56 protein-coding genes, 1 pseudogene and 1 riboswitch (1 of these 58 cut by a window edge) are annotated in these 55234 nt (G+C 64.7%); of the genes and pseudogenes, 24 read left to right on the top strand and 33 right to left on the bottom strand.

Translation table 11 applies throughout. From position 1 onward, the window contains the following. On the top strand, window positions 1-737 hold the 3' portion of the coding sequence (locus tag IVA80_RS14435; protein WP_247430823.1) for a dienelactone hydrolase family protein. It extends 88 nt beyond the left edge of the window; the window shows 737 of its 825 coding nt (coding positions 89-825); its start codon lies off the left edge, out of view; the stop codon is at window positions 735-737. Window positions 738-945: 208 nt separating this feature from the next. Continuing rightward, entirely contained in the window at window positions 946-1095 is a 150-nt protein-coding gene (locus IVA80_RS14430) for a hypothetical protein (protein WP_247430820.1), read from the top strand. Between the two features lie 274 nt (window positions 1096-1369). Here the strand turns inward: IVA80_RS14430 and xseA are convergent, their stop codons facing one another. Further along, a complete protein-coding gene (gene xseA / locus IVA80_RS14425; protein WP_247430818.1) occupies window positions 1370-3007 on the bottom strand; it encodes an exodeoxyribonuclease VII large subunit in 1638 nt (545 codons plus the stop codon). Between the two features lie 119 nt (window positions 3008-3126). On the opposite strand from xseA, the pseudogene IVA80_RS14420 reads away from it, so the two are divergent. The 3 genes and pseudogenes from IVA80_RS14420 to IVA80_RS14410 all read left to right on the top strand — a co-directional run bounded on the left by IVA80_RS14420 (window position 3127) and on the right by IVA80_RS14410 (window position 5423). Beyond that, a pseudogene (locus tag IVA80_RS14420) lies at window positions 3127-4120 on the top strand (alpha/beta fold hydrolase). A gap of 449 nt (window positions 4121-4569) precedes the next feature. Next, window positions 4570-5124 carry a hypothetical protein gene (locus tag IVA80_RS14415; RefSeq protein WP_247430812.1) on the top strand — a complete coding sequence of 185 codons (555 nt, stop codon included), beginning with the start codon at window positions 4570-4572 and terminating at the stop codon, window positions 5122-5124. Beyond that, window positions 5124-5423, top strand: a complete 300-nt coding sequence (locus IVA80_RS14410; RefSeq protein WP_247430809.1) for a transcriptional regulator — start codon at window positions 5124-5126, stop codon at window positions 5421-5423. Before IVA80_RS14415 ends, IVA80_RS14410 begins: the two co-directional genes overlap by 1 nt. 949 nt (window positions 5424-6372) lie before the next feature. Here the strand turns inward: IVA80_RS14410 and IVA80_RS14405 are convergent. Next, the gene (locus IVA80_RS14405) at window positions 6373-6966 is read right to left on the bottom strand and encodes a hypothetical protein (protein ID WP_247430805.1); all 594 of its coding nucleotides are present in this window, start codon (window positions 6964-6966) and stop codon (window positions 6373-6375) included. A 426-nt stretch (window positions 6967-7392) separates the two neighbouring features. On the opposite strand from IVA80_RS14405, the gene IVA80_RS14400 reads away from it, so the two are divergent. The 5 genes from IVA80_RS14400 to IVA80_RS14380 all read left to right on the top strand — a co-directional run bounded on the left by IVA80_RS14400 (window position 7393) and on the right by IVA80_RS14380 (window position 11569). Then, window positions 7393-7926: a hypothetical protein gene (locus IVA80_RS14400; protein ID WP_247430801.1), complete on the top strand. Its 534-nt coding sequence runs from the start codon at window positions 7393-7395 to the stop codon at window positions 7924-7926. 301 nt (window positions 7927-8227) lie between these two features. Beyond that, on the top strand, window positions 8228-8683 hold the full coding sequence (locus tag IVA80_RS14395) for a Rap1a/Tai family immunity protein (RefSeq protein WP_247430798.1): 456 nt from the start codon (window positions 8228-8230) through the stop codon (window positions 8681-8683). Next, window positions 8667-8864, top strand: a complete 198-nt coding sequence (locus tag IVA80_RS14390) for a hypothetical protein (protein ID WP_247430794.1) — start codon at window positions 8667-8669, stop codon at window positions 8862-8864. The genes IVA80_RS14395 and IVA80_RS14390 overlap by 17 nt, the downstream gene beginning before the upstream one ends. 372 nt (window positions 8865-9236) lie before the next feature. Beyond that, entirely contained in the window at window positions 9237-10520 is a 1284-nt protein-coding gene (gene purD, locus IVA80_RS14385; protein ID WP_247430791.1) for a phosphoribosylamine--glycine ligase, read from the top strand. Between the two features lie 143 nt (window positions 10521-10663). Then, window positions 10664-11569, top strand: a complete 906-nt coding sequence (locus tag IVA80_RS14380) for an alpha/beta hydrolase (RefSeq protein WP_247430788.1) — start codon at window positions 10664-10666, stop codon at window positions 11567-11569. On the opposite strand, the gene IVA80_RS14375 is transcribed toward IVA80_RS14380, so the two are convergent. After that, window positions 11566-12024 carry a nucleoside deaminase gene (locus IVA80_RS14375; protein WP_247430785.1) on the bottom strand — a complete coding sequence of 153 codons (459 nt, stop codon included), beginning with the start codon at window positions 12022-12024 and terminating at the stop codon, window positions 11566-11568. The two genes, IVA80_RS14380 and IVA80_RS14375, sit on opposite strands and share 4 nt — an antisense overlap. A gap of 119 nt (window positions 12025-12143) precedes the next feature. On the opposite strand from IVA80_RS14375, the gene IVA80_RS14370 reads away from it, so the two are divergent. Next, window positions 12144-14264 carry a pseudouridine synthase gene (locus tag IVA80_RS14370; RefSeq protein WP_247430782.1) on the top strand — a complete coding sequence of 707 codons (2121 nt, stop codon included), beginning with the start codon at window positions 12144-12146 and terminating at the stop codon, window positions 14262-14264. A 141-nt stretch (window positions 14265-14405) separates the two neighbouring features. Next, window positions 14406-14960 carry a 16S rRNA (guanine(966)-N(2))-methyltransferase RsmD gene (gene rsmD / locus IVA80_RS14365; protein ID WP_247430778.1) on the top strand — a complete coding sequence of 185 codons (555 nt, stop codon included), beginning with the start codon at window positions 14406-14408 and terminating at the stop codon, window positions 14958-14960. 115 nt (window positions 14961-15075) lie between these two features. Here rsmD and mutL read toward each other — a convergent pair whose 3' ends face one another. After that, complete coding sequence (gene mutL, locus IVA80_RS14360; protein WP_247430775.1) at window positions 15076-16887, bottom strand: DNA mismatch repair endonuclease MutL; 1812 nt, start codon at window positions 16885-16887, stop codon at window positions 15076-15078. A 235-nt stretch (window positions 16888-17122) separates the two neighbouring features. On the opposite strand from mutL, the gene IVA80_RS14355 reads away from it, so the two are divergent. Next, a complete protein-coding gene (locus IVA80_RS14355; RefSeq protein WP_247430772.1) occupies window positions 17123-17440 on the top strand; it encodes a ribbon-helix-helix domain-containing protein in 318 nt (105 codons plus the stop codon). A gap of 228 nt (window positions 17441-17668) precedes the next feature. Here the strand turns inward: IVA80_RS14355 and IVA80_RS14350 are convergent, their stop codons facing one another. The 4 genes from IVA80_RS14350 to IVA80_RS14335 are packed head-to-tail and all read right to left on the bottom strand — an operon-like array spanning window position 17669 to window position 20641. Next, window positions 17669-19237 carry a GMC family oxidoreductase gene (locus tag IVA80_RS14350; protein ID WP_247430769.1) on the bottom strand — a complete coding sequence of 523 codons (1569 nt, stop codon included), beginning with the start codon at window positions 19235-19237 and terminating at the stop codon, window positions 17669-17671. A 28-nt stretch (window positions 19238-19265) separates the two neighbouring features. Beyond that, entirely contained in the window at window positions 19266-19814 is a 549-nt protein-coding gene (locus tag IVA80_RS14345; RefSeq protein WP_247430766.1) for a gluconate 2-dehydrogenase subunit 3 family protein, read from the bottom strand. Window positions 19815-19858: 44 nt separating this feature from the next. Beyond that, a complete protein-coding gene (locus IVA80_RS14340) occupies window positions 19859-20254 on the bottom strand; it encodes a VOC family protein (RefSeq protein ID WP_247430763.1) in 396 nt (131 codons plus the stop codon). Next, window positions 20255-20641 carry a c-type cytochrome gene (locus IVA80_RS14335; RefSeq protein ID WP_247430859.1) on the bottom strand — a complete coding sequence of 129 codons (387 nt, stop codon included), beginning with the start codon at window positions 20639-20641 and terminating at the stop codon, window positions 20255-20257. It lies immediately after the preceding gene. 202 nt (window positions 20642-20843) lie between these two features. On the opposite strand from IVA80_RS14335, the gene IVA80_RS14330 reads away from it, so the two are divergent. After that, the gene (locus IVA80_RS14330; protein ID WP_247430761.1) at window positions 20844-21260 is read left to right on the top strand and encodes a hypothetical protein; all 417 of its coding nucleotides are present in this window, start codon (window positions 20844-20846) and stop codon (window positions 21258-21260) included. Window positions 21261-21328: 68 nt separating this feature from the next. Here the strand turns inward: IVA80_RS14330 and arfB are convergent, their stop codons facing one another. The 7 genes from arfB to IVA80_RS14295 all read right to left on the bottom strand — a co-directional run bounded on the left by arfB (window position 21329) and on the right by IVA80_RS14295 (window position 30324). After that, window positions 21329-21748: an alternative ribosome rescue aminoacyl-tRNA hydrolase ArfB gene (gene arfB, locus IVA80_RS14325; RefSeq protein WP_247430757.1), complete on the bottom strand. Its 420-nt coding sequence runs from the start codon at window positions 21746-21748 to the stop codon at window positions 21329-21331. A 118-nt stretch (window positions 21749-21866) separates the two neighbouring features. Continuing rightward, window positions 21867-23234, bottom strand: a complete 1368-nt coding sequence (locus IVA80_RS14320) for a pitrilysin family protein (RefSeq protein ID WP_247430754.1) — start codon at window positions 23232-23234, stop codon at window positions 21867-21869. Then, window positions 23231-24622 (bottom strand): pitrilysin family protein, encoded by a 1392-nt coding sequence (locus IVA80_RS14315; RefSeq protein WP_247430856.1) that lies wholly within the window; start codon window positions 24620-24622, stop codon window positions 23231-23233. The genes IVA80_RS14320 and IVA80_RS14315 overlap by 4 nt, the downstream gene beginning before the upstream one ends. 201 nt (window positions 24623-24823) lie before the next feature. Further along, on the bottom strand, window positions 24824-25552 hold the full coding sequence (locus IVA80_RS14310; RefSeq protein WP_247430853.1) for a hypothetical protein: 729 nt from the start codon (window positions 25550-25552) through the stop codon (window positions 24824-24826). A gap of 94 nt (window positions 25553-25646) precedes the next feature. Continuing rightward, a complete protein-coding gene (gene lspA, locus IVA80_RS14305) occupies window positions 25647-26141 on the bottom strand; it encodes a signal peptidase II (RefSeq protein ID WP_247430752.1) in 495 nt (164 codons plus the stop codon). Between the two features lie 9 nt (window positions 26142-26150). Next, a complete protein-coding gene (gene ileS / locus IVA80_RS14300; protein ID WP_247430748.1) occupies window positions 26151-29150 on the bottom strand; it encodes an isoleucine--tRNA ligase in 3000 nt (999 codons plus the stop codon). A gap of 202 nt (window positions 29151-29352) precedes the next feature. Next, complete coding sequence (locus IVA80_RS14295) at window positions 29353-30324, bottom strand: bifunctional riboflavin kinase/FAD synthetase (protein WP_247430744.1); 972 nt, start codon at window positions 30322-30324, stop codon at window positions 29353-29355. Window positions 30325-30555: 231 nt separating this feature from the next. Here IVA80_RS14295 and IVA80_RS14290 point away from each other — a divergent pair, with 231 nt between their 5' ends. Then, on the top strand, window positions 30556-30951 hold the full coding sequence (locus tag IVA80_RS14290; protein WP_007596883.1) for a response regulator: 396 nt from the start codon (window positions 30556-30558) through the stop codon (window positions 30949-30951). Window positions 30952-31162: 211 nt separating this feature from the next. Here IVA80_RS14290 and IVA80_RS14285 read toward each other — a convergent pair whose 3' ends face one another. From IVA80_RS14285 to uvrC, 9 genes are all read right to left on the bottom strand, one after another. Beyond that, window positions 31163-32017, bottom strand: a complete 855-nt coding sequence (locus IVA80_RS14285) for a TIGR01459 family HAD-type hydrolase (protein ID WP_247430741.1) — start codon at window positions 32015-32017, stop codon at window positions 31163-31165. A 15-nt stretch (window positions 32018-32032) separates the two neighbouring features. Further along, complete coding sequence (locus IVA80_RS14280; protein ID WP_247430738.1) at window positions 32033-33514, bottom strand: EAL domain-containing protein; 1482 nt, start codon at window positions 33512-33514, stop codon at window positions 32033-32035. Between the two features lie 148 nt (window positions 33515-33662). Beyond that, complete coding sequence (locus IVA80_RS14275; RefSeq protein WP_247430735.1) at window positions 33663-34793, bottom strand: YihY/virulence factor BrkB family protein; 1131 nt, start codon at window positions 34791-34793, stop codon at window positions 33663-33665. Window position 34794: 1 nt separating this feature from the next. Beyond that, on the bottom strand, window positions 34795-35382 hold the full coding sequence (locus IVA80_RS14270; RefSeq protein ID WP_247430732.1) for a phage holin family protein: 588 nt from the start codon (window positions 35380-35382) through the stop codon (window positions 34795-34797). An 89-nt stretch (window positions 35383-35471) separates the two neighbouring features. Next, window positions 35472-36431, bottom strand: coding sequence for a 50S ribosomal protein L3 N(5)-glutamine methyltransferase (gene prmB / locus IVA80_RS14265; RefSeq protein WP_247430729.1), 960 nt, complete (start codon window positions 36429-36431; stop codon window positions 35472-35474). After that, a complete protein-coding gene (locus IVA80_RS14260) occupies window positions 36431-36913 on the bottom strand; it encodes a molybdenum cofactor biosynthesis protein MoaE (RefSeq protein ID WP_247430725.1) in 483 nt (160 codons plus the stop codon). The genes prmB and IVA80_RS14260 overlap by 1 nt, the downstream gene beginning before the upstream one ends. 3 nt (window positions 36914-36916) lie before the next feature. Beyond that, complete coding sequence (gene moaD, locus IVA80_RS14255) at window positions 36917-37168, bottom strand: molybdopterin converting factor subunit 1 (protein ID WP_011090205.1); 252 nt, start codon at window positions 37166-37168, stop codon at window positions 36917-36919. Beyond that, the gene (gene pgsA, locus IVA80_RS14250) at window positions 37165-37782 is read right to left on the bottom strand and encodes a CDP-diacylglycerol--glycerol-3-phosphate 3-phosphatidyltransferase (protein ID WP_247430722.1); all 618 of its coding nucleotides are present in this window, start codon (window positions 37780-37782) and stop codon (window positions 37165-37167) included. Before pgsA ends, moaD begins: the two co-directional genes overlap by 4 nt. Before the next feature lie 93 nt (window positions 37783-37875). Beyond that, on the bottom strand, window positions 37876-39939 hold the full coding sequence (gene uvrC, locus IVA80_RS14245; RefSeq protein WP_247430720.1) for an excinuclease ABC subunit UvrC: 2064 nt from the start codon (window positions 39937-39939) through the stop codon (window positions 37876-37878). Window positions 39940-40188: 249 nt separating this feature from the next. Here uvrC and IVA80_RS14240 point away from each other — a divergent pair, with 249 nt between their 5' ends. After that, window positions 40189-40812, top strand: coding sequence for an outer membrane protein (locus IVA80_RS14240; RefSeq protein WP_247430717.1), 624 nt, complete (start codon window positions 40189-40191; stop codon window positions 40810-40812). Window positions 40813-40885: 73 nt separating this feature from the next. On the opposite strand, the gene IVA80_RS14235 is transcribed toward IVA80_RS14240, so the two are convergent. From IVA80_RS14235 to IVA80_RS14220, 4 genes are all read right to left on the bottom strand, one after another. Then, on the bottom strand, window positions 40886-41101 hold the full coding sequence (locus IVA80_RS14235) for a cold-shock protein (protein ID WP_247430713.1): 216 nt from the start codon (window positions 41099-41101) through the stop codon (window positions 40886-40888). Window positions 41102-41352: 251 nt separating this feature from the next. Beyond that, on the bottom strand, window positions 41353-42213 hold the full coding sequence (gene rlmJ, locus IVA80_RS14230; RefSeq protein WP_247430710.1) for a 23S rRNA (adenine(2030)-N(6))-methyltransferase RlmJ: 861 nt from the start codon (window positions 42211-42213) through the stop codon (window positions 41353-41355). Between the two features lie 203 nt (window positions 42214-42416). After that, complete coding sequence (locus tag IVA80_RS14225; RefSeq protein WP_247430707.1) at window positions 42417-43130, bottom strand: ribonuclease T2; 714 nt, start codon at window positions 43128-43130, stop codon at window positions 42417-42419. A gap of 105 nt (window positions 43131-43235) precedes the next feature. Further along, entirely contained in the window at window positions 43236-43700 is a 465-nt protein-coding gene (locus IVA80_RS14220; RefSeq protein WP_247430704.1) for a hypothetical protein, read from the bottom strand. 182 nt (window positions 43701-43882) lie between these two features. Here IVA80_RS14220 and IVA80_RS14215 point away from each other — a divergent pair, with 182 nt between their 5' ends. Next, entirely contained in the window at window positions 43883-44188 is a 306-nt protein-coding gene (locus IVA80_RS14215) for a hypothetical protein (protein WP_247430701.1), read from the top strand. Window positions 44189-44232: 44 nt separating this feature from the next. Then, window positions 44233-44763 carry a DUF3617 domain-containing protein gene (locus tag IVA80_RS14210; protein ID WP_247430698.1) on the top strand — a complete coding sequence of 177 codons (531 nt, stop codon included), beginning with the start codon at window positions 44233-44235 and terminating at the stop codon, window positions 44761-44763. Window positions 44764-44848: 85 nt separating this feature from the next. Here IVA80_RS14210 and IVA80_RS14205 read toward each other — a convergent pair whose 3' ends face one another. Genes IVA80_RS14205 through IVA80_RS14195 form a run of 3 tightly spaced genes read right to left on the bottom strand, consistent with a single transcriptional unit; the run spans window position 44849 to window position 47458 of the window. Then, window positions 44849-46237: an ATP-binding protein gene (locus tag IVA80_RS14205; RefSeq protein ID WP_247430695.1), complete on the bottom strand. Its 1389-nt coding sequence runs from the start codon at window positions 46235-46237 to the stop codon at window positions 44849-44851. 25 nt (window positions 46238-46262) lie between these two features. After that, window positions 46263-46994 (bottom strand): response regulator transcription factor, encoded by a 732-nt coding sequence (locus IVA80_RS14200; RefSeq protein WP_247430692.1) that lies wholly within the window; start codon window positions 46992-46994, stop codon window positions 46263-46265. After that, window positions 46991-47458: a MarR family transcriptional regulator gene (locus tag IVA80_RS14195; protein WP_162307826.1), complete on the bottom strand. Its 468-nt coding sequence runs from the start codon at window positions 47456-47458 to the stop codon at window positions 46991-46993. The genes IVA80_RS14200 and IVA80_RS14195 overlap by 4 nt, the downstream gene beginning before the upstream one ends. Before the next feature lie 411 nt (window positions 47459-47869). Here IVA80_RS14195 and IVA80_RS14190 point away from each other — a divergent pair, with 411 nt between their 5' ends. The 5 genes from IVA80_RS14190 to IVA80_RS14170 all read left to right on the top strand — a co-directional run bounded on the left by IVA80_RS14190 (window position 47870) and on the right by IVA80_RS14170 (window position 52130). Continuing rightward, entirely contained in the window at window positions 47870-48952 is a 1083-nt protein-coding gene (locus tag IVA80_RS14190; RefSeq protein WP_247430685.1) for a branched-chain amino acid aminotransferase, read from the top strand. A gap of 214 nt (window positions 48953-49166) precedes the next feature. Beyond that, window positions 49167-49691 (top strand): DUF2314 domain-containing protein, encoded by a 525-nt coding sequence (locus IVA80_RS14185; protein WP_247430682.1) that lies wholly within the window; start codon window positions 49167-49169, stop codon window positions 49689-49691. A 48-nt stretch (window positions 49692-49739) separates the two neighbouring features. After that, a complete protein-coding gene (gene hisS, locus IVA80_RS14180) occupies window positions 49740-51224 on the top strand; it encodes a histidine--tRNA ligase (protein WP_247430680.1) in 1485 nt (494 codons plus the stop codon). Between the two features lie 55 nt (window positions 51225-51279). Further along, window positions 51280-51528: a tautomerase family protein gene (locus tag IVA80_RS14175; protein ID WP_256467393.1), complete on the top strand. Its 249-nt coding sequence runs from the start codon at window positions 51280-51282 to the stop codon at window positions 51526-51528. Window positions 51529-51725: 197 nt separating this feature from the next. Next, window positions 51726-52130 (top strand): hotdog domain-containing protein, encoded by a 405-nt coding sequence (locus IVA80_RS14170; protein ID WP_247430678.1) that lies wholly within the window; start codon window positions 51726-51728, stop codon window positions 52128-52130. A gap of 129 nt (window positions 52131-52259) precedes the next feature. On the opposite strand, the gene proC is transcribed toward IVA80_RS14170, so the two are convergent. Both proC and IVA80_RS14160 read right to left on the bottom strand, forming a co-directional pair. Then, window positions 52260-53087, bottom strand: coding sequence for a pyrroline-5-carboxylate reductase (gene proC, locus IVA80_RS14165; RefSeq protein WP_247430676.1), 828 nt, complete (start codon window positions 53085-53087; stop codon window positions 52260-52262). A gap of 214 nt (window positions 53088-53301) precedes the next feature. After that, window positions 53302-53802: a YbjN domain-containing protein gene (locus IVA80_RS14160; RefSeq protein ID WP_247430673.1), complete on the bottom strand. Its 501-nt coding sequence runs from the start codon at window positions 53800-53802 to the stop codon at window positions 53302-53304. Between the two features lie 410 nt (window positions 53803-54212). Further along, window positions 54213-54387: riboswitch (FMN riboswitch) on the top strand. 77 nt (window positions 54388-54464) lie between these two features. On the opposite strand from IVA80_RS14160, the gene IVA80_RS14155 reads away from it, so the two are divergent. Beyond that, a complete protein-coding gene (locus IVA80_RS14155; protein WP_247430670.1) occupies window positions 54465-55058 on the top strand; it encodes a 6,7-dimethyl-8-ribityllumazine synthase in 594 nt (197 codons plus the stop codon). Window positions 55059-55234 lie beyond the last annotated feature (176 nt).

The raw sequence follows: 55234 nt of genomic DNA, 5'->3' as shown, positions 1-55234 counted from the left end.
TGTCGTCCGGAATCCTGCGCGCGCAGCTCTACAAGCCCGAAGGCGAGGGGCCGTTTCCGACCGTGATCGCGCTGCACGGCTGCGGCGGGCTCAGTGGTCATTCCGATCCGGTGCTGCCGCGCTATCGCGATTGGGCCGAGCGGCTGCTCAAGGCCGGCAACGCCGTGCTGCTGCCTGACAGCTACGGCTCGCGCGAGCTTGGGCCGCAATGCCGGGTCAAGGAGATGCACGTCAAGGCGCGGCGCGAGCGCGTTGCCGATATCGCGGCGTCACGCGCCTGGCTGGCGAAGCAGGCCTGGGTGGCGCGCGACCGTGTCAGCCTGATCGGCTGGGCCAACGGCGCCAGCGCGCTGCTCTGGGCGGTGCGTCCGCAGAGCGCGGCGCGCGACCGGGGTCCGGATTTCCGCGCCGCGATCGCGTTCTATCCGGACTGCCGAATCTCCGCCGGCCTCGGCTGGAGCACGCGGGTGCCGACCCTGGTGCTGATCGGCGCCAATGACGACGTGTCGTCGCCGCCGGCCTGCCGCCAGATGGTCGAGGGCGCGCATGGGCGCAGCGCGCTCGCGCGCATTGTGGTCTATTCCGGCGCCTATCACGATTTCGACCGCGCCAACACGCCGCTGCACGCAGCTGCCGGCAGCACCGACGCCGCCGCACCGGAGCACGGCCATCTCGGCACGGATACCGAGGCGCGCGCGGAGTCGCAGAAGGAAGTTTCGGAGTGGTTGGCGCGGTAGCCCGGAGAAGCGGACTTGTCCCGCCGAAGCTCGCAAAGCGAAGGCCGAAGCGGGGCCGCCCGAGGAACAACGGCGGACAGCCCCGCATCGACCACCGCCCTGCACGGACGAAGATGGCCGACCGAGAATCTACGGATCGCGCGCCAAGCGGGTTTCAGCATGTGGCTGCGCCATCATTCGACCATGATGTCGATTAAACGCATCGTTCATGCGCAACCGCTTCGTCCTTTTCTCATCCGCACTGGTCGTCTTCACCGTCGCGATCTTCCTGTTCGAAGCCCACGCCGGCGCGCCGCAATTCGCGCCGGAACATTGCGGCTTCTGGACCACGATCGACGCGGGATTGTCCTGCCGCTGAAGGGTTCCTTGTTAGTCCCGTCACCCTGAGGTGGCCGCTTCTTCAGCGGCCCTCGAAGGGCGACGGCCCGGCTACATCTCGGCCGCTCATCCTTCGAGGCTCCCGGCGCGATGCTGCGCATCGCGCCACTCGCACCTCAGGATGACGGAGCTGAACGGTCTGAGCCTCCCCTCGCAATGACGAAATAGGGCTGCATGCGCGCGCCCCACAGTCGCTGTCTTCACCCGGCTTGACCGGGCGATCCAGTGCTCAGGGCGGAGCGGCGTCCTTGCGCCTAAAACAAATTGCCCTGATCCACCGGCTTGCCCACGCGCTTCGGCGCGGGCTTGGCCTCTTGCGCGGCCGGCTTCGGTTGCTGCACGCGCTTTGCCAATGGCGCCGGGCGATCCGCGTCGGCGGTCGCGCCGACACGGCCATCGGCAAACTCGATCTCGACGCGTGCGCCCGGCCCGATCGCGTCTGCCGCATGCAGGGGACGGCCAGCTTCATCCCGCACCAGCGCAAAGCCGCGCGCGAGCACGCTGCGATAGGACAGCGCAGAGAGCAGCTTGCCGCTGTTCTCGACGCGCGCATCGAGCCGCTGCAAGAGCGTCGCCAGCGCGCGGCCCGCACGTTCGTTCAGACGATGCGTGCGCTCGCGCTGGCGGGCAATCGCGTTGCGCTGTGCCTGCGCGTTGGAGAGTTTGGAGGCGCGCAACCGAACCTCCAGCCCGGCAAAGCGGTCGCGCCGCCGCCGCAGCAGCGAGCGCGCCGACAGGCCGAGCCGCTCGCCGCACACGGTGAGGCGATGATCGGCCTGCGCAATCTGGCCGTGCAGCACCCGCAGCGTCAGCTTGGCGCCGGCGGCGGTAAACCGGCGGAAATGCGCATGCGTGTTAGCCTTGAGACAGCGGGGCAGGGATGCGCCCGCCGAATCCAGCCGTTGCCGCGGAATCGCGAGCAGATCGCCGGCCGCCGGAAGTGCGCGCGCGGCGGCGCGTAGCTCGCTGCGGCGGCTCTCATAGGCGCGCTGCCAATAGGCGCGGGTGCGGCGGGCGAGATCGGCGACCTCGACGAACAGATCGCCGCGCACCGGCACCGCCATCTCGGCCGCGGCCGTCGGCGTCGGCGCGCGCTTGTCGGCGACGAAATCGATCAGCGTGATGTCGGTCTCGTGACCGACCGCCGAGATCAGCGGGATCATGCTCTCGGCCGCTGCCCGCACCACGATCTCCTCGTTGAACGACCAGAGATCCTCCAGCGAGCCGCCGCCGCGCGCGACGATCAGCACGTCGGGCCGCGGAATCTTGCCGCCCTCCGGCAGCGCGTTGAAGCCGCGGATCGCGGCTGCGACCTGCTCGGCCGAGCCTTCGCCCTGCACCTTCACCGGCCACACCAGCACGTGGCGCGGAAAGCGATCCTCCAGCCGGTGCAGGATGTCGCGGATCACCGCGCCGGTCGGCGAGGTCACGACCCCGATCACCTCCGGCAGCCAGGGCAGGAGCTGTTTGCGTGCCTCGTCGAACAGGCCCTCGGCGGCGAGCTTCTTCTTGCGCTCCTCCATCAGCGCCATCAGCGCGCCGATGCCCGCCGGCTCCAGCGCCTCGATCACGATCTGGTACTTTGAGGAGCCCGGATAGGTGGTGAGCTTGCCGGTGGCGATGACCTCGAGCCCTTCCTGGGGCTTGAAGCGCATGCGGCCGTGCACGCCCTTCCAGATCACCGCCTCGATCTTGGCGCTCTCGTCCTTGAGCGCGAAATAGCAATGGCCGGAGGAATGCGCTCCGCGAAATCCTGAGATCTCGCCGCGCACCCGGACGTGGCCAAAGGCGTCCTCGACCGTCCGCTTCAGGGACTGCGAGAGCTCGGAGACGGTGAATTCAGGGGCGTTGAGCAGTGGTTCCGCAGGCGGCATCGGCAAACGATTCGGCATTTTGGGGTCAGACCCGACGTTAAGGATTTTCGCCGCGCGGCGCCAATCCGGGGATTGATCGCAAGAGTACTCTGGATTATGGAGTTCTCTATAGATAGTCAGATTGACAGGAGGTGGTCATGGCGATTCGGCTGCTGCGCGGCGTATTGAATGGACTGAAATGGACCCTGTGCGCTGATCCTGGGCGCGATGATCGCGACGCCGCTGGAGCGGCCGCCCGAGATGCGCTCGGTCTCGGACTCCGCCAAGGGGATCGACTGGTCCACGCTGCCGCCGCTCGAGCGCTTCCAGGCCCGCGACGGCACCTGGATCGGCTTCCGCCACTACGCGTCGAACGGACCGGCGACCGGCCGCGGCGCGATCTTCATCCACGGCTCCTCCGGCTCCAGCGGCACCGTCAACCACGCGCTGACCCATGCGATCGCCGCGCGCGGCGTGGAGACCTGGGCGCTCGACATGCGCGGCCATGGCGGCTCCGGGACGCGCGGCGACATCGGCTATGTCGGCCAGCTCGAGGACGATCTCGTCGATTTCGTCGCGCAAATCCGCAAGAGCGCGCCCGACCTGCCGCTCACTTTGATCGGCCATTCCGCCGGCGCCGGCTTCTCGCTGCGCGTCGCCGCGACCCCGATCATGCAGGACATGTTCGTGCGCACCGTGCTGCTCGCGCCCTATCTCGGTTACGACGCGCCGACCAACAGGCCGCATTCCGGTGGCTGGGCCAATGCCGACATTCCGCGCTTCCTGGGCCTCGCCGCGCTACGCAACCTCGGCATCGACTGCTGCTCGCAGCTTCCGGTGCTGGCCTTCGCGGTCCGGCCGAACTTCGAGAAGATCCTCGTCTCCACTTATTCTGATCGCCTGATGCGCAACTTCGCCACGCACGGCTATCGCCTCGATTTGCCGGCGGTGACGCATCCGATGACGATCTTCGGTGGCGCCGAGGACGAGATGATGATTTCGGACAAATATGCGGAGACCGTGCAGGCGGTGAAGCCTTCGGTGGACGTCAAGATCATCGACGGCGTCAACCACATGGGCATCGTCACCAATCCGAAGGCGATCTCGGTCATCGCCGACGACGTCGCAACGCGCGGGGCAGGGCAGTCATGATGCGCCCCGTTGACGGCAACGCAATCGCAGATGGAAGCGGTTTCCCCGTGGCCATCCTTCGAGACGCCCGCCTGCAGCGGGCCCTCAGGATGAGGGCGGAGTTCGCGGCAGCCGCTTCAACGGGTCCTGGTGCAGCTGAGCCTCATCCTGAGGAGACCGCTGGAAGCGGTCGTCTCGAAGGACGAGGCACGCGCTCAGGTGTCACCGACCTCGCGGCCATCCTTCGAGACGCCCGCCTGCGGCGGGCCCTCAGGATGAGGGCGGAGTTTGCGGCAGCCGCCTCAACGGGTCGCGGTGCAGCTGAGCCTCATCCTGAGGAGACCGCTGGAAGCGGTCGTCTCGAAGCCTCATCCTGAGGAGACCGCGTAGCGGTCGTCTCGAAGGACGAGGCGCGCGCCCAGGTGTCACCGAGCGTCATACGAGATAGCCCAGGGACAGAAAGGGACGACATGATCGACAGCAAGGAGGCGTCCGCCGCGCTGGCCGACATCGACGACATCGTCCAGCGCGTGAAGCAATCGCAGCTCTATGAGCTCGCGAGCCTCGCGGCCATCTGGTGGGGCATATTGGTGTTCGCAGGCAATCTCGTCACCTGGCTCTGGCCGGTCTACGCGGTCTACGCCTGGGTTGCCGTGGACGTTGTCGGCGTCGTCGGTCTGGTTGCGCTGCGCCTATTCAATCCGCCGCACCACCCCCAAGGTGCCGCCTTCGACATCAGGCTGCTGCTGGTGTTCGTGCTGTTCTTCGCCTTCGGTTATCTCTGTACCAACGTCCTCGGCCATTTCGGTCCGCGCCAGCTGGGCGCGTTCTGGCCGCTCTACTTCATGCTGTTCTACATGCTGGCGGGTCTGTGGTTCGGCTATGCCTTCGTCGCGATCGGTCTCGGCATCTCGGCGCTGACGCTGATCGGCTTCTTCACTATCGGCGAGGCATTCCCGCTCTGGATGGCCTTCGTGAACGGCGGCGGCCTGATCCTCGGCGGCCTCTGGATGCGGCGGATCTGATGGCCGAGTTCGACGACATCATCCACCAGCCGTTGCGATTGAAGATCATGGCGGCGCTGAACGCGCTGCCGGTTTCAGCCGGCCTGGAGTTTTCGCGATTGAAGAAGCTCACAGGCGCCACCGACGGCAATCTCGGTGCGCATATCGAGACCCTGGCCAAGGCCGGTTACGTCACAGTGAACAAAGCCTTTGTGGGCAAGAAGCCCCAAACCACGGTCACCGTCACCGCGGCCGGCCGCGGTGCCTTCGCGCGCCACGTTGCGACGTTGCAGGAGATCATTGCGGGGAAGCAGGGGTAACGCCGATCGTCATCTCGGGGCGTTGCACAGCGACGCTTGCTTCAGATCGCGGCGCCGATTGCTGTGCCCTCTCCCCTTGTGGGACAGGGCAGCGAGGACGGTGCCACAAACTCAATCGGGTGAGGGGTCACGCTATGCAAGCTGGACTTCGCGGAGCCGTTCAAGGCTGAGGCTGTTCGGCGCTTGGGGTGTTCGTGCTGCCGGTTGGCGTTATCGCCGGGTACGTCACGTTCGACGAGGAGCGGCACTAGTGGGCGCCGTTCGTGGTGCTCTTTATCTACTTTCCGCCACAGCAAGTAGGTGCGCGGCCGTTATCTAGACGGACCCCGGTGCTCAACGAAAGCAAAACCTGAACTATTTCAGATAGAAAAGAGAGGGGCGGGACGTTAGTTCCGCCCCATGTCGTTTGGGCGGAGAAGTATCCATCCTTGCGTTATAATAGCTGCTGAGAGGCTGAAGAAGTTAACGCGATTCAAACTGCCCTAGTTTTAAAGGGGTATTCGAGTCTCGGGATATTAACCATTCTGCCTTAGGCTGATTGGCAAACATTCGGACCCCTCATTGTGAGGACAGGGATATGGCGACTGAGAAACTGCCCCAACGGGCGGGTGATAAAACTCGGCCTGAATCTGAGCTGAGCCAGATCCTGGCCCGGGCGCCTGAGCTTATCGCCGCTGCAGGCCCGCGGTATGGCTGCTTCCTGGTGTTTGCGGCCATCATGAGGAGCCGGGGGCCGTGGGGCGTGGCCATCGGTTCGGTCGCTGTGCTGCTGTACAAGTACGGCCTGCGATAGCTGATGGTCGCGCTACGCCCAAAGGGGTGTTGACCGGAATCCCCGTAATTACTATCCATATACGCACTGAAGCCCGCCTCGGGTTGGATTCGAGAACGGGCTTCAGCTCTTACCCCTTGTGGAAGGGGGCAGTACGGGGTGGGTGACCGAGGTCACCTATTCGGTAATGTCCGGCTGATGATCCACATCAGTCTCCTCCTCTCCCTTCGGGTGTTGTGGACTGCTCCTTCGCTTTGCAGGGGACGGAGCCTTCCGAAGTTTAGATGCGGCGCGGGCCTTTTTGGCCGGCGCCGTTTTCTTTTTGGCCTCCTCCTTCGGCTTCTTCGCGTCAGGGTACCAAGCGGCGAGGCCCCAGGTTCCTTGCGGCAGCCGGTGGAAGACAAGCGGTTGGGTGCGCAGCAGGGCGCGCATGCCGACCATGGCGATGTCGGGCGTCTTGGATTCGAACTGATAGCCGCCCTGGACAAGAGCGTCGTAAATCTCACGGGTGTTGGCTGGACCGAGGCCCTGTGCCTTTCGCATCTCCAAGTACGCGCGCATCGCCGGCGTCTGCTTCATGCCGTAGAAGGTGTCGTCGCTGATCTGCGTCACCTTGGTGGCGTTGCTGGCGGTTGCCTCGTTGTAACGGGGAGGGTAGCCGGCCTCCTTGCACAGGTGGTTGATGGTCCGCTCCAGGTCAGCAACACCCGCTAGCGCCTCCTCGCGGCGGCGCTCCATGGCGGCTATTGCTGGGTCGAACTCAGAAGGCATCGGAAATCCGAACAGGTGACGGTGGGCGCAATCTAATTGGGTTCCCTTCTAGTCCACAAGGGCCTAGCGGAGATTTTTTCGGGGATAGGTGAAATTGGATTGTTTCGTGTACCGTGCAGGCAAATATCAGATATCACTTACTATCGAATTACCCAGCTATTACAGCCTGTTATCCGGAAAAAATGTTTCACAAAAAGTTTCACATGAAGCGAACATCGAAACGACCATCGTTGTAAAACACCGGGATAACACCGATACAAAACGTAGCGCGATCACCGCAAATCATCATCGAAAACCATCACGGCAGCGAATCGCGTGCCGATACACCGAGTTTTACAACCCGATTCGCCGAAAACTTTGCGGATATGGCCGGCGGCCCGTGCAATTAATTTCACTTCGACGGACCGACTAAACGGAGGAGGTCACTTGAGCATCGTCTATCAGCAGATGCCGGAGGGCACCGTCCTGGACGCCGTGATGCCCGATTGGGTTAAGCTCAGCATCGCGGATTGCATCATCGTGTTTGGACGTATCGAACAGAAGATGGTTGAGATTGCTTGGGACCTAGCCGGCACGACTGAGGTGAAAGATCGGGTGAAGCGCGCGCGTGTACCAGCTGCGGATAACTTCGACGAACTTCTTTCTGTGATTGAGGAAGCTGCAGGGCAGAAGTTCGATGCACTCAGAGAATCATTCACCAAGCTCGCACACGACCGCAATCTCATAGCCCATGGTCACTGGCTCATGGCTGGCGGCAAGCCGTACGTCGTGTGGCACAAGTTTTTGACGGACACCCATAGCGTGATGGGCGAATTCTTTGAAGAGCATCGCTTCCATTACTTCAAGACGTGCGGAGATAAGCTGCACGAGACGTGCAATCGGTGGCACGACATGATTACGGAAGGGCAGGGCAAGACGGCCGGAATTCTTGAGCGTATCCCCGACAGTTCACAAACCTAGCCGGCTGTGCGCACAATAGCGCGTCCTGCTCAAGCGAGCACATCACACAGGAAAGTCCGAAGTCGGAACGGTCCAAGTCATGGTTTACCCGGCACAGGCTAGCCGGTATGGGGCAAAACTACCGGGTCGGGACAAATCTACCGTGTCCAGCAATGGGGACTAGGAGAGGGCGCCAGGAGCAGCTTTGGCCGTTGTCCTTACCGCCGCCCAATCGGAAGCATCTGCACCATTGAAAAAGGCCCCCTAAGCGGGGGCTTGTGCTTGGGGAGGAGTTTCTTAGGATACTCTGACGGGGGATACCATGCGGCTATTCATTATAGCTTTTCTCGGCGCGTGCTTTTCGACTGGCGCGTACGCCGACTTCTTCGATGGCAATGACCTGCACAAGTCGTGCTTGTCGAACAACCAGCAGGCTGTCAGCTTTTACGTTGCCGGCGTCTTCGACAAAAGCAATGCCGATGTAGCGGTCACCCGATTTTACGTTCCAGCGTCAGAGGTTGAACGGAATCCAAGTCTCGGCTCGCTAGCAAACGCAATTCGCTCATTTTGTGTTGACCCTAACGTAAGCCTTGGGCAGGTGAGGGACGTCACGTGCAAGTGGCTGGTAGAAAACCCGGCGAGGAGGCATTACACGGCGGCGCTCATCGTGCAGACGGCGCTCGCTAAAAGCGTTTCCCTGCTCAAAATGAAAAAGCCCTATCTGGCGCCTTTGGTTTGCGCACAGCCTAGTCGGCCTGGCGATGGGCATCGGAGCTGAAAAAGCTCTTGTCCGGGTTCGCTTGCCCTTGCTGGAAGCCTATGTTCGCAACACCCACGATGGGCGCGGCGAGGGCGATAAAGAGTGCCATTGTCGTTTCTTCTCGTTGATTTATATCCGCCGGGGCGAAGGTTTATCGCCGCCCGAAGCTGTAGCCGAAGCAGACCGCAGCCTTCTTTGATCCGCTCGATGCTCAGGGCAAGCCCGCCCGTTATTCCCGGATCGAGGGCAGCACCAAGAGCGGCAAGACCGTCTCCTGTATGGCGTGGCTCGTTGAGCAGGCGATGCTCAAGGGAAAGCCGGGCAGGCAGTTCTGGTGGGTCGCTCCGATCTCGGGCACCGCTAAGATCGCCTTTGCTCCTCATCAAAAGTCTCTCCGCGGATAGAGACCCCTCAGCCGGCGCTTCGCGCCACCTTCTTCCACAAGGGGAGAAGGGACAGCAGCGGCTTCGCCGCGCCCCGGAATGACGGGGAATGGGAGGTCACACCCCTTGAGCCCCACCCCGATTCATGCGACCTCCGCCCCCAGCAAACCCCTCATTTCGAGCCTTCGATGCACATTCTCCTGCTTGGTTCCGGCGGCCGCGAACATGCCCTGGCGTGGAAGATCGCAGCCTCGCCCCTGGTGACCAAATTCTGGTGCGCGCCCGGCAATGCCGGCATCGCGCGCGAGGCGGAGTGCGTGGCGCTCGATGTTGCCGACCATGCCGCCGTGATCGACTTCTGCAAGACGAACGCGGTGGAGCTCGTCGTGGTCGGCCCGGAGACGCCGCTGGCGGCCGGAATTGTCGACGATCTCACCGCGGCCGGCATCAAGGCGTTCGGGCCGAACAGGATCCCCGCGCAGCTCGAAAGCTCCAAGGGCTTTACCAAGGCGCTGTGCACCGAATTCGGCATTCCCACCGGCGCCTACCAGCGCTTCACCAATTCCGATGATGCGCGCGCCTATGTGCAGAGCCAGGGCGCGCCGATCGTCGTGAAGGCCGACGGGCTCGCGGCCGGCAAGGGCGTCGTCGTCGCCAAGACCGTGCGCGAGGCGGAGGATGCCATCGCCATGATGTTCGAGGGCGCCTTTGGCGAGGCCGGCGCCGAGGTCGTGATCGAGGAGTTTCTGCCCGGCCGCGAGATCAGCTTCTTTGCGCTGTGCGACGGCGAGACCGCTATACCGCTGGCGTCCGCCCAGGACCACAAGCGCGTGTTCGACCACGATCTCGGCCCGAACACCGGCGGCATGGGCGCCTATTCGCCGACGCCGCTGGTGACGCCGGCGATCCACGACGCGATCATGGCGAAGATCATCCTGCCGACGGTTACCGGCATGAAGCAGCGCGGCACGCCGTTCCGCGGCATCCTCTACGCCGGGATCATGCTGACGACGCAGGGCCCAAAACTGTTCGAGTTCAACGTCCGCTTCGGCGATCCCGAGTGCCAGGTGCTGATGCTGCGCATGATGTCGGACATCGTGCCGGCGTTCCTGGCGTCATGTGACGGCCAGCTGAAGCATTTCGATCTGCGCTGGCATCCGGACTCCGCGCTCACCGTGGTGATGGCGGCGAAGGGATATCCCGGCGACTATCAGAAAGGCACGCGGATCGAGGGGCTCGATGACGCCGCGAAGGTCGAGACCGCCGAGATCTTCCACGCCGGCACCGTTGAGAAGGACGGCGCCATCCTCGCCAATGGCGGCCGCGTGCTCAATGTCTGCGCGCTCGGCAAGACCGTGACGGAAGCGCAAGGCCGCGCCTATCAGGCCGTCGACCGCATCAACTGGCCGGAAGGCTTCTGCCGCCGCGACATCGGCTGGCAGGCGGTGGAAGCAGAGAAGGCCAAGGGCTGACAGCGGTTTTTCGCACGCGCGATGGCGGGACGACCCGTCGGCATTCCAGGATTATTCAAGCAGGACTTGAACTTAGCTACTGTGCATGGGGTTGTTTTCGACATTTTTTGTTGAGGCGCCCCGAGTGACGAGTGGGAGGAACCATGTCCGATCTCGCCGACCTCTATCCGGGCTTTGCCTCCGAATGGATCAATACCTCCTTCGGCCGCATCTTCGCCCGGGTTGGCGGCAACGGGCCGCCGCTGCTGCTCCTGCACGGCTTTTCCGAGACGCATGTGATGTGGCACCGCGTGGCGCCCCAGCTTGCGGACAGGTTCACGCTGATCATCGCCGATCTGCCGGGCTATGGCTGGTCCGATATGCCCGAGAGCGACGCGTTGCACATCCCCTACAGCAAGCGCGCGATGGCCAAGGCCATGGTCGAGGCGATGGAGCGGCTTGGCCACGTCCACTTCGCGCTCGCCGGCCATGATCGCGGCGGCCGCGTCGCCTATCGCCTTGCGCTCGATCATCCCGGCCGGCTGTCGCGCCTGGCCGTACTCGATATCCTGCCGACCTATAATTACTGGGAGCGGATGAACCGCGCCTACGCGCTGAAGATCTATCACTGGACTTTTCTGGCGCAGCCAGCCCCGTTGCCGGAAACGCTGATCTCGAGCAATGGCGAGTTCTTCCTGCGCTTCAAGATGGCGAGCCAGACCAGGTCGAAGACGCTCGACGCCATCGACGAGCGCGCGCTCGAACATTACATAGCCCCGTTCCGCGATCCCGCCCGCGTCCATGCGATGTGCGAGGACTACCGCGCCGGCGCCTATTTCGACTACGATCTCGACAAGGCGGACTTCGACGCCGGCAAGAAGATCACCATTCCGATGCTGGCGCTGTGGGGCAATGCAGGCGTCGCGCAAGCCGCCGCCACCCCGCTCGACATCTGGAAGCAATGGGCGACGAATGTCGTCGGCATGCCGGTGGATTCAGGGCACTTCCTCACAGAGGAGAACCCCGATGTCACCGCCAAGGCGCTGCGCGAGTTCTTTGCGGCGCCTTAGCGCCGCTCCCGGAAGAAGTCCTTGAGCAGCCGCGCCGACTCGCTTTCGCCGACCCCGGAATAGACATCCGGGACGTGATGGCAGGTCGGCGAGGTGAAGAACCGCACGCCGGACTCGACCGCGCCGCCCTTGGGATCGGCGGCGCCGTAATAGAGCCGCCTCACCCTTGCAAAAGAGATCGCGCCCGCACACATGGTGCAGGGCTCCAGCGTCACGTAGAGGTCGCAGTCGACCAGGCGCTCGCTGCCGATTTTCCTGGCGGCTTCGCGTAGCGCAATGATCTCGGCATGCGCCGTGGGGTCGTAATCGGTCAGCGTCCGGTTTGCCGCGGTCGCAATGACCTCGTAATTGCGGACCACCACGCATCCGATCGGAACTTCGCCCGCCTTTCCGGCATTTTCGGCCGTTTTGAGCGCCAAATCCATGAAAGAGGGGGCTTTCAAGCCTCGTATCATCGCCAGAAACCTGCTAGTAGCTGCGCCTTCAGCAGAAGTGCTTACTGATTTTGCCGGAGCATGCGGCTCGGAACGAGCGCGCACAATGCTTTTTGGCCACCCCCTGAGTGAGATTATCCATGCCTCGCGACAGCGACAAAGACAACGATTCCCGCGGCCGGCGTAATCGAGGCCCGGCCAAAGGAGGCCGCTCTGGCAAGGCGCGCGGCCCCGAGAAGAAATTCGCCAAGCGCGGCTTCGAGGGCAAGAGCGACGGCGACAAGCGTCCGCCCCGCGGCGACCGCGACAGCCGACCGCCTCGCGCCGACCGTGGCGACCGTCCGTTCCGCCGCCGCGAGGAGGGCGATGCCCCGCGCCGCGACTTCGGCGACCGCCCGAAATTCAATCGCGACGACCGGCCTCGCCAGGAGCGCGGCGAGCGCAGCTTCAAGCCGCGCGGCGACCGTCCGTTTTCCGATCGCACGTCGCGCGATGGCGAGAAGCGGCCGTTCAAGCCGCGCGGTGATCGCCCGTCCTATGGGCGCGACGACCGTCCGCCGCGCAGTCGGGACCGCGACGATGCTCGTCCTGCCGGCCGGACCGGTGACAAGAAGTTCGGCGACAAGCGGCCCTATGCACCGCGTGGCGACCGTCCGGAGCGCAAGTTCGACGGCGAGCGGAAGTTTTCGCGGGGCGCGCCGGACCGTGGCGACCGCCCGCGGGATCGCGGCGAGCGCAGCGATTCAAAGCCCTGGCAGAAGCGCGACGCGGGACCGCGCGGCGACCGTCCGCCGCGCAAGGATTTTAGCAAGGGTCCGCGCAAGGATTTTGGCGGCAGCGACCGTGGCCAGGACAAGCCTTGGCAGAAGCGCGACGATCGGCGAGGCGGCGGTGAGGACCGTCCGCGCTTTTCGCGTTCGCGCGACGATCGTGCGTCCGGCGATCGTCCGTTCCGCGATCGGCCCAAGTTCGATCGCCCGCGCGAGGACCGTCCGAAATTTGATCGGCCCCGTCGTGACAACGATGGCGAACATGGTGGGCGCGGCGGCGACCGCCCGAAATTCGATCGTCCGCGCGAGCGCTCCGAAGGCCGTTCCGACTGGCACGAGCATCCGCGCAGCGAAGGCCGTTCTGGCGATCGTCCCCGGCGCGAAAACGAGGACGACAGCAGGATCTTCGAGAAGCGTCCGGCGTTCGGCGGCCGCGGCGCCTATCGCGAGCGCGATCGTGATTTCGATCGCCGCCCCCGGCGCGACGAAGAGCCGAAGCCGAAGAAGGCCGGCGAGCGCATCGCCAAGGTGCTGTCGCGTGCGGGGCTCGCCTCGCGCCGTGATGCCGAGGAGATGGTCACGCAGGGCCGCGTCACCGTCAACGGCCGCGTTATCAATTCGCCGGCGCTCGACATCACCTCGAACGATGTCGTCACCGTCGACGGCAAGCCGTTGCCGGAGCGCGAGCGCACGCGGCTGTTCCTCTATCACAAGCCGCGCGGCCTGATGACGACGCATGACGATCCCGAGGGGCGTCCGACCGTCTTCGACAATCTGCCCGAAGGCCTGCCGCGGCTGATCTCGATCGGGCGGCTCGACTTCAACACCGAAGGCCTGTTGCTGCTCACCAATGATGGCGGCCTCGCGCGCACACTGGAACTGCCAGATACCGGCTGGCTGCGCCGCTACCGCGTCCGCGCCCATGGTGACGTCACGCAGGCCCAGCTCGACGAGCTGAAGAACGGCATCGAGGTCGAGGGCGTCAAATACGGTCCGATCGACGCAACGCTGGAGCGCGACCAGGGCGCCAATGTCTGGCTGGTGTTCGCAATCCGCGAAGGCAAGAACCGCGAGGTGCGCAACGTCTGCGCCCATCTCGGACTCGAGGTGAACCGGCTGATCCGCGTGTCCTACGGTCCGTTCCAGCTCGGCGAGGTCCCGGAAGGCCAGGTCGAGGAGATCAAATCGCGCGTGCTGCGCGACCAGCTCGGCGACAAGATCATCGAGAAATCCGGTGCGCAGTTCGACGTCCCGCAAAAGTCCTCGTCCCGCGACGGCGACGAAGCATCGGGCGAGAACAGGCCGTCCAAGCCTGCCAGCAAGCGCGGCGTGATCAATGATCGCAAGGGCCGCCGCGTGCTGGTGCAGCGGACCGGCAGCGAAGAAGCGCGTGAGCGCAACGAGTCCGAAGCCAGCGGCTACGGCCCGCCGCGCCGTCCCAAGCGCGGCTATCACGGCAAGCGCGATCTGACGCCGCGGGATGGCGAGTAAGGACGAATGGTTCAAACGAGCCTGATGCTCTGCAACAGATCGTCATGGCCGGGCTTGACCCGGCCATCCACGTCTTGCTTGCGTTCAGGGCCGAAGAACGTGGATGCCCGGGAGAGGCCCGGGCATGACGAGGACATCTAAATGCGCGTCGTCGGCGGTCGGTTGAAGGGGCGCAATCTGGCCTCACCGTCCTCGCGCGACATCCGCCCCACGGCGGATCGCCTGCGCGAGGCCGTGTTCAACATCCTCGTGCACGCCTATGACGATCCGATCGAGGACGCGCGCGTGCTCGACCTCTTCGCCGGCACCGGCGCGCTCGGCATCGAAGCGTCGTCACGCGGCGCGAAGTTCACGCTGTTCGTCGACAACGGCGCGGAAGCGCGCGCACTGCTCCGCAACAATATCGAGTCGCTCGGCCTCGGCGGCGTGACCAAGGTCTATCGTCGCGACGCGACCGATCTCGGCCCGGCGCATCCCGTCGAGCCGTTCTCGCTGGTGTTGCTCGATCCGCCCTACGGTCAAGGCCTCGCCGAAAAGGCGCTCGTGAGCTTGCGCGACGGCGGCTGGCTCACGCCCGGCGCGCTGCTCGTGGTGGAAGAGGCGAAGGCCGCGCAGTTCGCGACGCCGGTGGGCTTTGAGGAGCTGGAGCGGCGCGCATATGACGACACGGAATTCGTGTTCTTGAAGAAGCCGTAGCTTCGCTATCGTAGGGTGGGGGCAAAGCGAAGCGTGCCCACCATGTCTTTCTCAATCATGGACAGATGGTGGGAACGGCGCTTTGCGCCTTTGTCCACCCTACGAGATCGCCGGCTCACCTCCGCCCGAACAGCTTCTCCACGTCCGACAGCTTCAGCTCGACATAGGTCGGGCGGCCGTGATTGCACTGGCCCGAGTTCGGGGTGTCCTCCATCTCGCGGAGCAGGGCGTTCATCTCCTCCGGCCGCAGCCGGCGGCCGGCGCGCACCGAGCCGTGGCAGGCCATGGTGGCGGCGACATGCATCAGGCGACGTTCGAGAGGAAGAGCCTCGTCCCATTCGGCCATGTGCTCGGCGAGATCGCGGAGCAGCCCGCCGGCATTGGCCTTGCCGAGCAGCGATGGCGTCTCGCGCACCGCGACCGCACCGGGGCCGAAGGATTCGATCGCAAGACCGAACGAGGCAAGCTCTTCGCTGCGTTCGAGCAGACGCTCCACCGTCGCCTCGTCGATCTCGACGATCTCGGGAATCAAGAGGATCTGCCGCTGCACGCCGCTTTCGGCCAGCGAGGCCTTCAGCCGCTCATAGACGATGCGCTCATGCGCGGCATGCTGGTCGACGATGATCAGGCCGTCGCGGGTCTGCGACACGATGTAGGTTTCGTGGATTTGTGTTCGCGCAGCGCCGAGCGGCCGGTCGACGAGGTCAGCCGCGGGCTGCGTCTCGATCCGAACGTCCGCACTGGGCGCACCGACATCGAATGCGGCCTGTGCGCGCTCGGCGAAGGCGGGCGCGGCCGTGCCTTCGAAGGGCTGTATCGGCGCGACTGGGGCGGATGGCGAAGCCCGCCAGTCCCAGCTCGCCGGGCGCGGCGTGAAAGCGGGCCGGAACGAGGACAATGCGCCGCCGCCGCTGTTGGCGGCCGTGCGCCGGCCCTCTCGCGCGAGACCTTCCTTTAATCCGTGCACGATCAGCGCGCGGACGAGGCCTGCATTACGAAAGCGCACCTCGGTCTTGGCCGGATGCACGTTGGCGTCGACCTCGCGCGGATCGAGCGTGACGAACAGCGCCACCACCGGATGGCGATCGCGCGGCAGATAGTCGGAATAGGCCGCGCGCACTGCGCCGAGGATCAGCTTGTCGCGCACAGGGCGGCCGTTGACGAAGAGGTATTGCCCGAGTGCGTTGGCTTTCGTCAGTGCAGGCGCTGCAGCATAGCCGGCGACGACGACGCCCTCGCGCTCGGCATGGACCTCGATGGCGTGGCCGCGAAACTCCGCCCCCAGGATATCGCCGAGCCGCGTCAGTCGTCCGGCGGTGCTGGGCAGCGCGGCGGCCCAGGTCACCGGCGCGCGTTCTTCGCCGGCCAGCGTGAAAGCGACATCGGGGCGCGCCATCGCCAGCCGCCGCACAACCTCGCGGATGGCTTCGGCCTCGGTCCGATCGGTCTTCAGGAACTTCAGCCGCGCTGGCGTCGCGTAGAAGAGGTCGTTGACCTCGACACGCGTGCCATGGGCCAGCGCTGCCGGCATGATCTCGGACTTCTCGCCGCCTTCGACCGACAGCGCCCAGGCATGCGGCGCGCTCGCGTGCCGCGTGGTGATCGACAGCCGCGCTACCGAGCCGATCGAGGGCAGCGCCTCACCGCGGAACCCGAGCGTGCGGATCTGGAGCAAGTCCTCGTTGTCGAGCTTGGACGTGGCATGGCGCTCGACCGCGAGCGCGAGGTCCTTCGCGGTCATGCCGCTGCCGTCATCGGTGATCCCGATCCGCCGCCGCCCGCCGCCATCGGTGAAGACGTCGATCCGGCTCGCGCCCGCATCGATGGCATTCTCCACGAGTTCCTTGACCACGCTCGCCGGGCGCTCGACCACCTCGCCGGCGGCGATGCGGTTGACGATCTGCTCTGGGAGCTGGCGGACGGGCATGGATTCGGCTTCAGATTCGGGATGCTATTCTATGCCGTGTTGCGTCAAAACCATCTGCTGGGCAACAGGGGCGTCGCAGGCTGGGGAAGAAGGCTACCTATCACCTTGAAGACATTAGGTGTTCGAGCACGTCGCCAATGCGCGAATTGTCCGTTCGCCGCGCTCTGGCCGGATTGTGAGGCATCGGGCACGGGTGTAGCATCGTGAAAAAATGGCAACAGGACGGGAGGACGCCATGTGCCATCTCTTCGCGCACCAGCCCCAACGCGACTACGAATCCCAGACCCGCTCGTTGCGGATCGGCGGACACTGCACCTCGATTCGGCTGGAAATGGCGTTCTGGGACACGCTGGAGGAGATCGCTGCCAGGGAGAACATGAGCGTCGGCAAGTTCCTGACCACGCTCTACAACGAGGTGCTCGACCATCACGGCGAGGTCAATAATTTCGCCTCGCTGCTGCGCTGCTCCTGCCTGATCTACCGTTCCCGGAACCTCGCGCCGGTGCAGGACTTCAAGGCAACCGTCGCGCCCATTCTCGACGCGGCGGAATAGCTGCCACAGCGCCAGCCTGCTTCCGCATTCTCGATCTCGTCCTGCCGAACGCGCTCGGCCTGCATGCTTCGAGACGCCCGCTTTGGCAGGCTCCTCACCGTGAGGGTCTGGTATCTCGCCGCAAAACGCGACCTCATCCTGAGGGCCCGCCGAGGCGGGCGTCTCGAAGGATGGCCGCAAGGCAACTCCCCGCCACGTTTTTCCATGCGGACGCGATGGCGTTCGTCCTCAGATCTCCTTCTTCTGCATCGCGCCGGCAATGTGATCCGCCTGCCGGATCGCGAGCGCGACGATGGTCAGGGTCGGGTTGCAGGCCGCCCCGCTGGTGAACTGGCTGCCGTCCGAGACGAACAGGTTCTTAACGTCGTGGCTCTGCCCGAACTTGTTGACCACGCCATCCCGCGGCTTCTCGCTCATCCGGTTGGTGCCGAGATTGTGGGTGCTCGGATAGGGCGGTGTCGGATAGGTCACGGTGGCGCCGACGGAGTCATAGACCGCGGCGCCTTGCTTGTAGGCGTGCGCGCGCATCGCGACGTCGTTGGGATGATCGTCGAAATGGACGCTCGCGACCGCCTGGCCGAACTTGTCCTTCACGACAGGATCAAGCGTGATGCGGTTGGTCTCCTGCGCCATGTCCTCGCCGACCAGCCACATGCCGGCCATTCGCGGATAGCCGTCGAGCGCCGCGGTGAACGGACGTCCCCAGGCGCCGGGATTGAGGAACGCCGCCATGAAGGGCAGGCCGATCGACAGCGTCTCCATCTCGTAGCCGCCGACGAAGCCGCGCTTCGGGTCGTTGGTTGCCTCGTCGCGAATGATCCCGGCCATGGTGGTGCCGCGATACATGTGTACCGACTTCTCGAACACGGCGTAGACGCTGCCGGTCATGTGCCGCATGTAATTGCGGCCGACCTGACCGCTTGAGTTGGCGAGGCCATCGGGGAACATGCTCGAAGCGCTGTTGAGCAGCAGCCGCGGGCTCTCGATGGAATTGCCGGCCACCGCGACGATGCGCGCCTTCTGGCGCTGCATCGCGCCGGTCTCGTCGGCGTAGACCACGCCGGTGACCTTGCCGCCGGCATCGTGCTCGATCTTGACCGCCATGCTGCTCGGCCGTACCTCGAGGTTGCCGGTCGCCTCGCCCTTGGGGATTTCGGTGTAGAGCGTTGACCATTTCGCGCCGGATTTGCAGCCCTGGAAGCAGAAACCGATCTGCTGGCACGATCCACGTCCGTCGCGCGGCTGGCTGTTGATTGCCATGTTGCCGGTGTGCACGGTCTTGTAGCCGAGCTTCTTTGCGCCGGCCTCGAGCACCTTGAAGTTGTTGTTGCCGGGAAGTCCGGGAATACCGTTGGTGCGGGTCACGCCCATCTTGTTCTCGGCCTTGGCGTACCATGGCTCCATCTCCGCCAGCGTGACCGGCCAGTCCAGGAGGTTCGCGCCGGGAATGTTGCCATAGGTACGCTTGACCTTGAATTCATGCTCGTCGAAGCGGAGCGAGGCGCCGGCCCAATGCACCGTCGAGCCGCCGACCGCCTTGACGATCCAGGCGGGAAGGCCCGAAAAATCCTTGGCGACGCGCCATGTCCCCGACGTGGTGCGAGCATCGGCCCAGGCAAGCTGCGAGAAGCTCTCCCACTCGTCATTGATGAAGTCGTGGTTCTCGATGCGGGGACCTGCTTCGAGGATGACCACCTTGACGCCCTTCTGCGCGAGCTCGTTGCCCAGCGTGCCGCCGCCGGCACCGGAGCCGACGATCACCACAACGCTGGAGTCGTTCAGATCGAATTTTGCCATATGCGTTCTCCTGAACCGTTGGTGAGCCTTAAGCCTTCGGCAGCCAGTCGATATCGGCAAAGCCGCGGTTGATGTAGCCGCCATGCTCGGCGGAGGAGCCTTCGTAGCCGAACCGCGGCCAGACCTCTTTCTGGTTGTAGAGCGACACGATCAGATCGCCGCGCACCTTCTGGAAGAAGTCGCTCTGCTCGATCTCCTTCAGCAGCACAACGCGGTCGGCCTCCCAGGGCACTTCGGCGTAAGCCATCTTGTGGCGATCGCGCGCGTTCTGATCGAGCCGCGTAATGCCCTCGCTGATCAGCGACTTGACGGCGGGGTCCTTGGCCGCCTTGCCGTCCCACGGCTTGATGGCGGTGATGTAGTAGCTGTCGCCGAGGACGTCGTGCGGATAGATGTCGCGCGCGACCTTCAGCAGCGTCTTCATCATCGCGGGCGAAAGCGTGCTGGCATCATCGGCCCAGGCGCCCTCGATGCTGCCGGCGAGGCCGGTGGCAACTGCCGCGACCGGCATGGCGGTCGCCGCGCCCTTGAGAAAGACGCGGCGGCTGTGCTTGCTTCGACGATCGACTTCTCTCATGGCATTTCCTCCTTCGATTTTCGTGATTTGATTTTTTTATTTGATTAGTTGAAACGTCCGCCGCGCTGGATCACCTCGATCTTGTAGCCATCGGGATCGCTGACGAAGAAGAATCGCGCCAGCGTTTTGCCGTCGTGCCTGAAGTCGCGCAGCGGTCCCGGTGCGAGCTTCTCGCGCTCGAAGCGGGCATGTTCGGCATCGAGATCCTCGACCACCACGGCGATATGTCCATAGCCATCGCCGAGCTGGTACGGCTCCTCGCGATCGAAATTCACCGTCAGCTCCACTTCGAAAGGTGAGGAGGGGTGACGCAGATAGATCAGAGCAAAGTCCGGAAACTTCAGATGGTCGGCGACCTCTAAGCCGAAGGCGCGCTTGTAGAAGTCCAGCGAGCGGGCCTCGTCGAGCACGCGGATCATGGAATGCACTGGCTTCGCCATTCAGTTCAGCTCCTTCAAGTAGGCAATGATGGCCGCGCGCGTCTCGGGCTTCGCCTGCCGATAGGCCATGACCACGCCGGGAATGACGGCTTGCGGGTTGGTCAGCCAGGCATCGAGCCTTGCGTCGTCCCAGACGAAGTCCGCATTCGCCAAGCCTTCTGAATAGTGAAAACCGTCGACCTTGCCGGCGGGCCCGCCCACGGTCTTGACCAGCGGGGGACCTTGCCGCGCCGGTTCTGACAGGCTCGTGGTGTGGCACACCGCGCATTGCTGCTTGAAGAGCGTCGCGCCATTCGGCGGCTTTGCGGCCGGCAACGGCATTTGCGCGTCCGCAACCCGCACCACCAGCACCATTGCGGTGCACAATCCCAGCCCGACCGCGCGCATCGCCAAGAGCCCGACCATCCACGTCAATTTCAGCGTGCGCAAACTCTAGGCGGCGTCAGACGGACGGTGGTAGTAGCGGGCTGTTTCGCTGCGAGCGGAGGTCATCGCCGGTTGCGCATGTTCCGCGCCGCCGCATATGAGGAGCACAATTCCGCGAAACCGCCGTCAAATCCCTAAACGATCACCACACGATCCGGGTTGCATGACGACCGCGCCGCTTGAACTCTCTACGCGATGCAATGACCCGGTGCAGGCGAGCGGCGCAGCGAGCAGCCGAGCCATTCATCGCGAAAAAATCCAGGAGAAATGGATGAAGTTGGTGAAGACCTCGATGATCGCATGCGCTCTCTCGGCTCTCATTGCCGCGCCCGTTCTCGCGCAGGGTGCACCACCCGATGCCAAGACGCGCGGTACCGTGCAAGGCAAACCCATGCAAGGCGGCACGATGGGCAGCGGGGATGAAGATCTCAGCGCGCAGCCGGGCGCTGCCGGCGAGAAGACGGGCATGAAGTCGACCAAAGGCACCAAGGGCACGGCCGGCACCACCGGTAGCGCTGCGCATAAGGGAACCGCCGACGATTCCACGACGGGCGGTGCGGCCCCAGCCAAGCGTTACTAGTCCCACCGGGTGAAGCAAGCAGACTCCGGTCGCCCTGCGGCCGGAGTTTTTTGACTGGGTCTGCCTTGCTAGTCGTCGAAGCGCCCGCCGCCTCGCCCTGCCTTGACGTCGCTGCGGCGCTTCTTGCCTTCGAGCCGGCGCTGCTTGGAGGCGAAGGTCGGCCGCGTCGCGCGCCGCGGTGTCGGCCGCACCATGGCCTGGCGCAGAATCTCGACGAGCCGGTCGATGGCGTCCTGCCGGTTGCGCTCCTGGGTGCGGAAGCGCTGCGCCTGGATCACGATCACGCCGTCCTTGGTCATGCGCTGTCCCGCAAGCCGGGCAAGGCGCAAGCTGGCATCCTCCGGCAGGGTCAGCTTGCGCGTATCGAAGCGCAGCTGAGCCGACGTCGCGACCTTGTTGACGTTCTGGCCTCCGGGACCGGAGGCGCGGACAAAGCCGATCTCGATGTCGTCCTCGTTGATGACAAGATCGCGGGATATCCGCAGCATGGTGGCACCATTCCTGATGTCCGGACATACCGCGGACACCAGCCTTCAGCAATGGCGCATCATGGCAGACGCAAATGGCCGGACCAGCCCGGCCATTTCAGGAAACGTACAGAAGAAGTCAGTTCGACTTCGTCGCCGGCGCTGCTACGGGCTGTGCGGCGGCCTGCGGCGCGCGGCCGACGACGACGGTCAGCAGCCCCTGGCCCCAGAGGCGCTTGGCGGCCGCCTTGGCGTCGTCCAGAGATACGGCGTCGACGATGCCGTTGCGCTTCTCGATATAGTCGATCGGGAGCTTGTCCTGCTGGTATTGCAGCAGCGCCTGCGCGAGCTTCGAGGAGGTATCCAGCGCCAGCATCTGCGAGCCCTTGAGGTAGGACTTGGCCTCGTCGAGCTCCTTCTGCGTCGGGCCCTCGTCGGCGATGCGGCGCACTTCCTTGTCGATGGCGTCGGTGGTGTCGCCGGCGCGGTCGGCGCGCGTGCCGGTGTTGCCGATGAAGACCGCCGAATGTTCCATCCACAGCAGGGACTCGAACACCGAATAGGCCAGCCCGCGCTTCTCGCGGACCTCGCGATAGAGCCGCGAGGACAATCCGCCGCCGCCGAGGATGTGGTTGACGATATAGGCGGCCATGAAGTTCGGATCGCTGCGCTTCACGCCGGGGCCGCCGAAGGTGATCACGGTCTGCGGCACGTCGAGCGGCACGAAGGCGCGCTGCGGTGGTTTTGCGGCCTCGACGTCGGCGACCGGCGTGAGGTTGGCCTTGGCGGGCAGGGCGCCAAACGTGTGATCGAGCAGCTTGCCGAGGGTCTCCGAATCGACGTCGCCGACGACCGCGATCTTCAGTCCATCCTTTGCGAGCACCCGGGCGACATAGTCCTTCAGGTCGTTGACCGTGATGGTCGGCACGCTGTCGAGGTTGCCGTTGGTCTGCCGGCCATAGGGATGATCTCCGAAGGCGACCTCCAGGAATTTGCGGCTCGCCAGTGAGGTCGGGTTGGTGGTCTCGCGGCGTAGGCCCGAGACGACCTGTGAGCGGATGCGTTCGACATCGGCGGCGTCGAAATGCGGCGAGGTCAGCGCGCTCCTGAGCAGGTCGAAGGCTTCGTCCTTGTTGTCGCGCAGCATCCGCAGGCTGCCGCGGAACGTATCGCGGGTGGCGCTGAAGGAGAGCTCGATGGCGCGGCGGTCGAGCCGCTCATGGAAGGTTTTGGAGTCGAGATCGCCGGAGCCTTCGTCGAGGAGATCGCCGACCAGATTGGCCACGCCGGATTTGTCCTTGGGATCCTGCGCCGAGCCGCCGGCAAAGGAATACTCCATGGCAATCAGCGGTACGGTCGCATCCTGTACGAACCAGGCCTCGAAGCCGCCCGGCGAAATCAGGTGCTGGATTTTTGCAGCCGCCTGTGATGGCGAGACCGTCGCCAGCGCGAGTGCCGCGCCAGTGGCAAGGGAGAATGCAAAGCGTCGAAAGAAAAGATAGGTCACGAACGCTTCTCCTCGCGCTTGGCGGCACCGGTGTCCTTGATCAGATAGCCCGTCACCGAGCGCTTCTTCTCAAGCCATTTCTGCGCAACGGTGCGGATCTGCTCGGCGGTGACCGCGCGAATGCGGTCCGGCCAGCTCCTGATGTCCTCGATCGACAGACCCGTGGTCAGCGCGCCGCCATACCAGCGCGCCAGCACCGCCTGGTTATCCTGGGCATAGATCGCTTCCGCAATGAGCTGGGTCTTCACGCGCTCCAGGTCTTCGGCGCGAATGGGGTTCTGCGCGACGTCGGCAATGACGCCGTCGATCACCTGCTCGACGTCTGCGAAGCTGACGCCGGGCTTCGGCGAGGCCGTCACCGCAAACTGGGTCGGATCCAGCGAGATGCTGGAATAGCTGGCGCTGGCGGAAACGGCGAGCTGCTTGTCGACGACGAGGGCGCGGTAGAGATAGGAGTTGCTGCCGCTGCCCATCAATTGCGCGAGCGCGTCGAGGGCTGCGCTCTCGCCGGCCGCCGCCGTGGTTGCCGAGGGCACGAGGTAATAGCGGCGCAGGCTCGGCTGCTCGACGCGCGGATCCGATAGCGTGACGGTGCGCGGTGCGGCCGGGTCAGGCTCCTGCGGACGGACGCGGCGCGCCGGGATCGCGGGCTGGGCCGGAATGGAGCCGAAATTGCGCTCTACCAGCGGGCGCACGTCGGCGGCCTCGACGTCGCCGGCGATCACCAGGATCGCGTTGTTCGGCGCGTAGAAGCGGCGGTAGAAGGCGAGCGCGTCCTCTCGATTGAGCTTCTCGATCTCCTGGTGCCAGCCGATGACCGGCCGGCCATAGGGATGGTTGAGATAGAGCGCGGCCATGATCTGCTCGTTCAGGCGTGCGTCAGGGCTGTTGGCGACGCGCATGTTGTACTCTTCGAGCACCACGTCGCGTTCGGGCAGCACGTTCTCGTCCTTGAGGATCAGGCCGGTCATGCGGTCGGCCTCGAACTCCATCATGGTCGGCAACTGCTCGCGCGGCACGCGCTGGTAATAGTTGGTGTAGTCGACCGAGGTCGAGGCGTTCTCGTTGCCGCCGACGCGGAGCACGGTCTGGGAGAATTCGCCGACCGGATGCTTCGAGGTGCCCTTGAACATCAGGTGCTCGAGGAAGTGCGCGAGCCCGGACTTGCCCGGCGTCTCGTCGGCCGAGCCGACCTTGTACCAGATCATCTCGGTGACAACGGGGGTACGGTGATCGGGGATCACCACGACCTGCATGCCGTTGCTGAGCGTGAAGCTGGCGGGTGGCGCCGATGTTACCGTGGTCTGGGCGAGGGCCGTGCCGGCCGTCAGGACACCCGTCGAAAGCAGCGCGGCAAGGAGGCAGGCAGCCGATCGGTGAGAGGACATCATGATCCTTATGAAGGGCCGAGCCCGGATGTCCGGCTCGGAGGCACGGCATGCTACACCGCGCGGCTGAGGCTTCGCGTCACGAAGCAGAGAACCAAGCTCGTAGGCAAGTTACTGATAAGCAATTTGCAGACCGCGTCCGGCGTGCAGAAACCGCCGGTGCCAGGTTCGCGCCTGTCGGAATGTCGCGGTGGCGAGGCGCTATTGTTCCTTATCCTTGCCCGACATGATGTCGAAATAGGTCCGGCGCGACTTATCCGGCCCGGCACCATAGGCGTAGTTCGGCGACGGCGTCTGGTATCCCGGCGGCGGCTCGACCAGCGACGAGCGCGGCGGCTCGGTCGTGAACTGCTTCTCTTCGGAGCTGTTGCCGCCCTTCATCATGTTCCACAGGCCGCCGCTGAAACCGAGTTGGGCGGGGCTGAGCGACGGGTTGGCGTTGGTGCCAGGCTGAATGGGATCGTTGCTCGTACGCTCGGGGGCGGCCGTCTTGCCGGCGTTCATCTCGGCGGGTGTCAGCGGCTGGGCGGCCTGCCAGTTCTCCGTCGCCTTGGTGACCTTCTTCCGCGCGGCGATGGCCTCCTTGCGGCGCTTCTCCTCGGGATCCTTGGGCCAGTTCGGCGCATTCTTGGCCTGGGTCGCGGGCGGCGGCAGGTCGAGCTTGGGCGGCACCACCAGCGGCGAGCGCTCGCGGTATTCGATGCCGGGCTTTTCCATGCTCTTGGCGCCGATGCCGGACATCAGATTGTCGATGAGCTTCTCTTCGAAGGTCATGTCGTCGTCATCGGCATCGTCGCCGTCACCGGCGCGGGCAGCGCCTGCCGACATCACGAGACCGATGCCGAGTGCGACAGCGGACAATTTCAACGCCCGCCAAAACCCCCCTTTGGGGTCTCGACCCATCGAACCGCTGGTCTCGGAGCTGCGCATCACTGTACCTGTTCCAAATTGTGGCAGATGGCCGCTCGCGCGCGGCCGACCCTCGCAAAGCAGGGTTCCGCCCGCCGGTTCGTATCTGCCGGGATCAGGGCGCTTTTGCGGCGGGTACCCCCAGGAAGGAATCATACAATAGCGCCGCCACCCCAGCAACGATGGCCACGTCCGCCAGGTTGAAGACGTACCAATTATAGGTATTTCCGCCGATCTCGGCATGAAACAGAGCGAAATCGACCACCGCGCCATAGGCGAAGCGGTCGATGCCGTTGCCGATGGCGCCCCCGATGATCAGCCCGAGCGCGACGGTCGCAAGGAGGGTGTGCGAGCGGGCCATCCAGATCGCCAGCGCGACCACCGCAATGACCTTGACGGCCATCAGCGCGATCTGCGCCGCCTGGCCGTCGTTCTGGAGCCAGCCGAAGCTGATGCCGATGTTCCAGGCCAGCACCAGATCGAAGAATGGCGTCACCCTCACCACGCCGCGATGGGCGAGGTCGAACACGTTCAGCAGCCAGAGCTTAGAGGCCTGATCGGCCACCAGCGTGACCACGGCCGAGAGGATGCCGGCGCGGAGCGGGGTCATGGCCGGGGATCAGACCCCCACTCCCAGCGCCTTCCATTCGCGCAGCGCCTTGGCATCGCGCGGGGTGACGTCGGGGTATTCAGGGTCTTCACCGACCGTCGGCGAGATCTTCCAGGAGCGGGCGCACTTCGTGCCGACCGCCTTCTCGACCACGACGGCGACGCCGGGCACGGCATCGAGACGGAATGCATTGGCCGGCGCCTCACCCTCGCGCACCTCATAGTTCGAGGTGATGCAGATTTCGGCGAGGTCGGTGTCGAACAGCGTGGCCAGCATGTCTCGGTCGGCGACGTAGATCACGGGCGAAGCCTCCAGCGAGGAGCCGATGTTCTTGGCGGCGCGTTCGAGTTCCAGCGCACCGGTGACGACGCGGCGGACGTTGCGGATCGTCTCCCACTTCGCGGCGAGCTTGTCGTCGCGGAGCTTCTCAATATCCTTCGGGAACTGCGTGAGATGCACCGAGGGCTCACCCTCGGGCCTGTACATCTGCCAGGCCTCCTCCGCAGTGAAGCTCAGGACCGGCGCCAGCCATTTCAGGATCGCGTTGCACAACAGGTCGATCGTGGTCAGGGCCGCCTTGCGCGCCGGCGAGGACGGCGGATCGCAATAGAGCGTGTCTTTGCGGATGTCGAAATAGAATGCCGACAACTCGCTGTTGAGGAACGCCGACAGGGTCGCGACCACCGTCTTGTAGTCGAACTCCTGATAGGCCTTGCGGATCACGTCTGCGCGCACTGCGAGCTCGTGCAGCATCAGCCGTTCGAGCTCCGGCATGTCGACGGGCGCGACCGCGTCGGCCGGCTTGTAGTGATACAGCGTGCCGAGCATCCAGCGCACGGTGTTGCGCAGCTTGCGATAGGTCTCGACCGTGTTCTTCAGGATTTCCGGGCCGATGCGCTGGTCGTCGGTGTAGTCGCAGGCGGCGACCCAGAGCCGCAAAATGTCGGCGCCGGATTCCTTGATGACCGATTGCGGCGCGATGGTGTTGCCGAGCGACTTCGCCATCTTGCGACCGTGCTCGTCCTGGGTAAAGCCATGGGTCAGCACGATGTCGTAGGGCGCGCGTCCCCGCGTGCCGCAGCTTTCCAGCAGCGAGGAGTGGAACCAGCCGCGGTGCTGGTCCGATCCTTCCAGATACATCACTGTGTCTTTGCCGCCGTCGACCTTGCGCTTGATGCCGGCGAGGCCGGGGAAGTGCACCGGATCTTCGAGCACGAAAGCGTGCGTCGAACCGGAATCGAACCAGACGTCGAGGATGTCGTCGACCTTCTGCCAGTCCTCATTCGCACGCGCGCCGAGGAATCGCTCGCGCGCGCCTTGCGCGTACCAGGCGTCGGCGCCTTCGGTCTCGAAGGCTTCGCCAATGCGCGTGTTGACGGCCTCGTCCTGGAGGATCTCGGCGGAGCCGTCACCCTTCTCGCGGACGAACACGGCGATCGGCACGCCCCAGGCTCGCTGGCGCGAGATCACCCAGTCGGGGCGCGATTCGATCATGCCGTTGATGCGGTTCTCGCCCGACGGCGGCACCCATTGCGTCACCGAGATCGCGTGCAGCGCGCGGCCGCGCAGCGTGTCGCCGCTCTTCGTCTTGCCACCCGTCGCGATGTCCTTGTCCATCGCGATGAACCATTGCGGCGTGTTGCGGAAGATCACCGGCTTCTTGGAGCGCCAGGAATGCGGATATTGATGCTTGAGCCGGCCGCGTGCGAGCAGCATGCCTCTTTCGACGAGCGCCTTGATCACGGACTCGTTGGCATCGCCCTTCTCGCCCTTGTCGTTGATGACGCGCTTGCCGGCGAAGCCGGGGGCGTGATCGGTATAGGCGCCGTTCTCGTCAACGGTGTAGGGGATCGCCGTGTTGATGCCGCGCGCATCGAGCTCGCGCGCCTGCGCCATCCAGGCGTCGAAGTCCTCGCGGCCATGGCCGGGCGCCGTGTGCACGAACCCGGTGCCGGTGTCGTCGGTGACGTGGTCGCCAGGCAGCAGCGGCACGATGAACTCGTAGCCGCCGGCAAGGCCCTTCAGCGGATGGGCGCATTCGATCGCGTCCATGGTGTCGCCGGGGACGTCGCGCACCTTCTCATGGGCCGTCACGCGCGCCTGCTTGAAGACTTCTTCAGCGAGCGCGTCGGCGAGGATCAGGAGATCGCCGGTCTTGGCCCAATTGTCAGCGGGCGCGTCCGTCACCTTGTACAGGCCGTAGGCGATCTTCGGCGAGAACGAGATGGCGCGGTTGCCGGGCAGAGTCCAGGGCGTGGTGGTCCAGATCACGACGTTTGCGGAGGCAAGTGCGCCGTGCGCGGGCGACGTGACCGGGAATTTCACCCACACCGTATCGGACGTGTAGTCCTCGTATTCCACCTCGGCCTCGGCCAGCGCGGTCTTCTCGACCACGCTCCACATCACTGGCTTTGAGCCGCGATAGAGCGTGCCGTTGGCGGCGAATTTCATCAGTTCGCGTGCGATCTGGGCTTCGGCTGGATAGCTCATGGTGGCGTAGGGATGATCCCAATCGCCGATCACGCCCAGGCGCTTGAACTCCTCGCGCTGCACGCCGAGCCAGTGGGTCGCATAGGCGCGGCATTCCCGGCGGAAATCGATCATCGCGACGCTGTCGCGGAAGTCCGGCTTCTGCTTGCCCTTCTTGCGATAGTGCTCCTCCTCGACCTTCCATTCGATCGGCAGGCCGTGGCAGTCCCAGCCCGGCACGTAGTTGGAATCGAAGCCGAGCATCTGCTGGCTCTTGGTGACGAGATCCTTGAGGATCTTGTTCAGCGCGGTGCCGATATGGATGTTGCCGTTGGCATAGGGCGGGCCGTCATGCAGCACGAACTTGTCGCGGCCCTTCGCGTTTTCGCGCAGCTTCTCGTAGAGGCCGATCTCGTACCAGCGCTTGAGGATCTCCGGCTCGCGCTGCGGCAGGCCGGCGCGCATCGGGAATTCGGTCTGCGGCAAATAAAGGGTCTTCGAATAGTCTTTGGCGTCGGACTTTTGCGGCTTTTCGGACATGAGGCTGACTGGCTCGGAAGGGCGCGGGAATGGATGGCGAACGGAATCGCGGGGGTGAGACGACGAAATCCCGGTCTTGCGCCGAGCCGAAGGCTCAGGCGGAAGCCGGGCTGCTAATTCCTATGATGCGCCGCGCAAACATGGGCTCTCCATAGCAGCCGGGCGGAGGAAGCGCAAAAGGTTCGGCGAGCCGTTTTCGGTCTCAATCGATCGCGCCAAGCCGCGGAAACGCGTTCGGGGCGGCGGCCAGCATGGCCTTGGCGCGGGCGGAATCGTCGTCCATCTGGCGGATCAGGGCATCCAAGCTGTCGAATTTCAGCTCCTCGCGGATGAAGCCGACGAAAGCGCAATCGAGGGTCTGGCCGTAGAGGTCGCCCTTGAAGTCGAACAGGAAGATTTCCAGCAGCGGGGCGCCATTGTCGAAAGTCGGGCGGCGGCCGAAGCTTGCCACCCCGTCCAGGCGCTCGGTGCCGCGACCGACCCGCACGGCGTAGATGCCGTGCTTGAGGCCGCAATTGGCATCGAGACGGATATTGGCGGTGGGATAGCCGAGGTCGCGGCCACGCTTCTCGCCGTGGACGACCTCGCCGGTGACGAACCAGGGGCCGCCGAGCATGGTGGTGGCGTCGTCGAGCTGGCCTTCGGCGAGCGCGATCCGGATGGCGCTGGAGGAGACCGGCCGCTCGTCGATATCGACATGCGGCTGGACGTCGATCTCGATGCCCAGCCGGGGCGCCTCGTTGGCCAGCAGGCTCGGCGAGCCGACCCGTCCCTTGCCGAAATGGAAGTCGTAGCCGACGGCTATGCCGCTCACCCCGAGACGCCCGATCAGGTCATGGTGAATGAAATCTTGCGCGCTGGTCCCAGCCCTGGCCTTGTCGAACGTCATGACCACGGCGCCGGCAAGCCCGGTGCCGGCCAAAAGCCGCAGCTTGGCCCGCTCATCCGTCAGTCGGAATTGCGGGGTGTTGGGGCTGAAGAACCGGCGCGGATGCGGCTCGAAGGTCAATGCCAGCGCAGGGCGGCCATGCGTCCGGCCCATTTCCAGGGCCGCTGCGATCACCGCGCGATGGCCGAGGTGAACGCCGTCGAAATTGCCCATGGCAACCACGGCGCCCCTCAAAATCGCGGAATCCGGCGTGGAGTCGCGGATAACGGTAAAATGCGGGACCATCAGGGGAATTCTCGAAGCGGCAGGACCGATCGGACCGTGGCTTGACCGGCTGGATGAAGTCAAGCGGCAGGGCGGCGGCCGCATTGGAACATGATTTCAGTCCTTCGCAGGCGCCCCCGATTAACGGGCTGTTTAACGCCTTGGTGCTAGTGCTTGGAACGCGGAACAGCGGGGCTGCGGCCCGGCGGGTCCGATCGTAATATTTCCTGGGTTTGCGTTGGGGGAGTCGAGATGGCGGTTGATTTGTCGATGTCGGTTCTGGTGGTTGATGACTACAGCACCATGATCCGTATCATCAGGAATCTCCTGAAGCAGCTTGGCTTCGAGAATATCGATGATGCAAGCGACGGTTCGGCGGCGCTGAACAAGATGCGTGGCAAGAAGTACGGGCTCGTGATCTCCGATTGGAACATGGAGCCGATGACGGGTTACGACCTGCTGCGCGAGGTGCGCGCGGATCCGAACCTCGCCACCACGCCTTTCATCATGATCACCGCGGAATCGAAGACCGAGAACGTGATCGCGGCCAAGAAGGCCGGCGTGAACAACTACATCGTCAAGCCGTTCAACGCGGCGACGCTGAAGACCAAGATCGAAGCGGTCTTCCCGGACATGGCGAGCGCGTAAGCGCGGGCCTGACCGAACAACAATCTTCCATCAGAAGCGTCATGCCCGGGCTTGTCCCGGGCATTCACGTTTGTGGACGCGCAGGGAAGACGTGGATGGCGGGGGCGCACGGCCGAGCGGCAGCGACGCCGTCGTTCTGACGGCTATGCCCGGCCATGACGGCGATTGCTCTCAGAAACTGGTCTAAGCTCGCGTCGTTTCGACGCCGCCGTCACCACTTCAATTCGCGCATCAGAGCCTTCGGTGGGTGGCCGAACAACTCCATCACCGATTTCGGGTCGAGCTGGTCGAGGCCCTCGAACTCCTCGGCATGGATGCCGCGGGTGACGAACAGGCAGTCGATGCCGAATTCGCGCGCGCCGGTGAGGTCGGTGCGGACGGAATCGCCGATTGCCAGTACCTTCTTCCGGTCGATCTGATGGCCCTGGCGCTCGCCGGCGAGCGCCATTGCGCGCTCGTAGATCGGGCGATGCGGCTTGCCGTAGAAGATCACCTCGCCGCCGAGTTCGCGGTAGAGTTCCGCGATCGCGCCGGCGCAATAGATCAGCCGGTCGCCGCGTTCCACCACGATATCAGGGTTGGCGCAGACCAGCGTCAGCTTGCGCTCGCGCGCTTTCAGCATCATGCCGCGATAGTCTTCCGCCGTTTCGGTCTCGTCGTCAAAGAGGCCGGTGCAGACGATGTAGTCGGCTTCTTCCAGCGGCGCGGTCGTCGCATCGAGGCCGCGATAGATCGAGTTGTCGCGCTCGGGTCCGAGCCAGAACATCTTGCGGCCGGGATGCGCGGCGACATAGAGCCGCGTCAGGTCGCCCGACGAGACGATCGCATCATAGGTCTGGTCGGCGACGCCGAGCTTGCGCAATTGCCGTTGGACGGAGTCGGCCGGGCGCGGCGCATTGGTGATCAGGATCACCGTACCGCCATGGCTCCGATAGGTGTGCAGCGCCTCGCAGGCCTCGGGGAAGGATTCCAGGCCGTTGTGGACGACGCCCCAGATGTCGCTGAGCACCACGTCTACGCCGCCCACGAGCTCGCGCAGGCTTTGGGCGAAATGCAGCGTGGTCATGATGCGTGCGGCCGATCAGATGCGGCGCGCGAGCGCCGCGTTGCCGGTGGTGCGCTGTGACGGAGGCGCGGCCGGCGTCGCGCCTGGGCTGGGGGAAGCGGAGCCATTGGATCCCTGAATATCCTGCGCCTGGTGCGGCGAGGTCCCGCCGGTAGCAGAAGCTCCGTCCGGCCGCAATGGCCGGGGCGGCGCGAACAGGAATCCCTGGCCGAACCGCACGTCATAGTCGAGCAGGTCCACCACCGCGCGCTCGCCCTCGATCCGTTCGGCGATCAGGTCGATGCCGAAGCGGCCGAGCAGGTCGGACAGGTCCGAGGGATGGATGTCCGAGGTCGATGCCTGCCTGGGGTCGAGCAGGAGGGACGCCGGCACTTTGATAAAGCGCACGCCGCGGTCGGCGAGCTCGCGCGGCTCGATCCTGAGGTCCGTGACATGGTCGATCGAGAAGCGGAAACCGCGCTGGGCGAGCGCCGCGAGATTCTCGGTCTCGGCCGGGCCGAGATTGCGGAAAGTCGACTGCTTGAACTCCAGCACCAGCGATGGCGCCAGCGCCCGGTTGGCTTCGAGGAAGTCGAGGCACTGTGCAAAGACGGTGGAATTGCCGAGCGTGGAGGCCGCGACGTTGCAGAACAGGCCGACATCGTTGTTGCGCACCATCAGGCGCCGCAGCACCTGCACACAGCGCAGCATCACCATGTTGTCGATGCGCCCGATCAGCCCGGAGGCCTCGGCGATGCTGATGAACTCCTCGGCGGCGATCAGCTGGTCGCGTTCGTTGCGCAGGCGCGTCACGGCCTCGTAGAACCGCACCTTGCGCTGCGGCAGCGTCACCATCGGCTGCAGAAAGATATCGATGCGGTTCTCGTCGATCGCGTTGCGAAGCATCGCCAGCAACTGGGTCTGGTTGCGTCCATCGGCCGCTTGAAACGAATTGGCGGTCTGAACCGCCGGCGCAGCCCGCGGCGGCGCTGCCGGGAGCGGGGGAGGGGGAGGGGCAACTGGCCGCTCCTCAGGCATTGCGATCAGGTCGATGGGCGCCTCCGGTTCCGGCCTCGCGACCGGGATCGGGCTAGAGGCCGGCGCGGGCGCGTTGCCGGCCAGCAGATCCTCATGGGTGGACACGGTGGTGGCGAGCTGCCTGACCAGGCTGCCGAGCTCGTTGATCTCGCCGACCACCGACTGGATGCGGTCGGAGTTGGTCGAATTTGACGAGGCGATGCGCCCCTCGATCGCAGCGAGCCGGCGGCCGAACTCGGCGACCTGGCGGGCGAGGTCGGCAGTGCCGCGCGACAAATCGGCGATCTGACCGCCGACGTCGCTGCGGTCGCGCAGCCGCATCGAGACTGCGTTGTAGAGGATCAGGAAGGTCAGCGCGGTCAGCGCCACGATGGCGGATTCGGTTCCGCTGATGCCGGCGACCGAGTAGAGGACAAGCCCGAGTGAGGCGGCGACCAGAACCATGCAGATGGCGATGAAGATCGTCGAAATGCGAATCATGCCGCGCGTTACGCCTTAAAGAGCTGACTGCCTCACCCGGGAAAACACGGGTCAATGTGCGAACCCGTCACGCCTCATGCTCCCCCAAGCGAGGCGACCTTAACATCATTGTTGATTCGAGGGGATAGCGGCCTGTTCGCAGCTCACCTCAAAAGGGCGCAGCGGCGCCGACCGTGTCGGCCGAGACGGCCTCGCGGCTGCCGAGGGGCTTGGGTCGGCCGGTTGTCGTATCCCGCAGGGTCTGCCGCTCGATTTCCGAGTTCAGCTCGGCCCCGAACATGATGACGATGGCGGACATCCACATCCACATCATCAGGCCGATCGCCGCGCCGAGCGAGCCGTAGGTCGCGTTGTAATTGGCGAAGGCCGAGAGATACCAGGACAACAGCGCCGAGCCGGCAATCCAGAGGATGGCGGCCGTTACCGCGCCGAGGCTCAGCCATTGCCAGCGCGGCGCATCGCGGCTGGGTGCGAAGCGGTAAAGGACGGCGAGCGCCACGAGCAGGATCAGGAACAGGAGCGGCCATCGTGCCAGCGCCACGATCAACTTGCTTTCGGGTGCCATGCCGAGATGATTGAGCGCGAGCGGGAAGGCGACCACGGCAGCGACCATCAGCAAGAGCGCGGCGATCCCGCCGACCGTGAAGGCCAGCGACACCAGGTTCAGCTTGATGAAGCTGCGCTTCTCGCGCTCCTCATAGGCGACGTTGAGGGCGTCGAAGATGGATTTCACCCCGGCATTGGCACTCCAGATTGCGAGCACGAGGCCGGACAGGAAGGCTGCGCCCAGCGCCGTATGGCCGTTCGAGACCACGCGCGCGACCTGATCTTCGACGATCTGGAACGCGCCCTCGGGCAGCATCATCGCAAGCGTCTGAAGGTTGTCACTGATCGTCGAGGGATCGGCGAATAGCCCGTAAGACGAGACGAGTGCGGTCACGGCGGGAAAGATCGCGAGCAGCCCGAAGAAGACGACGCCGCCGGCGGTCGCAAGCAGGCGATCCTCGTCGATGCGCTGATAGGTGCGCCAGAAGATATCCTTCCAACCGGCCCAAGGGATTGCGAAGGGGCTCTTCGAGCGCCGGCCGTGGCCGGGCTGCGTGGCTGCGCCTGCAGGGCTCGTTTCCGGTGAACTTGCTTCATGATTGCGATGGCCTTGCGGAGGCCCCGACCGGATGAGGCCGGACTCCTGAAAGTAGCGTTCCGCAGTCAGCACGAAGACGGCCGTGGCGGCGACCAGCAACACACTGTCGAGCTGCTCGGCGTGCCGCGCTGCCATTTCAGGCGTCCAATCCGTGACCGTGCCGCCGCCGGCGCGCGGCCGTGAAGCCCAGCAGCCCGACGGCTGCGAGCATCAGGCCAAGCTGCACGGGCCGGTTGGTCCGAGCCGACAGGGCGTTGCCGCCATGGCCGCGTTCGCCCGGCGCGAGCGGCACCAGCGGAATCGTGGTCGCGACCTCTTTCACCGCCTGCTTGACCGTTCCGCGTGGGATCCGCGGGGTCGCGATCGCAACGCGCATACGGCTGGCAAGCGGCACGATTGGCTTGGTCCGACGCTTCATTTGGGCCAAAGCCGCCCCGGCGCAGGATCCGGCCAGCACCAGGAGCACGGCCGCGACGGCACCAAAACCCCAGAATTGTCCGTAGGTGATTGCAATCCAGCGGTAGAGGGCGATCAGGCCGACAAAGAAGGTTGCGATCACGAACAGCCCAGCCACGGCGAACAGTCCCGCCGCGACCGCATAGGACGTCGCCCGTCCCGTGGCCTGGCTGGTGCGGTCGCGCATGTATGATTGCGCGGCGCGCTTGAGATGGTTGAGCTTGAGCGCCATGCCGGCGCGCAGCAATTCACCCGATGGCGCAAGCATGCAGACATCCTCCGAGAGCGAGACGTTCGTCGGGGGATGAACGTGGCGGAATTTGACTTGTTCCGCCGGAGCGCAATTGCGGTAATGGATCAGCCGAGATCGGCGGCTGCGATCCAGAATACCTCGCCCGCGGATTCCTCGGTGTCCAGCCAGAGCAGCGGCAGTTCCGGAAAGGCCTCGTCGACCAATTCGCGGCCGCGGCCGATCTCGCAGATCAGCCCGCCACCCGGTGTGAGGTGGTCGGGCGCGTCGCGCAGGATCCGGCGCACCACATCGAGACCGTCGGCACCGCCGTCGAAGGCGAGCTTCGGCTCGGCCCGGCATTCCGGCGGCAGCGCCGCCATGCCTTCCGCATCGACATAAGGCGGGTTGGTGATGATCAGGTCGTAGCGCGCCTCGCCGAGCGGGGCGAACAGGTCACCGCGATGCAGGCTGATGCGTTCATCCAGCCCGTGCTCGCCGACATTGCGCGCGGCCACCTCGAGCGCGCCCTTGGAGATGTCGATGGCGTCGACTGCGGCGTTCGGGAAATGATGCGCGGCGAGGATCGCGAGACACCCTGAGCCCGTGCAGAGATCGAGCACGCGCTCGACGGCCGTGGGATCGTCGATCAGCGAGCCCGCCTCGCCTTCGCCGCCGAAATGCGACTCCAGCAGTTCGCCGATGAAGGAGCGCGGAACGATCACGCGTTCGTCGACATAGAAGGGCAAGCCGCGCATGTAGATCTTGTTGACGAGATAGGCGGCCGGCTTGCGCGTGGTGACGCGCTTATGGATGAGGTCGAGGACGGTATTGCCCTCCGCGGCCGTGACGCGCGCGTTGGCAAAAACCTCGAACTGCTCGGGATGCAGATGCAAGGCTTCACAGACCAGGAAGGCCGCTTCGGCGACCGGATCGGTCGTGCCATGGGCAAAAGCGAGCCTGGCCTCGATGAAGCGGCTCACACCGTAGCGGACGAAATCGATCAGCGTCAGAAGCTCGCCGCGGCCGACCTTTGCGAGCTTTGGCGCGGCGCGGCTGCGCGCAGCCTTCTTGGATGCTCTTGCCATCAGGATCGGGTCCAGCGTGCGGCCGCCTCTTCGTCGCGGGCCTGGGCCTCGACCCAGCCGTCGCCGGCGGCGCTCTCTTCCTTCTTCCAGAACGGCGCGTTGCTCTTGAGGTAATCCATCAGGAATTCGGCGGCCTGGAACGCCGCCTGGCGGTGCTGCGAGGCCGTCAGCACCAGCACGATGTTCTGCCCCGGCATGAACCGCCCGACGCGGTGGATGATGGTGACGCCATTCAGCGGCCAGCGCGATGTAGCTTCGTCGGCATGTCGTTTGATCTCGTCTTCCGCCATGCCGGGATAGTGCTCGAGCGTGAGCGCGGCGATGTTCGCGCTGTCCTCGTCGCCGCGGCAGATTCCGGAAAAGCTCACGACCGCGCCGATGTCGGTACGGCCCTTGGTCAGGATCGCGATCTCGCGCGCGATGTCGAAATCGTCTTCCTGGATACGGATCGTGACGGGGCAGGTGGTGACGGCAAGGGTCATGGCCTAACCACCGGTCATCGGCGGGAAGAACGCGATCTCGCGGGCGCCCGCGATCGCGGCGTCCGATTTGACATGGGCATGGTCGATCGCGGCGCGGATCACCTTCGGCTTCTCGAAGGCATAAGCATAGGCTTCGCTCCGGCCAGACAGCCAGGCGATCAGCTCCTCGACGGTGCGCACGGTCGCGGGCGGCTCGATGGTCTCCTCGGCCTTGCCGACGCGCTCGCGCACCCAGGCGAAGTACTTCACCTTCATCCCTCGTCCTCCTTGATGAGGTGATGGATGCCGGCGCGGAAATAATCGTAGCCGGTGTACATCGTGAGGATCGCCGAGGCCCACAGCAGCGCCAGTCCGATCATCGAGACCATGGGCACCACCTCATCGCCGGCCGGGCCAGCGAGCAGGAAGCCGATGGCGATGAGCTGAACGGTCGTCTTCCACTTCGCAAGCTTTGTCACGGGCACGCTCACCCGCAGCGCGGCGAGATATTCGCGCAGGCCCGAGACCAGGATTTCGCGGCACAGGATCACGATGGCGGCCCACAACGACCATCCATGAATGATGCCGTCGGCGGCCAGCATCAGCAGGCAGGAAGCGACCAGCAGCTTGTCGGCGATCGGATCGAGCATCCGGCCGAACGCCGATTGCTGATTCCAGATGCGCGCGTAATAGCCGTCGAGATAGTCAGTCACCGCGGCGGCGATGAAGATGGCGACCGCCAGCCAGCGCAGCCAGAGCGGGCCGTCCATGATCGACTGCGCGTAGATGCATCCGACCACGACCGGGATCGCGGCGATCCGGCCGTAGGTCAGGATATTCGGGAGGGACATCGCGCGGCTGGTCGTCCCTCGTGTCGTGGCGATGTTCATCCGTCCTACCAATACCGCTGGTGCTCTAAGGTCAACCGCCCGTCCCCAGATGGGGGCGGGATGCGACGACCATATGACCCGGTCCCCTTTAGTTCATCCCGGCTGGGGATGGAAATACTCGAAAATCCTGCGGGCGCTCTCCGCGCTCACCCCCGGAACCTTGCCGAGATCGACGATCGAGGCCCGCTCGATCTCCTTCAGAGTTCCGAAATGATGCAGCAAGGCACGTTTGCGTGACGGGCCGATGCCCGGAATCTCCTGCAAACCGGCCTCGCGGATGTCCTTCTTGCGCAGCGTGCGATGCGAGCCGATGACGAAGCGGTGCGCCTCGTCGCGCAGGCGCTGGATGAAGTAGAGCACGGGGTCGCGCGGCTCCAGCTTGATCGCCTCGCGCTCCGGCATGAACAGGGTTTCGCGGCCGGCATCCCGGTCCGGTCCCTTGGCGACCGACATCAACGACACCTGGGCCAGCCCCAGGGCTGCGAAGATCTCGCGGACGGCATTGAGCTGGCCGCGGCCGCCGTCGATGATCACGAGGTCCGGCCATTGCGGGAAGTCATCGTCCTTCGCCGTGGCCACGCTGACCTCGGGCGGATTGATCAGGCGCTTGAAGCGCCGCTCCAGCACCTCGCGCATCATCGCGTAATCGTCGCCGGGCGTGAGCCCTTCCGACTTGATGTTGAACTTGCGGTACTGGTTTTTCACAAAACCGTCGGGGCCGGCGACGATCATGGCACCGACGGCATTGGTGCCCTGGATGTGGCTGTTATCGTAGACTTCGATGCGCTTGGGCGCATGCGGCAGAGCCAGCGTCGTGGCCATGGCGTCCAGCAGGCGGCTCTGGGTCGCGGTGTCCGCGAGCTTGCGGCCGAGCGCCTCGCGCGCATTGGTCAGCGCGTGGGCGACCAGCTCCTTCTTCTCGCCGCGCTTGGGCGCGGTGACCTCGATCTTGTGGCCGGCCTTGATCGAAAGCGCGTTGGCGAGCAGCTCGCTCTCCTCGATCTCGTGCGAGAGCAGGATGTTTTTCGGCGGCGGCTTATCGTCGTAGAACTGGGCGAGGAAGGACCCCAGCACTTCTTCCGGCGTAAAGGTCTTCTCTGCGCGCGGGAAATAGGCGCGGTTGCCCCAGTTCTGTCCGGTGCGGAAGAAGAACACTTCGACGCAGGAGAAGCCGCCCTCCTGGTGGATGGCGAACACGTCGGCTTCTTCCACCGTGCGCGGATTGATGCCCTGCTGCGACTGGATCGCCGACAACGCGGCGAGGCGGTCGCGGTACAGCGCCGCGCTCTCGAACTCGAGCTCGCCGGAGGCCTTCTCCATCTCGGCGGCAAGCTCCTGCTTCACCGCACGGCTCTTGCCGGAGAGGAAGTCGGTCGCCTCGCGCACCAGCGTCGTATAGCCGGGGAAGTCGATCTCGCGCGTGCAGGGACCGGCGCAGCGGCGGATCTGGTAGAGCAGGCAGGGCCTGCTACGGCTCTCGAAGAAGGAATCGGTGCAGGAGCGGATCAGGAACGCGCGCTGCAAGGCGGTGATGGTGCGGTTGACGGCGCCGGCGGACGCGAACGGGCCGAAATAGCGGCCGGGGCGGGACTGCGCGCCGCGATGCTTGAGGATCTGCGGCGCCCAATGATCGCCGGTGATCAGGATATAGGGAAACGACTTGTCGTCGCGCAGCTGCACGTTGAAGCGCGGCCGGAGCTGCTTGATGAGGTTGGCCTCCAGCAGCAGCGCTTCGGTCTCGGTATTGGTCGAGACGATCTCCACGGTAACCGTGGCTGCGATCATGCGCAGGATACGCGCCGGCTGCGGCGCACTGAGGCGCGCATAGTTGGACAGCCGCTTTTTGACGTTCTTGGCCTTGCCGACGTAGAGCACGTCGCTGTTCGCGGCGAGCATGCGATAGACGCCAGGCGACGTGGGGGCGAGCCGAACCGCGCGCTCGATCGCCTCATGGCCGGTCGCCAGCGGCTCTTCGCCGACCGCGCCGCTCTCTTCCAGGATATCCGGCAGCCGTGCCTCGTCCTCGTCGTCGCCGCCGGTGGTGGCGGGATCGAGGTCCGGCGGCGCCAAGCTCTCCGGGGGGGCGTCGGTCGCCGTGCCGCGCCTGGATTTGCGCGCGCGTACGTCGTCCGGATTGTCGGTGGAATCGTGAACCATGGTGCGAATTTAAGCGCTGGGAGTGCCGATTTGAAGTTCCGGCCATGCCGCACGCACAGGATGGCGTGCAGTTCCCGGTAACGCTTCCTTAAGTCTGTTAAGGGCGCAGTAACGGGTCTTAACAGCCCTTTAACTTAAAACTCTCGATAAATCCTACGCGAAAAGGTCTTGGTTCCGTAACCATGCGAGATGGCCCGGCGCGGCGGCGCAGGCATCGCACCCGGTTCGGCAGTTGCGTTGGAGAGTGCGATGAAGGGGGTCGTTGTAGGCGCAGCCGCGTTGGTTGCAGCCGGCTGGACAGCTTCGGCAGAGGCCGCCGATCTCAACTACGGGCAGCGTGCGCCCTACACCGTCAATCAGCCGCTCAACGCCTATAGCTGGGCGGGCCCGTATCTCGGCGCCAATCTCGGCTACGAGTGGGGCTCGGTCAGCAACAATCCCGCAAAGCCGTCCGGCTTCGTCGGCGGCGTGCAGGCCGGCTACAATTTCCAGAACGGACCGTGGGTGTTCGGTGTCGAGGGCGACATCCAGGCCGCCGGTGCCGACGACACCTTCGCGCCGTGGAAGTTCTCCAATCCCTGGTTCGGCACGCTGCGCGGCCGCGCCGGCTACGCCTTCGGCAACGTGCTGTTCTACGGCACCGCCGGCCTCGCCTTCGGCGAGCTGCGCGGGCAGACATTCGGCTGGACGGAGTCGCACACCACCGCAGGCTGGACCATTGGTGCCGGCGCGGAAGTCGGTTTTGCGCCGAACTGGAGCGCCAAGCTCGAATACCTCTACATCGATCTGTCGACGAGCCAGTTCGCAATCACAGGGGTGTCAAACGGCTATAGCGCCAGCGTTGTGCGCGCAGGCGTGAACTATCACTTCTGATAGCTGAAGAAGAAAATACCGGACTACAGCCTTCCGGCCGCTTGCGGCCGGGATTTTTTTTGAGTCAGGCTCGCTAGGCGAGGATCACGAGATCGACCGCCTTCGGTCCCTTCCCCTTCTTGTCCGGCTCGACTTCGAAAGTAATACGCTGTCCTTCGGCAAGGTCCTTCAATCCGGCCCGCTCCACAGCGGTGATGTGAACGAAGACATCGCGACCGCCGTCGTCCGGCTTGATGAAGCCGTAGCCGCGCTCGCCGTTGAAAAACTTGACCGTTCCCGTCATGGCCATCGGGAAACTCCCCCTCATTGCTCCTCCGCCGCGACGCAGACTCACGTCACGGCATGACCGGACCTTACGAAGCCCGGGAGCTGGCCATCCTTGGGCGGACTTTTCAGTCCGGCCGGATCTTTCTTAGGGCCTTCACTCCGCCGCAACCATTCGCGGAAGCGGAACGTAAAGCCAGTCACGGAAGCAGCATAATACGGTTCTTTGCAGATTGACCACCGCTACTGCATCTTTTTCCCAAGAATGCCGGAGTGTTACGGCCTCGGCACCTCTAATCGGAATCTGGCAGCGCCGCCCTGGCCGAGTGGCATTTCCAGCTCGGGCAGGATGGTCTTGAGCTCGCCGTGCAGCGTGTAAGGAGGATTGACGATCAGGAGCCCGGAGGAGGTGAGAGCTCCGCCGTCGGCTTGCGGCGCCACACTGAATTCGAGGCGCAGGCATTTTCCCGCCGGCTTTGCTGCGGCTGCGAGCCGCGCCACTGATTGCGCCAGCGCGTCGGTGGCGCGCCGGCTCTTGGCAGGATACCAGATTACATAGATACCGGTCGGCCATTTCACGAAAGCCGCCGAGAAGGCCTCGCCCAGCCTTTCGAACTCGTCCTTTGCCTCGAATGGCGGGTCGATCAGCACCAGCCCGCGCCGTTCCTTCGGCGGCACGAAGGCCGGCAACGCCATCCAGCCGTCGAGATCGACCACGCGGGCCTGCTCGTCGCGGCGCAGCACGCCGATTAGCGCCTTGCGCGCTTTCGGCTCGAGCTCGCAGGCGACGAGGCGATCTTGTGGCCTGAGCAGGCCGCGCGCGATCAGCGGCGAGCCCGGATAGGCCTTGAGCTCGCCTTTCGGATTGTAGGCGCGGACGATGTCCATATAGGGCTTTGTCAGCGCCACGGCCTCGTTCGACAGGCGCGCCTGCATCAGCCGCGCGATGCCGGTCAGCCATTCGCCGCTACGGCGCGCCTCGTCGCTCTCGAGATCGTAGAGGCCGGCACCGGCATGGGTGTCGATGACGCGGAATGCCCCTGGTTTGTCCTGGAGGTAGGTAATGATGCGCGCGAGCACGATGTGCTTGATGACATCGGCGAAGTTTCCGGCGTGGAAGGCGTGGCGGTAGTTCATGGAGCGACAGTTACGACATCAGGCGATGAAAGTAACTGCCGTCATTTCAGGGCGGTGCGCCAGCGCCGAACCCGGAATCCAGCCACCGACAATGTGGACGGATGGGTTCTCAGATGCGCAATTGCGCATCATAGTTCGCGCTTCCGCCTTCGCCCTTCGGCGGACAAGTCGTGCGCCCCGGAATGACGATCTGAGGTCTCGCTCTACCCACCTCTGATTGGGGGCATCGTCACCTGGTCGCGGCGGCAGGCGCGGCGCTCGATCTCATCGCAGGCCCGGAATTGCAGGTCCTTGCTGAGGCAGATGCGCACCTCGGAGAGCCGGGTCCGGTTGCAGGTGACCGAGACGGCCGCGTTGCTCAGGCCCGCATTGGCCTTGACGAAGGCTTCCTCCACCTCGCCCGGCGCCACGGTCTTGGCCTGCGACAGTTCGAGATATTCCGCCGGGATCTTGATCGCGGCGCGCGCCTTTCGGATCGTCTCGAAATAATTGCGGCCGTCGAGCCCGGAGCAGGTGCCGTGCTTGTCCCACTCGTTGAAGATCAGGCCCGGCGCCGGCATCAGGTCGAGCATCGAAGAGACGATGCTGCGGTTCAGCCGCGGCGACGGCCGCTGGCAATATTCGGGGAAGCCATTCTCATATTGCGGCCACAGCCCGTGCACCACGAACGCGTAGGGCCGCCCGTTGCACTGCATCTGCGAGCGGCCGCCGCCACGGTCGCGCTCGGACGCCTCCTCGCAGAACGAGGGCGACCATGACAGCGACAGCACGTAGAAATCGAATTCGCCGGGCGCGTTCTGCCGTTTATCCTGGGCCTTTGCGCCGCCCGGCAGCGAGACCAGCCCGGCGGCAAGAACCAGGGTCAGGCCCAGCGAGAACATCAGGCGGGAGAACGAATGCAATCTGGAATGAAACATGGCGACGCCCCTCAACTACACTGTGCAGTCGAGCCTAGCAGGCGATAAGAACATTTCAAGAACAAAATTCAGGCGGCGCGCGCGTCCGGGCGAGCCGTATGCGAATCAGGGCTTGGCAGCCCGGCAGGCCGGATTGTACGCCCAGTCGCGGTCGAGCCCGACCACGCACCACTCGACGCCATTGCCGTAGCCGGCGAAGCCGCCATCCTCGATGATCGAGAAGTGCACCTTGCGCATCTTGCCGTCATTGAGCATCGCTTCACCCGTGCAGTAGCGGCGCGGAACATTGTCGGACTGCCAAGGCCGGAACGCGGTCTCGTGAACCGCAGCGAAGCCCGTGATCTTCAAGGAAGAATTCCAGAAAGAGCTTTCCTTCTCCCAGAACTGGGTGGCGATCGTCGGCAGCGCCTTGTCGCAATCGGCGACGTTGCCATCGTAGCGCGGCCCGCTCAGCCAGAAGTTCAGCTCCAGCGGGTTGGCGGCCCTGGCCTCACCGAACGACAGCGCACCGAACAGGAGGCCGAGCACGGCGGCAAAGCGGAGCGATTTCAGGGAGGTCAAGGCGTGCATGGGCAATCCGGACAGCATGATCTGCGAGGATCGGACGGTGCCGTGAAGGCCGGGCGGGGTCAAGTGCAGCGCGGCAACACTTGGCGACGAGTTGACCATCACGGCGCAGCCGGCAGGGCTTCAGTTCTTTGCACTTCCATCCCGGCACCGTAAACTGGCGCCAGCCAATTGGAGTAACGGAAATGCGAATCATTGCGGCCGCGGGCTTTCTTGCCGGCCTGGTTGTCTTGGGTGTGATGGCCGGCCAGCCGGCGCGCGCCGATATCCTTCCGGTGCCGCCGTTCAAGGGCAACGATACCGGCGGCATCATCGCCTATTCGATGGCGGCCCAGGTCGATGCGCGGCAGGTCGCGGTCGATCACTGCGCGCGCTACGGCAAGGTCGTCAAGTTCCTTGCGGTTCAGGCCTATGAGGGCAGTTACATCTCGTTCTCCTGCCGCTGGGTTCCCTATGGCGCCGCCGACCAGCCGGTCCGCACGCTCTACTGAGGCGCTGTCGTAACGCCGCAATCTCTCAGCCGGGAGCCTCTCACATGACGCGCAAACTCGTTTTGCTCGGCTCGGCCCTTTGCATTGTCCTGTCGGCAGGCAGCGTCAGCGCCGACGATCTGCCGGTGCGCAAGGCTGGTCTCTGGGAGTTGAAGATGGTCAGGACCGGCACGCCCGTGCCTGAGATGACCATGCAACACTGCACCGACGAGAGCGTCGACAAGGAGATGAACAACAACATCTCCCCTATGGCCAAGCAGATCTGCTCCAAGCAGGACATTAAGAAGACCGCGACCGGCTATGTCAGCGATTCCGATTGCAGCGTCGCCGGCATCAGCACGACCTCGCATGCCGAGATCACGGGCGATTTCAACTCGGCCTATACGGTGAAGACCTCATCACATGTGCAAGGCGGCGCCGTCGGCGCAGCAGGCCGCGACACCACCATGACACTCGAAGCCAAGTGGCTCGGCGCCTGCAAGCCGGAGCAGAAGCCCGGCGACATCGTGATGCCCGGCGGATTCAAGATGAACGTGCGCGACATGGACAAGTTGAAGGCGTTGTTGCCGAAGTAGGTGAAACTGTAGCCCGAAATCCGGGGCTCGTGCACCACGACAGCTGGCCCCGGATTACGCCGCGCGCTCCATCTGGGCTACACGCCTATACCGGTATCCTCACACTCGCCCTTAATCCCCCCATCGGGCTGTCGCCGAGGGTGATGTCGCCGCCATGCGAGCGGGCGATGTCGCGGGCAATGGCGAGACCGAGGCCCGTGCCGCCTTCGTCCTGGTTGCGGGCGTTGTCCAGCCGCAGGAATGGCTTGAACACTTCTTCGCGCAAGTGAGCGGGAATCCCGGGGCCGTCGTCGTCGACCGTGACCGTCAAATAACGGTGATCGCGCTGGCCGGTGATGGCAATGCTCTTGCCGTAGCGCGCGGCGTTGGTGACGAGGTTGGCGAGGCAGCGCTTGAACGAGGCCGGCTTCACCGTCACCACGGGCAGGCCGTGGAACGCCACGGTCGCGGTGTGGCCATGGCGCTCGGCGTCGCTGCGCAGCTCCTCGAGCGCCTGCGCCATGTCGGTCGGCTGCGACTGCTCGCCGGAATCGCCACGCGCAAACGCAAGGTAATCCTCCAGCATCATCGACATCTCGTCGACGTCCTTGCGCATGCCATCGAGTTCGGGGTTGTCGCCGATCAGCGCCAGCTCGAGCTTGAACCGCGTCAGGATCGTGCGCAGATCGTGGCTGACGCCGGCGAGCATCGCGGTGCGCTGCTCCATCGTGCGCTCGATGCGCGATTTCATTTCCAGGAAGGCCACGGACGCGCGCCGCACCTCGCGCGCGCCTCTGGGGCGAAAGTTCGGTGCCTCGCGGCCCTTGCCGAAGCTTTCGGCGGCGTCCGCGAGCCGCAGGATCGGCTTGATCTGGTTGCGCAGGAACAGCACCGCGACGATCAGCAAGATCGAGGACGTGCCGACCATCCAGAACAGGAAGATCTCCGAGTTCGAGGCATAGGCGGCGCTGCGCTGCGCGAACACGCGCATCACGGCATCGTCGAGCTGGATCCGGATCTCGACGACGTTGGAGCGGCCGACCGTGTCGATCCAGAACGAACGTCCGATCTGGCGGCCGAGCTGCACCGACAGCGTCTGGTCGAGCAGCGAGAAGAACGGCTTTGGTCCCGGGGGCGGCATGTCGCCGGCGGGCAGGAAGTCCACCACGAGCCCGAGGCGCTGCTGGGCGATGCGGCGGATCTGGTCGCGATCCTTGTCCTGCGGATAGCCCTTGTAGACGTCGATCAGCGCGGCGATGTCCTGCACCACCGCAGCCGACAGGCGGCGCGTCACCGTGTTCCAGTGCCGCTCCATGAACACGAAGGCGACGACGGATTGCAGCACCACCATCGGCACGATCATGATGAGGAGCGCACGCGCATAGAGGCCGGTCGGCATCCAGCCTTTGAACGCGTTGCCCATCCAGCCATTGGCGGCGGAGACGCGGCCGGCGGCGCTCCTCAACAGCGTCAGGCCGGTATCGATCGTGCTCATCGGTCGCGCTTCACTGCTCTGAATTTTATGGCGAGGCCACCAGGCGGTAGCCGATACCGCGCACTGCCTGGAGGAACAGTGGATTGGCGGGGTCGGTCTCGATCTTGCGCCTGAGGCGGTTGATCTGCACGTCGACCGCGCGCTCGTTGACGCTGCCATTGCCGGTCAGAGCGCTGCGCGGCACGGTCTCGCCCGGCGTCTCCGACAGGATCCGCAGCATCTCACGCTCGCGATCGGTGAGATGGATGACCTCCTCGCCCTGGCGCAGTTCGCCGCGATCGAGATGGTAGACGTAAGGGCCAAACGCGATCTTCTCCACCGTCGCGGACTGCGGCGGCGGCGCGGCGCGCTTGAGGATGTTGTTGATGCGCAGCGCAAGCTCGCGCGGCTCGAACGGTTTGGCCACGTAATCGTCGGCGCCGATCTGCAGGCCCTCGATGCGGGCTTCGGCTTCGTGCCGCGCCGTCAGCATCACGATCGGCACCGAGGAGGACGTCCGGATGAAACGGGCAAGATCGAAACCGGTCTCGCCGGGCATCATGACGTCGAGGATCAGAAGATCGAAATGCAGGCCGAGCAGCTTCGAGCGCGCATCGCCGGCGCTCGCCGCGGTGGTGACGCGATAGCCTTCGCCGGCGAGAAAGCGTGACAACAGGTCGCGGATGCGGCGGTCGTCGTCGACCAGCAGCAGATGCGGTGCATCGTCGGCCGGTTGCACCGGCGGGCGGGCGAGCGTGGCAGCGAGCGGCACGGTCACTCCTTGGTGTCTTGATTGACGGAGGCGAAGATCGTCTCGAGCACCTTGTCCGGATCGTCGCGGTCGATCATCGCGCGCAGGAAGCGCTTGACGGTCTCGGCATCCTGCGGAGCCATCTCGGCGAGCGCCTTGGTGATCCGCGTGGTCTGGAGCCCGGCGAGCTTCTGCACCAGGGCTTCGCCCTTCGGCGTCGCGTAGAGCAGACGCTGGCGGCGGTCATTGTCGCCGGTCTTCTGTACGATATAGCCCTCGTCCAGCAGCTGCTTGAGCACGCGGCCGAGCGACTGCTTGGTGATGCGCAGGACGTCGAGGAGGTCGGCGACCTTGAGGCCGGGATAGCGGTAGACGAAATGCATGACCCGGTGATGGGCCCGGCCGAAGCCGAATGCCTCCAGCTCCTGGTCGGGATCGCCGACGAAATCGCGATAGGCGAAGAACAGCAGTTCGATAATATCCCAGCGCAAATTGCCTCCATCGTCTGCGGCCGGCCGCGGCTCGGCAGCGTCTTGAGAGGGAGTCGCGAAATTTATGTCAGGCATATTGACGTATCTTGGGTTCAATGTTACAAAACGATCAGCCCACACGAAATTTTAGATCGCTCGCAGCGGGTGGCATTTTCAAAAGCGGCCGGAGAGTGCCTGACAGGCGGCGACGGCCGGATCAGATCTACCGTGCGATTGTCGAGCGGCATTTCGGCAAAACATACTGGACTTCCGTCTTCCGCAAAAGCATGTCCTCGGCGATATGCTGGCCGTGGAAACCGGCCGTAACAAGGCTGGCGGCGGTTCGGCCAGAAACCTAATCAAGCCAGCCGGCCCGAAACAGGGTAGGCCGGCGCCAGAGCAGCGCCGATACGGACAGCGGGAGCCAAGGACATGAGCATGACATTCGACATCCAGCCCGCATCCAATCCGACGTCCGAGAAGGACCGCGTGGCCAAGCTGGTGGACCCCGGCTTCGGGCGGGTCTTCACCGATCACATGGCGATCGTCCGCTATAACCAGGCCAAGGGCGGCTGGTACGAGGCGCGGATCGAGGCGCGCGCCAACTTCCAGCTCGATCCCGCCGGCGCCGTTCTGCACTACGCGCAGGAAATCTTTGAAGGCCTCAAGGCCTACAAGCGTGACGACGGCGGCGTCAACTTGTTCCGCCCAGACGCCAATGCGCGGCGCTTCAAGGACTCGGCCGATCGCATGGCGATGGCGCAGCTGCCCGAAGATGCCTTCATCGAGGCGGTCGAGCAGGTCGTGCGCATCGACCGCGCCTGGATTCCGGACGGCGAGGGCAGCCTTTACCTGCGTCCCTTCATGATCGCGAGCGAGACCTTCCTCGGCGTGAAGCCGTCGTCCGAATACATTTTTGCGGTGATCGCCTCGCCGGTCGGCTCCTATTTCAAGGGCGGCCCTGCACCAGTGTCGATCTGGGTGTCGGAGAACTACACACGCGCCGCGATCGGTGGCACCGGCGCCGTCAAATGCGGCGGCAACTACGCCGCGAGCCTGCGCGCCCAGGCCGAGGCTATTCAGCACGGCTGCGATCAGGTCGTGTTCCTCGACGCGATCGAGCGCCGCTACATCGAGGAGCTCGGCGGCATGAACGTCTTCTTCGTGTTCGAGGACGGTTCGCTGTCGACGCCGCCGCTCGGCACGATTTTGCCGGGCATCACCCGCGACTCCATCATCGCGCTGGCTCGCGATGCCGGCAAGACCGTGCGCGAGGAGCCGTACTCGCTCGACCAGTGGCGCAAGGATGCGGCGAGCGGCAAGCTGAAGGAAGCGTTCGCCTGCGGCACCGCCGCCGTGATCTCGCCGATCGGCAAGGTGCGCTCGGTGAGCGGCGATTTCGAGATCAGCGGCGGCGCCGCCGGCCCCGTCGCCATGGGCCTGCGCAAGCAACTCGTCGACATCCAGTACGGCCGCACCAACGATCCGCACAACTGGATCAAAAAGGTGTCGTGAGGTCTCGTGTCCCGGACGCGCTGCAGCGTGAAACGCTGCTGCGCAGAGCCGGGACCCATCTCGCCGCGGATGGACCCCGGATCAGCAGCGCACCACGCCGCCAAGCGGCGGCGCGTTGCGCAGCATCCGGGGAACGCCAGCCGGCATGCCATGAACTCGCTTGCACGACCGCGCGACAAAGTCCGAGACATCGAGGCATCCGGACATCGCAATCATGGCTTGCACGCTTTCCAAACCCCTGAAATGGGTCGCTCTCGCCGCGATCACCGGCGTCACCGTCTTCGGTATCCTGACCATCGGCCCCAAGCCGGAGGTCTCGGCCGAGGACCGCTCGCCGATCGTCGACGTGCGCACCACCGACCCTGAAATGAACACCGCGATCGCGCGCGCCCGCGGCACGCTGCCGACCTTCTGGGCCTCCTACGAGGCGCCAAAATCGTCGGAAACCGGGCATTCCCTGAAAGTGCGCTTTTCCACCCGCAAGGGCGGCGAGCACATCTGGATCGCCGAGGTGAAAAAGCAGCCCGACGGGACCTATTCCGGCTTCTTCGCCAACGAACCGCGCGATCTGCCGGGCAAGCGGGCAGGCGATCCGGTCAAGTTCACGGAGGCCGACATCTCGGACTGGATGTTCATGCGCAACGGCAAGATCGTCGGCGGCGAAACCATCAAGCCGACGCTGAAATCGCTGCCGAAGGCGGATGCGGATGCCCTGAGGGCGCGCATGGAGCAGCCGTAGGGCAAGCCAGCGGTTGCCGCACCCCGCGTCGGCTGGTAAACGCCGCGCATGGCCGAAAAATCCAAAAAACCCCAGAAACTGAAGGCGCGCCTGCCGCGCGGGCTCGAGGATCGCGATCCCGCCGCGATCCGGGCGACGCGCGAGATGGTGGAGAAGATCCGCGCCGTCTACGAGCTCTACGGGTTCGAGCCGGTGGAGACGCCGGCGATGGAATACACCGACGCGCTCGGCAAGTTCCTGCCCGACCAGGATCGGCCGAACGAAGGTGTGTTCTCGTTCCAGGACGACGACGAGCAGTGGATTTCGCTGCGCTACGATTTGACCGCGCCGCTCGCCCGCTATGTCGGCGAACGATACGGGACCGACAGCCTTGTCCTGCCCTATCGCAGCTATCGGGTCGGCTACGTGTTCCGCAACGAAAAGCCCGGCCCCGGCCGCTTCCGCCAGTTCATGCAGTTTGACGCGGATACGGTCGGAACGGCGACGCCGGCGGCGGATGCCGAGATCTGCATGATGGCGGCGGACACGATGGAGGCGCTTGGGATAGCGCGCGGCTCGTACGTCGTGAAGGTGAACAATCGCAAGGTGCTGGACGGCGTGCGTGACGCGCTGGGCATCGTTGATGACGGTCAGTGGCTCACGGTCATGCGCGCGATCGACAAGCTCGATCGGCTCGGCCTTGACGGAGTCAGGCAGTTGCTCGGCGCGGGTCGCAAGGACGAGTCCGGCGACTTCACCAAGGGCGCCGGGCTGAAGGACGACGATATCGCGCTCGTTGTCTCCGCCATCGAGCCGAACAAGGACGCGCCGATCAATCCGCGCCTCAGCGCAAGCGCGGTCGGGCAGCAGGGCCGCGACGAACTCGACCAGATCAGCAATCTCGTGACGGCCGCAGGCTATGGCGAAGATCGCATCAAGATCGACCCCTCCGTCGTGCGCGGCCTCGAATACTACACCGGCCCCGTCTACGAGGTCGAACTCCTGCTCGACACCAAGGACGAGAAGGGCCGCCCCGTGCGCTTCGGCTCGGTCGGTGGTGGCGGGCGCTACGACGGCCTCGTCTCGCGCTTCCGTGGTGAGCCGGTGCCGGCGACCGGATTCTCCATCGGCGTGTCGCGGCTTCAGGCCGCGCTGACGCTGCTCGGCAAGCTCGACACGCGGCCGGAGTTCGGACCCGTCGTCGTCACCGTGTTCGACCGCGACCGGGTCGCCGACTACCAGAAGATGGTGGCGGCTCTTCGCACCGCAGGCATTCGCGCCGAACTCTATCTCGGCAATCCCAAGAACATGGGCAACCAGCTCAAATATGCCGATCGCCGCAACGCGCCCTGCGTCATCATCCAGGGCTCCGACGAGAAGGCGCGCGGCGAGGTGCAGATCAAGGATCTGATCGAGGGCGCCAAGGCGGCCGCCGCGATCGCCTCCAACCAGGAATGGCGCGAGAGCCGCCCGGCGCAGTTCTCGTGCAGCGAAGCCGATCTCGTGGCCAAAGTGCGCGAAGTCTTGCGCCGCCATGACGTAACGTGGGGATAGCCATTCCGGCAGGCCGTCACGCCCGGGCTTGTCCCAGGCATCCGCGTCTTGTTTGATGGCGACCGTCAATGGCCGGTGTTCGGCCACAAGGGAGAGAACGATGCCTGAGATCACCGTCAGCATGGCCGTGGGCCGCACCGATGAACAGAAGGCCGGCATGATGCGCGACATCACCCAGGCGCTGGTGAAGAATCTCGGCGTCGATGCCGATGCCGTCGTCATCCAGATCAACGAAGCCCCGCTTGCCCACAAGATGAAGGGCGGCAAGACCTTCGTGGAACGGGCGGCGGCCGCGAAGAAATAGTCACTCCTGGTTCGGCAACTACAGGCGTCGTCCCGGACAAGCGTAAGCGCAGATCCGGGATCCATGGCCACAGCGAGTGGTTATGGCGCGAAGCGATAACTCCGGGTTTCCCGTAACCGCGACTTGCTGTGGTTATGGGTCCCGGATCAGCGCTCACTACGTTAGCTTGTCCGGGACGACACCGTGTGTGAGGCAGCATGGACGCACGCGACTTCATCAAGGTCGGCATGAACGCCGAGCGTACGCTGGTGGTGCCGGCGGAGCGCACGGTCGGGCATTTCGTGCCCGGCATGCCTTTTGTCTATGCGACGCCGATGATGATCCTGGAGATGGAGATGACGTCGGGTGATGCGATCCGCGCGGCGCTGAGGCCGGGCTGGGTCACGGTCGGCACCGAGGTCGACATCCGCCATCTTGCTGCAAGCCTCGTCGGCGCGACGGTGCGGACCACCGCAAAGGTGATCGCAGTCGAGCGCCGTGTCATCCGCTTCGAGGTCGAGGCGTTCGAGGGCACCCGCAAGCTCGGCGAGGGCCGCCACGCGCGCGGCCTCGTCAATGTCGAGATGTTCAACAAGCGGTTGGGGGCAGGCTCGAATGCGTAAAGAATCGTAGGGTGGGTTAGCCCTGCGGCTGCGCGCAGTGCAGTCCGCTGGCGTAACCCACCAACTTCGTTCCGCAGCGCTGAAGCATGGTGGGTTACGGTTTCGCCTAACTCACCCTACGGCACCTTACTACTTCGCCAATTCCTTCGACCGCTTGGTCGCTGCCGCGATTGCGCGGATCATGAGATCGCGCAGGCCGGGCTCGTCCATCAGCACGCCGAGGGCGGCGGCGGTGGTGCCGCCGGGGGAGGTGACGTTCTGGCGCAGCGTGCTGGAGGGAAGTTCGGATTGGTGCAGCAGCTCGCCGGAGCCGGCGACGGTTTCGCGCGCAAGCTTGGTCGCCAGCGCCTCGGGCAATCCGGCCTCGACGCCGGCGCGGGCGAGCTCTTCGGCGAGTAGGAACACATAGGCCGGGCCCGAGCCGGAGACGGCGGTGACCGCATCCATCAGGCTTTCGTCCTCGACCCATTCGACCGAACCGGTGGCGCGCAGCAGCGCATCGGCCACCGTGCGCTGTCCGGGGCTGACGTTCTTCGCCGCGACGGCGACCGTGATGCCACGGCCGATCGCGGCCGGCGTGTTCGGCATCGCGCGCACCACGGCGCCGCCGCAGATGTCCTGAAGCGATGCGATCGTGGTTCCCGCCATGATCGAGACCACCGCAGTGTTGTCGGAGACGAAATGCGTCAGCTTGGCGCCGACCTCGCGGAACATCTGCGGCTTCACCGCGACGACCAGAGTCTCGACTGTGCCGGCGGCCTTTGCGTCGGGATTGAGCACAACGCCCTTGGCGGCAAGCGCGGTGATCTCGGACGAAATGTGTGGATCAATCACCGCGACGCGGCGCGGATCGAGCCCGCCGGCCAGCCATCCGGTCAGCATCGCGCCGCCCATCTTGCCGGCGCCGGCGAGGAGGATGGTGCTGGTGATGTTTTTAAGAGTGTTGTCGTTCGTCACTGCGGTCACCACAAACAAAGCTGTCGTCCCGGCAAAGGCCGGGACCCATAACCACGACTGGTTCTAGTGGATGGAAGGCAGAGCAACAAGCATCGCGCGATACGGTGAAATCACGCGGTATGGGTCCCGGATCTGCGCTTCGCTTGTCCGGGACGACACGGAGAGGGAGCCGTGGCTCCACTGTCTTGGGGAGAGACTTGCTTGGAGCGCGCCCTTACGCCTCTCCCGCCGTGTCGAACATCGCCGCGTCCATCGCTTCCGTGGTGGTCTTGCCGGCCCACACCACGAACTGGAACGCCGGAAAATAGCGCTCGCAAGCGTGGATCGCACCGGCGAGCATGGCTTCGCATTGCGCGGTCGAGGCGGTGAGCCCACCCGGCAGCACCAAGGCCTGACGGTGCATGACCATGCCGGTGTTGGTCCACAGGTCGAAATGGCCGACCCACAATTGCTCGTTGACCGCGGCGACGAGCCGCTGCACCTCGCTCCGCCGCGCGACCGGAATCTTCATGTCGAACGCGCAGGCCAGATGCAGCGCCTCGATCTCGCCCATCCAGGTGAAGGAGATCTGATAGTCGGTCCATTGTCCCTTGGAGACAATCGTGAGCTCGTCTTCGCCGGAACGTTCGAACGGCCAGTTGTTGCTGGCGGCGATATCCTCGACCACCGCGAGCGGATGGCTTTTGGAATCGATGGTGCCTTCGAGCAGGGACATGCCGTCTCGACCTCTTGCCTTTTTGTTGTCTTTGATACGCACGCGGTTGTCCGGCGCGCGCTCCCCCAATATTGCTGAGGCGATCCGTTCGGAGTCGCTCTCGCGATCCCGGGACCAGCGCGGGCTTGTCGCGGATCAAGTGATGTGATTTGCGGAATCTGCGCAACTGGCTGCCGAGTCCGTCCACAAGCCAGGACTCGTTCGTCCACAGCTGATCTCCGCCACAATTGTTAACGGATGAGAACAAACCGGAATCGGATTCGCCGATGACGCGCCAATCGTTAAATTCCGCCGCGTGACGACTGGGCCGCCATGGCGGCATGGGACCAAGCGGTTTTTCCATGCGGAACGCGCTTGCTGCGGCCGCCGGGCGGCGTCATATTCCAGTCAGGCCGTTCATCCCGGGCGGCCGATGTTCTCAGGGCGGGGTGAAAGTCCCCACCGGCGGTAAGGGTCGCAAGGCCTAAGCCCGCGAGCGCCTTCCCGAAGGGTCTTCCTGAAAAGGATGTTTCCCGAAGGGAAGGGTCAGCAGATTCGGTGCAACTCCGAAGCCGACGGTTAAAGTCCGGATGAAAGAGAACGGTCGGTGGCAGACGCATCGGAAGATGCGGGTGTTTGTCGTTCCGTGTGCCCTGATTCTGGTCCTTAGAAAGAGGAAAGCCATGAATCAGATGTTGCAAGATCCCCAAGCCCAAACTTCACAAGTCCAAACTTCCCAAATCGAAGCGTCCCAGACAACCCAGCCGCCGGTTCCAGTGGATCCGCCGGCGCCAGAGCATCCGCGCTTTGCAAAGCCGCAGCGAGTGGCCTTCGTGCAGGCCTGCTGGCACCGCGACGTCGTCGAGGAAGCCCGCATCGCCTTCGTCAAGGAGGCGGAAGCGCGCCATCTCACCCATGTCGACGTGTTCGAGGTGCCGGGCTCGTTCGAGATCCCGCTGCATGCGCAGGTGCTCGCCAAGACGCGGCGCTACACCGCAATCGTCGCCGCAGGCCTGGTCGTCGATGGCGGCATCTATCGCCACGAGTTCGTCGCCGACACCGTGATCAAGGCATTGATGGACGTTCAGTTGCGCACCGAAGTGCCGGTGTTTTCCGCGGTGCTGACCCCGCAGCAATTCCACGAGACCGAGGTGCATTACGATTTCTTCCGCAAGCACTTTGCGATCAAGGGCGTCGAGGTCGCGGAAGCCTGCGCCAACACGCTGCACGGTCTCGAACGTCTGCGCGGCCAGGTCGCCGCGGGGATCGTGGGGTAGGCAGATCGTCGTAGGGTGGGCAAAGCGCAAGCGTGCCCACCACTTCCCTGCCAACAAAGAAGGTGGGCACGGCGCTTCGCGCCTTTGCCCACCCTCATATGGGGATTTGTAAGTCAAGCCTGTTCGATCTGTCCGGGTAAGGGACTTACGATAGGAGGGCGGCGCGCGGAGCCATG

The sequence above is a fragment of the Bradyrhizobium sp. 139 genome, from assembly GCF_023074175.1.
In the GTDB taxonomy this organism is placed as follows: Bacteria; Pseudomonadota; Alphaproteobacteria; order Rhizobiales; family Xanthobacteraceae; genus Bradyrhizobium.
The sequence above is the reverse complement of the archived record's forward strand: the minus strand, read 5'-3'. Positions and strand labels throughout refer to the sequence as shown.

Coding starts and splice junctions, on each gene's coding strand:
- rsmD (WP_247430778.1), top strand. CDS start 14,406: ATGCGCGTCGTCGGCGGTCGGTTGAAGGGGCGCAATCTGGCCTCACCG.
- IVA80_RS14240 (WP_247430717.1), top strand. CDS start 40,189: ATGAAGGGGGTCGTTGTAGGCGCAGCCGCGTTGGTTGCAGCCGGCTGG.
- IVA80_RS14295 (WP_247430744.1), bottom strand. CDS start 30,324: ATGGTCCCGCATTTTACCGTTATCCGCGACTCCACGCCGGATTCCGCG.
- moaD (WP_011090205.1), bottom strand. CDS start 37,168: ATGAAGGTGAAGTACTTCGCCTGGGTGCGCGAGCGCGTCGGCAAGGCC.
- IVA80_RS14410 (WP_247430809.1), top strand. CDS start 5,124: ATGGCCGAGTTCGACGACATCATCCACCAGCCGTTGCGATTGAAGATC.
- IVA80_RS14220 (WP_247430704.1), bottom strand. CDS start 43,700: ATGCACGCCTTGACCTCCCTGAAATCGCTCCGCTTTGCCGCCGTGCTC.
- IVA80_RS14210 (WP_247430698.1), top strand. CDS start 44,233: ATGACGCGCAAACTCGTTTTGCTCGGCTCGGCCCTTTGCATTGTCCTG.
- lspA (WP_247430752.1), bottom strand. CDS start 26,141: ATGACCCCGCTCCGCGCCGGCATCCTCTCGGCCGTGGTCACGCTGGTG.
- ileS (WP_247430748.1), bottom strand. CDS start 29,150: ATGTCCGAAAAGCCGCAAAAGTCCGACGCCAAAGACTATTCGAAGACC.
- IVA80_RS14175 (WP_256467393.1), top strand. CDS start 51,280: ATGGCGACCGTCAATGGCCGGTGTTCGGCCACAAGGGAGAGAACGATG.
- IVA80_RS14225 (WP_247430707.1), bottom strand. CDS start 43,130: ATGTTTCATTCCAGATTGCATTCGTTCTCCCGCCTGATGTTCTCGCTG.
- IVA80_RS14330 (WP_247430761.1), top strand. CDS start 20,844: ATGACGACCGCGCCGCTTGAACTCTCTACGCGATGCAATGACCCGGTG.
- IVA80_RS14380 (WP_247430788.1), top strand. CDS start 10,664: ATGTCCGATCTCGCCGACCTCTATCCGGGCTTTGCCTCCGAATGGATC.
- purD (WP_247430791.1), top strand. CDS start 9,237: ATGCACATTCTCCTGCTTGGTTCCGGCGGCCGCGAACATGCCCTGGCG.
- IVA80_RS14280 (WP_247430738.1), bottom strand. CDS start 33,514: ATGATTCGCATTTCGACGATCTTCATCGCCATCTGCATGGTTCTGGTC.
- IVA80_RS14355 (WP_247430772.1), top strand. CDS start 17,123: ATGTGCCATCTCTTCGCGCACCAGCCCCAACGCGACTACGAATCCCAG.
- IVA80_RS14260 (WP_247430725.1), bottom strand. CDS start 36,913: ATGACCCTTGCCGTCACCACCTGCCCCGTCACGATCCGTATCCAGGAA.
- IVA80_RS14405 (WP_247430805.1), bottom strand. CDS start 6,966: ATGCCTTCTGAGTTCGACCCAGCAATAGCCGCCATGGAGCGCCGCCGC.
- IVA80_RS14370 (WP_247430782.1), top strand. CDS start 12,144: ATGCCTCGCGACAGCGACAAAGACAACGATTCCCGCGGCCGGCGTAAT.
- IVA80_RS14310 (WP_247430853.1), bottom strand. CDS start 25,552: ATGCGCAGCTCCGAGACCAGCGGTTCGATGGGTCGAGACCCCAAAGGG.
- IVA80_RS14430 (WP_247430820.1), top strand. CDS start 946: ATGCGCAACCGCTTCGTCCTTTTCTCATCCGCACTGGTCGTCTTCACC.
- IVA80_RS14270 (WP_247430732.1), bottom strand. CDS start 35,382: ATGCTTGCGCCATCGGGTGAATTGCTGCGCGCCGGCATGGCGCTCAAG.
- hisS (WP_247430680.1), top strand. CDS start 49,740: ATGGCCGAAAAATCCAAAAAACCCCAGAAACTGAAGGCGCGCCTGCCG.
- IVA80_RS14275 (WP_247430735.1), bottom strand. CDS start 34,793: ATGGCAGCGCGGCACGCCGAGCAGCTCGACAGTGTGTTGCTGGTCGCC.
- IVA80_RS14390 (WP_247430794.1), top strand. CDS start 8,667: ATGGGCATCGGAGCTGAAAAAGCTCTTGTCCGGGTTCGCTTGCCCTTG.
- IVA80_RS14315 (WP_247430856.1), bottom strand. CDS start 24,622: ATGTCCTCTCACCGATCGGCTGCCTGCCTCCTTGCCGCGCTGCTTTCG.
- prmB (WP_247430729.1), bottom strand. CDS start 36,431: ATGGCAAGAGCATCCAAGAAGGCTGCGCGCAGCCGCGCCGCGCCAAAG.
- uvrC (WP_247430720.1), bottom strand. CDS start 39,939: ATGGTTCACGATTCCACCGACAATCCGGACGACGTACGCGCGCGCAAA.
- IVA80_RS14205 (WP_247430695.1), bottom strand. CDS start 46,237: ATGAGCACGATCGATACCGGCCTGACGCTGTTGAGGAGCGCCGCCGGC.
- IVA80_RS14290 (WP_007596883.1), top strand. CDS start 30,556: ATGGCGGTTGATTTGTCGATGTCGGTTCTGGTGGTTGATGACTACAGC.
- IVA80_RS14335 (WP_247430859.1), bottom strand. CDS start 20,641: ATGCGCGCGGTCGGGCTGGGATTGTGCACCGCAATGGTGCTGGTGGTG.
- IVA80_RS14215 (WP_247430701.1), top strand. CDS start 43,883: ATGCGAATCATTGCGGCCGCGGGCTTTCTTGCCGGCCTGGTTGTCTTG.
- xseA (WP_247430818.1), bottom strand. CDS start 3,007: ATGCCGAATCGTTTGCCGATGCCGCCTGCGGAACCACTGCTCAACGCC.
- IVA80_RS14285 (WP_247430741.1), bottom strand. CDS start 32,017: ATGACCACGCTGCATTTCGCCCAAAGCCTGCGCGAGCTCGTGGGCGGC.
- pgsA (WP_247430722.1), bottom strand. CDS start 37,782: ATGAACATCGCCACGACACGAGGGACGACCAGCCGCGCGATGTCCCTC.
- IVA80_RS14395 (WP_247430798.1), top strand. CDS start 8,228: ATGCGGCTATTCATTATAGCTTTTCTCGGCGCGTGCTTTTCGACTGGC.
- IVA80_RS14155 (WP_247430670.1), top strand. CDS start 54,465: ATGAATCAGATGTTGCAAGATCCCCAAGCCCAAACTTCACAAGTCCAA.
- IVA80_RS14170 (WP_247430678.1), top strand. CDS start 51,726: ATGGACGCACGCGACTTCATCAAGGTCGGCATGAACGCCGAGCGTACG.
- IVA80_RS14350 (WP_247430769.1), bottom strand. CDS start 19,237: ATGGCAAAATTCGATCTGAACGACTCCAGCGTTGTGGTGATCGTCGGC.
- IVA80_RS14345 (WP_247430766.1), bottom strand. CDS start 19,814: ATGAGAGAAGTCGATCGTCGAAGCAAGCACAGCCGCCGCGTCTTTCTC.
- IVA80_RS14415 (WP_247430812.1), top strand. CDS start 4,570: ATGATCGACAGCAAGGAGGCGTCCGCCGCGCTGGCCGACATCGACGAC.
- IVA80_RS14190 (WP_247430685.1), top strand. CDS start 47,870: ATGAGCATGACATTCGACATCCAGCCCGCATCCAATCCGACGTCCGAG.
- IVA80_RS14185 (WP_247430682.1), top strand. CDS start 49,167: ATGGCTTGCACGCTTTCCAAACCCCTGAAATGGGTCGCTCTCGCCGCG.
- IVA80_RS14160 (WP_247430673.1), bottom strand. CDS start 53,802: ATGTCCCTGCTCGAAGGCACCATCGATTCCAAAAGCCATCCGCTCGCG.
- IVA80_RS14340 (WP_247430763.1), bottom strand. CDS start 20,254: ATGGCGAAGCCAGTGCATTCCATGATCCGCGTGCTCGACGAGGCCCGC.
- arfB (WP_247430757.1), bottom strand. CDS start 21,748: ATGCTGCGGATATCCCGCGATCTTGTCATCAACGAGGACGACATCGAG.
- mutL (WP_247430775.1), bottom strand. CDS start 16,887: ATGCCCGTCCGCCAGCTCCCAGAGCAGATCGTCAACCGCATCGCCGCC.
- IVA80_RS14375 (WP_247430785.1), bottom strand. CDS start 12,024: ATGATACGAGGCTTGAAAGCCCCCTCTTTCATGGATTTGGCGCTCAAA.
- rlmJ (WP_247430710.1), bottom strand. CDS start 42,213: ATGAACTACCGCCACGCCTTCCACGCCGGAAACTTCGCCGATGTCATC.
- IVA80_RS14235 (WP_247430713.1), bottom strand. CDS start 41,101: ATGGCCATGACGGGAACGGTCAAGTTTTTCAACGGCGAGCGCGGCTAC.